Annotated in this window: 37 protein-coding genes (1 of these 37 only partly in view); 20 read left to right on the forward strand and 17 right to left on the reverse strand. The window is 59.9% G+C overall.

All coding sequences use genetic code 11. The features are described from left to right. The 9 genes from CFII64_RS12745 to nac all read right to left on the reverse strand — a co-directional run. Window positions 1-555: the 5' portion of an amino acid ABC transporter permease gene (locus CFII64_RS12745; RefSeq protein ID WP_020291190.1), read on the reverse strand. Its footprint begins 147 nt before the window's first position; only the first 555 of its 702 coding nucleotides appear in the window; its start codon is at window positions 553-555; its stop codon lies off the left edge, out of view. 120 nt (window positions 556-675) lie between these two features. Then, window positions 676-1,428: an SDR family oxidoreductase gene (locus CFII64_RS12750; RefSeq protein WP_020291191.1), complete on the reverse strand. Its 753-nt coding sequence runs from the start codon at window positions 1,426-1,428 to the stop codon at window positions 676-678. A 166-nt stretch (window positions 1,429-1,594) separates the two neighbouring features. Beyond that, window positions 1,595-2,362 carry a LamB/YcsF family protein gene (locus CFII64_RS12755; RefSeq protein WP_020291192.1) on the reverse strand — a complete coding sequence of 256 codons (768 nt, stop codon included), beginning with the start codon at window positions 2,360-2,362 and terminating at the stop codon, window positions 1,595-1,597. Further along, complete coding sequence (locus tag CFII64_RS12760; RefSeq protein WP_020291193.1) at window positions 2,359-2,790, reverse strand: hypothetical protein; 432 nt, start codon at window positions 2,788-2,790, stop codon at window positions 2,359-2,361. Before CFII64_RS12760 ends, CFII64_RS12755 begins: the two co-directional genes overlap by 4 nt. Window positions 2,791-2,801: 11 nt before the next feature. Beyond that, on the reverse strand, window positions 2,802-3,773 hold the full coding sequence (locus tag CFII64_RS12765; RefSeq protein ID WP_020291194.1) for a biotin-dependent carboxyltransferase family protein: 972 nt from the start codon (window positions 3,771-3,773) through the stop codon (window positions 2,802-2,804). Then, complete coding sequence (gene pxpB / locus CFII64_RS12770) at window positions 3,770-4,441, reverse strand: 5-oxoprolinase subunit PxpB (RefSeq protein WP_020291195.1); 672 nt, start codon at window positions 4,439-4,441, stop codon at window positions 3,770-3,772. The genes CFII64_RS12765 and pxpB overlap by 4 nt, the downstream gene beginning before the upstream one ends. After that, window positions 4,438-5,790, reverse strand: coding sequence for an acetyl-CoA carboxylase biotin carboxylase subunit (gene accC, locus CFII64_RS12775; protein WP_020291196.1), 1,353 nt, complete (start codon window positions 5,788-5,790; stop codon window positions 4,438-4,440). The genes pxpB and accC overlap by 4 nt, the downstream gene beginning before the upstream one ends. A 30-nt stretch (window positions 5,791-5,820) precedes the next feature. After that, on the reverse strand, window positions 5,821-6,267 hold the full coding sequence (locus CFII64_RS12780) for an acetyl-CoA carboxylase biotin carboxyl carrier protein subunit (RefSeq protein ID WP_020291197.1): 447 nt from the start codon (window positions 6,265-6,267) through the stop codon (window positions 5,821-5,823). 104 nt (window positions 6,268-6,371) lie between these two features. Beyond that, complete coding sequence (gene nac / locus CFII64_RS12785; RefSeq protein ID WP_020291198.1) at window positions 6,372-7,286, reverse strand: nitrogen assimilation transcriptional regulator NAC; 915 nt, start codon at window positions 7,284-7,286, stop codon at window positions 6,372-6,374. A 299-nt stretch (window positions 7,287-7,585) separates the two neighbouring features. Here nac and CFII64_RS12790 point away from each other — a divergent pair, with 299 nt between their 5' ends. From CFII64_RS12790 to CFII64_RS12835, 10 genes are all read left to right on the forward strand, one after another. Then, window positions 7,586-8,794: an aspartate transaminase gene (locus tag CFII64_RS12790; protein ID WP_020291200.1), complete on the forward strand. Its 1,209-nt coding sequence runs from the start codon at window positions 7,586-7,588 to the stop codon at window positions 8,792-8,794. Between the two features lie 10 nt (window positions 8,795-8,804). After that, on the forward strand, window positions 8,805-10,355 hold the full coding sequence (locus CFII64_RS12795) for an MFS transporter (RefSeq protein WP_020291201.1): 1,551 nt from the start codon (window positions 8,805-8,807) through the stop codon (window positions 10,353-10,355). Between the two features lie 52 nt (window positions 10,356-10,407). Beyond that, entirely contained in the window at window positions 10,408-11,739 is a 1,332-nt protein-coding gene (locus CFII64_RS12800; RefSeq protein ID WP_020291202.1) for an OprD family porin, read from the forward strand. 255 nt (window positions 11,740-11,994) lie between these two features. Then, on the forward strand, window positions 11,995-13,032 hold the full coding sequence (locus CFII64_RS12805) for a zinc-dependent alcohol dehydrogenase family protein (RefSeq protein WP_020291203.1): 1,038 nt from the start codon (window positions 11,995-11,997) through the stop codon (window positions 13,030-13,032). An 88-nt stretch (window positions 13,033-13,120) separates the two neighbouring features. Next, window positions 13,121-14,197 carry an HlyD family secretion protein gene (locus CFII64_RS12810; protein WP_020291204.1) on the forward strand — a complete coding sequence of 359 codons (1,077 nt, stop codon included), beginning with the start codon at window positions 13,121-13,123 and terminating at the stop codon, window positions 14,195-14,197. Then, window positions 14,197-16,929 carry a ribosome-associated ATPase/putative transporter RbbA gene (gene rbbA, locus CFII64_RS12815; RefSeq protein ID WP_020291205.1) on the forward strand — a complete coding sequence of 911 codons (2,733 nt, stop codon included), beginning with the start codon at window positions 14,197-14,199 and terminating at the stop codon, window positions 16,927-16,929. The genes CFII64_RS12810 and rbbA overlap by 1 nt, the downstream gene beginning before the upstream one ends. 1 nt (window position 16,930) lies before the next feature. Continuing rightward, window positions 16,931-18,046, forward strand: a complete 1,116-nt coding sequence (locus tag CFII64_RS12820; protein WP_020291206.1) for an ABC transporter permease — start codon at window positions 16,931-16,933, stop codon at window positions 18,044-18,046. 134 nt (window positions 18,047-18,180) lie between these two features. Further along, window positions 18,181-20,676 (forward strand): phosphoketolase, encoded by a 2,496-nt coding sequence (locus tag CFII64_RS12825; RefSeq protein WP_020291207.1) that lies wholly within the window; start codon window positions 18,181-18,183, stop codon window positions 20,674-20,676. Between the two features lie 15 nt (window positions 20,677-20,691). Continuing rightward, complete coding sequence (gene glgP, locus CFII64_RS12830) at window positions 20,692-23,205, forward strand: alpha-glucan family phosphorylase (protein WP_020291208.1); 2,514 nt, start codon at window positions 20,692-20,694, stop codon at window positions 23,203-23,205. A 140-nt stretch (window positions 23,206-23,345) separates the two neighbouring features. Then, entirely contained in the window at window positions 23,346-24,353 is a 1,008-nt protein-coding gene (locus CFII64_RS12835; protein WP_020291209.1) for an alpha/beta fold hydrolase, read from the forward strand. 48 nt (window positions 24,354-24,401) lie between these two features. On the opposite strand, the gene CFII64_RS12840 is transcribed toward CFII64_RS12835, so the two are convergent. The 3 genes from CFII64_RS12840 to CFII64_RS12850 are packed head-to-tail and all read right to left on the reverse strand — an operon-like array spanning window position 24,402 to window position 28,349. Further along, complete coding sequence (locus CFII64_RS12840; protein ID WP_020291210.1) at window positions 24,402-25,601, reverse strand: acetate/propionate family kinase; 1,200 nt, start codon at window positions 25,599-25,601, stop codon at window positions 24,402-24,404. Next, on the reverse strand, window positions 25,598-27,025 hold the full coding sequence (locus CFII64_RS12845; protein ID WP_020291211.1) for a bifunctional enoyl-CoA hydratase/phosphate acetyltransferase: 1,428 nt from the start codon (window positions 27,023-27,025) through the stop codon (window positions 25,598-25,600). The genes CFII64_RS12840 and CFII64_RS12845 overlap by 4 nt, the downstream gene beginning before the upstream one ends. Before the next feature lie 43 nt (window positions 27,026-27,068). After that, entirely contained in the window at window positions 27,069-28,349 is a 1,281-nt protein-coding gene (locus CFII64_RS12850) for an MFS transporter (RefSeq protein WP_052026621.1), read from the reverse strand. A 207-nt stretch (window positions 28,350-28,556) separates the two neighbouring features. Between CFII64_RS12850 and CFII64_RS12855 the strand changes: the two genes are divergently transcribed. Beyond that, window positions 28,557-29,396, forward strand: a complete 840-nt coding sequence (locus CFII64_RS12855) for a TauD/TfdA family dioxygenase (protein ID WP_020291213.1) — start codon at window positions 28,557-28,559, stop codon at window positions 29,394-29,396. 48 nt (window positions 29,397-29,444) lie between these two features. On the opposite strand, the gene CFII64_RS12860 is transcribed toward CFII64_RS12855, so the two are convergent. Further along, entirely contained in the window at window positions 29,445-30,068 is a 624-nt protein-coding gene (locus CFII64_RS12860) for a TetR/AcrR family transcriptional regulator (protein WP_020291214.1), read from the reverse strand. A gap of 340 nt (window positions 30,069-30,408) precedes the next feature. Between CFII64_RS12860 and CFII64_RS12865 the strand changes: the two genes are divergently transcribed. Then, window positions 30,409-31,074, forward strand: coding sequence for a DUF3313 domain-containing protein (locus CFII64_RS12865; RefSeq protein WP_020291215.1), 666 nt, complete (start codon window positions 30,409-30,411; stop codon window positions 31,072-31,074). A gap of 20 nt (window positions 31,075-31,094) precedes the next feature. Here the strand turns inward: CFII64_RS12865 and CFII64_RS12870 are convergent, their stop codons facing one another. The 3 genes from CFII64_RS12870 to CFII64_RS12880 form a co-directional block, all read right to left on the reverse strand. Further along, window positions 31,095-31,526 carry a GFA family protein gene (locus CFII64_RS12870; protein ID WP_020291216.1) on the reverse strand — a complete coding sequence of 144 codons (432 nt, stop codon included), beginning with the start codon at window positions 31,524-31,526 and terminating at the stop codon, window positions 31,095-31,097. A 63-nt stretch (window positions 31,527-31,589) separates the two neighbouring features. Continuing rightward, window positions 31,590-32,789: a chromate efflux transporter gene (gene chrA, locus CFII64_RS12875; RefSeq protein ID WP_020291217.1), complete on the reverse strand. Its 1,200-nt coding sequence runs from the start codon at window positions 32,787-32,789 to the stop codon at window positions 31,590-31,592. A gap of 64 nt (window positions 32,790-32,853) precedes the next feature. Next, window positions 32,854-33,423 (reverse strand): cytochrome b, encoded by a 570-nt coding sequence (locus CFII64_RS12880; protein WP_020291218.1) that lies wholly within the window; start codon window positions 33,421-33,423, stop codon window positions 32,854-32,856. Window positions 33,424-33,597: 174 nt separating this feature from the next. On the opposite strand from CFII64_RS12880, the gene CFII64_RS12885 reads away from it, so the two are divergent. From CFII64_RS12885 to CFII64_RS12915, 7 genes are read left to right on the forward strand one after another with little or no spacing between them, the layout of a single operon-like run. Next, window positions 33,598-34,275, forward strand: a complete 678-nt coding sequence (locus CFII64_RS12885; RefSeq protein ID WP_020291219.1) for a thermostable hemolysin — start codon at window positions 33,598-33,600, stop codon at window positions 34,273-34,275. Continuing rightward, window positions 34,265-35,746 carry an AMP-binding protein gene (locus CFII64_RS12890; RefSeq protein ID WP_020291220.1) on the forward strand — a complete coding sequence of 494 codons (1,482 nt, stop codon included), beginning with the start codon at window positions 34,265-34,267 and terminating at the stop codon, window positions 35,744-35,746. Before CFII64_RS12885 ends, CFII64_RS12890 begins: the two co-directional genes overlap by 11 nt. Next, window positions 35,743-36,435 (forward strand): TenA family transcriptional regulator, encoded by a 693-nt coding sequence (locus tag CFII64_RS12895; protein ID WP_020291221.1) that lies wholly within the window; start codon window positions 35,743-35,745, stop codon window positions 36,433-36,435. The genes CFII64_RS12890 and CFII64_RS12895 overlap by 4 nt, the downstream gene beginning before the upstream one ends. Then, window positions 36,422-37,231 carry an SDR family oxidoreductase gene (locus CFII64_RS12900; protein ID WP_020291222.1) on the forward strand — a complete coding sequence of 270 codons (810 nt, stop codon included), beginning with the start codon at window positions 36,422-36,424 and terminating at the stop codon, window positions 37,229-37,231. The genes CFII64_RS12895 and CFII64_RS12900 overlap by 14 nt, the downstream gene beginning before the upstream one ends. Continuing rightward, on the forward strand, window positions 37,228-37,872 hold the full coding sequence (locus CFII64_RS12905) for a tetratricopeptide repeat protein (protein WP_020291223.1): 645 nt from the start codon (window positions 37,228-37,230) through the stop codon (window positions 37,870-37,872). Before CFII64_RS12900 ends, CFII64_RS12905 begins: the two co-directional genes overlap by 4 nt. A 12-nt stretch (window positions 37,873-37,884) precedes the next feature. After that, entirely contained in the window at window positions 37,885-38,547 is a 663-nt protein-coding gene (locus CFII64_RS12910) for a response regulator (protein WP_020291224.1), read from the forward strand. Beyond that, window positions 38,544-39,911 (forward strand): ATP-binding protein, encoded by a 1,368-nt coding sequence (locus tag CFII64_RS12915; protein ID WP_020291225.1) that lies wholly within the window; start codon window positions 38,544-38,546, stop codon window positions 39,909-39,911. Before CFII64_RS12910 ends, CFII64_RS12915 begins: the two co-directional genes overlap by 4 nt. Here CFII64_RS12915 and CFII64_RS12920 read toward each other — a convergent pair whose 3' ends face one another. Further along, window positions 39,912-41,342 (reverse strand): mechanosensitive ion channel family protein, encoded by a 1,431-nt coding sequence (locus tag CFII64_RS12920; RefSeq protein ID WP_020291226.1) that lies wholly within the window; start codon window positions 41,340-41,342, stop codon window positions 39,912-39,914. It lies immediately after the preceding gene. A gap of 106 nt (window positions 41,343-41,448) precedes the next feature. Here CFII64_RS12920 and CFII64_RS12925 point away from each other — a divergent pair, with 106 nt between their 5' ends. Further along, window positions 41,449-42,348 carry a LysR family transcriptional regulator gene (locus tag CFII64_RS12925; RefSeq protein ID WP_020291227.1) on the forward strand — a complete coding sequence of 300 codons (900 nt, stop codon included), beginning with the start codon at window positions 41,449-41,451 and terminating at the stop codon, window positions 42,346-42,348. Window positions 42,349-42,391 lie beyond the last annotated feature (43 nt).

The raw sequence follows: 42,391 nt of genomic DNA on the forward strand, positions 1-42,391 counted from the left end.
CGTCAGCTCCATCACTCCGATAGCCATGGCCAGACTGGTGTTCTTGAACAAGAGCACCGTGTGGTTGATCAACGACGGCAAGGAGTTGCGCACGCCCTGGGGCAGGATCACGTAGCGCATTGAACGCACATAGCCCATGCCCAGCGCTCGCGAAGCCTCGGTTTGCCCCGTCGGAATGGCCCGCAGGCCACTGCGGATGTCTTCACTGAAATAGGCCGCCTGACACAGGCCAAGGGCGATGATCGAGAACAGGTATTCAGTGTTGTAATTGGCCAGCCAGATCTGCGTCGAGGTGGACAGCAGTGTCGGGATACCGAAATACCACAGCATCAATTGCACCAGTGTCGGCACGTTGCGGTGGTAGGAAACATAGGCCGCAACGATGCGGTTCGCGTATTTGTTGCCGGTCAGGCGCACGGTCACCAGAACGAGTGCCAGGGCCATGGCCAGGCACCAGGCAAACAGCGCCAGTTGCAAGGTCATTTCGATGCCCTTGACGATCAGTTCGGCGTATTCACCTTGCAGGATCGGGGCTAAATCGAAGTCATGCTTCATGGTCAATCCCTATCAGCATTGGGTAGGGGCAGAAAAAGTGCCAGGCATTGGCCTGGCCAAGGAGCGCATTGACGGATGAGTCCGTTCTGTTCGCAGTGCAGCGGTGCAGCGCTGGCAGGTTCAGCCCTGGTAATCCTGCGGGCGGGCGGTCGACAGGCCACCGGGGACTTGCAGGGTCGGCGTGATTTCCATGTGACCGATATTGACGGCGACCGGGGCGGCAATGGCGAAGGCGATGGCATTGGCGATGTCCGCGGCCACCGGCAACTCGAAGCCCTCGACAAAGCGCTTGTAGGTTTCTTCGGAATCGCCATGGACATGGGCGAAGATGTCAGTGGCAACGCGGCCAGGGCAGATTTCGGTAACCCGTACGCGTTTGCCGAAGGCATCGATACGCAGTTGGCGAGAAAGCATGCTCACGGCGGCCTTGGTGGCGTGATAGGTCGAGTTACCGCCAAAGTTATAGGCCGCAGCAATGGAGCTGATATTGATGATGTGGCCACTGTCGCGTTCGACCATGCCTGGCAATGCCAGACGCGCCAGATGCAGCACGGCGCGCAGGTTGACATCGATCAGGAAATCGATGCCCTCGGCGTCTGCCGCAAGGATCGAACCCGGACGATCCACCCCGGCGTTGTTGACCAGAATATCGAAGCTGTATTGGCCGAACAGGGCGGTCAGTGCGGGCAGATCGGTAACGTCGATAGCATGGGCAATACAACCAGTGCGTGCGGCCAGATCAGCCAGTTTGTCGGCGCTGCGGGCAATGGCATGAACTTCGATACCTTCCTGACAAAGACGCTCGACCACGGCTGCGCCGATGCCGGAAGAAGCGCCAGTGACCAGTGCGGTTTTGTAATCGGAAAATGGCATTGCGGTTACCCCTGAATCCATGGGTTCACACGCCTGGCATGTGAACGATCAATACGGTTGTGTGTAGCTCATGTACCGACTCTATCCAGCGTAAACCCTGGCGACCAAGACGGAATGGCTGTGTGGCTATAAGGCTCTCTTATGACGTTGGCCCAGAGCGGCCGGCTCAGGCCATCAGCTGTGAGACGGGCACGATCTGGCCCCCGGCAGTTTCGATTTCGCGACGCACGGTGTGAGCCAGCTCAACCGCGCCCGGTGTGTCGCCGTGGAGCAATATCGAACAGGCGTTGACCTTGATCACCTTGCCGTTGATGCTCGTTACGGTGCTGTCTTCAAGTAACTGACGAACCCGCTGCAATACGGTGGTTGAGTCCTTGATCACCGAGTTGGCGATTTTGCGTGGCACCAGCAGGCAATCGTCGTCGTACGCGCGGTCGGCCAGAAACGTGGTGGCGACTCGCAAATTGCACAGGGCGGCAGCGCTTTCGATGGCCCTGCTGCTTGAGGAACTGATGATGAGTGTCGGATCAAAGGCGGCCACGGTCCGAATCAGCGGCGTTGCCAGCTCGATATCAGCGGCGGCCATGTTGCCCAGGGCGCCATGGAAGCTCATGTGCGTCATGCGATGCCCGGCGGCTTTGGCAATAGCCGCCAGAGCCCCCAACTGATACGTCACATACGTACATAGCTCGGTGATGTCGATATTCATCTGACGTCGGCCGAAGCCCTGCAGGTCGGGGAAACCTACATGGGCGCCCAGATCGATGCCTTTGGCTTTGGCCATGCGTGCAGTGTTATTCATGATCAATGGGTCGCCGGCATGAAAACCGCACGCGACGTTGGCCGAGGAAATGATCTCCATCAGCGCTTCATCCTCGCCCATGCGCCAGGCACCGAAACCTTCACCCAGGTCCGCATTCAGATCGATCTTCATGGCAGCATTGCTCCGGCTTCAACAGGACAAAGGCTGATCAGCGTCTGGCCATAACCCACGGCGGTGCCGCTGGATACGAGCTGGCTGCAGACCTTTCCGGCGTGCTGGCTGCGTACGGGAAGCAGCAGCGAGCCAATTGCCAGGAGGGCCACCAACTGCCCAACCACCACGTCGCTGGCCATGGGCGCGAGCACTAAATTGTCGTCCGGGTGTGCATCCAGAAACCGTCCCAACGACGGGGCCTTGATGTCGAGCAGGGTTGCGCAAGGCCTGGCTTCCGGGGTTGTCGGGTCGGGAGCTGCCGAAGGAGGGGCGTGGGCGCTGCCGAGCTTGAGCGTCAGCTTGAATCCCGGCTTCTCGATCTCAGCACCGCACAGGCCTGCCTGTTTCAGGTCCGCCGACAACTGGCGAATTTCTTCAATATTCATTGTCATCATCCTCAACGCCGGGCCAGGCCATGCAGGGCCACAAGACGCCGTGTTTCGGCGAGATAGCGCTGGTTGTGTTCAAGGGCGTCCAGCGCCTGGTCATAACTGCATTCGATAAAGCGCACCCGGCTGCCAATGGCGGCCTGACCCAGGCGCCACAGGTCGGCCTCGATCACGGTGCCGAATTTCGGGTAGCCGCCGCTGGGTTGAGCATCACGCATCTGGATAATGGGCTGGCCGCCATGGGGCACTTGAATGACGCCAGGCACGATGCCGTGGGAGCGAACCTCCACGGCGCGCTCAGGCAGGATCGGTGTGCCGGCGAGGCGATAGCCGTAGCGATTGCTCTGGGAGGTGATTTTCCAGTCTCCGGCCCAGAACGACGCACGGGAGTCGGCGGTAAAACCCAGATACTCGGCGGCAGGCAATACGCGAATGGCGGGGATGTCATGCACGGCCAGAGGCAGTGCCCGAGCGGCACCCAGCACGCCGAAATCCGTCGCCCCGGCGAGCAATCCCGGCTTGCCGGCGCCCAGTTGATCACCTTGCTGCAAGGCGCGCCCCTGGAAACCGCCAAACTCACCGCGCAGCTGGGTGCTGCGTGAACCGAGCACCCGTGGCACGTCGACCCCGCCTGCCAGGCACAGATAGGCTCGGCAGCCCGAAGCAGGGCGGTCGATGGTCAGGGTCTGGCCTTTGTGACCTTGCATGACCCAGTTCGGCGGCAATGCGCTGCCGTCCAGATTCGATGCGCAGGCTGCGCCAGTCACCGCAAAGGCACAGTCCGCCAGCAGGCGTACCTGGAAGGGAAATACCGGAATTTCGATAGCTGCTGCATCATCGTCATTGCCCAGCAAAATATTGCCGGTCACGACGGCCAGCGCGTCCATTGCACCTGAAGTGCCCACCCCATAACCCAGGCTGCCGATTCGGCCCAGATCCTGAACCGTGGCCAGGGCCGTGGCGGATAGAATCTCGATCATCGAATGATCCTCTCGATGCGAAAGCGCAGCAGATCACCCGGCTGCAAGAGCGCCGGAGGGGATTGTTCCGGGTCGAAGAAGACCATTTCGGTACGGCCGATGGTGTTCCAGCCGCTGGGACCGGCGGACGCCGAAACCCCGGTCTGCACGCCGCCGATAGACACTGAACCGGCGCCGATGCTGATCACCGGAACCTGGCGCCTCGGGGTCGCGATACGCGGATCCATGCCTCCCAGATAGCAGTAACCCGGATGGCTGCCTAAGGCGTACACCGGATAAAGCGGCTCACTGTGCAGGTGAGCAATGGTCTCGATATCCAGCCCGGTGTGGGCAATCACGTCATTGATGTGTGGCCCGTGCTCACCGCCGTAAGTCACCGGCAATTCGATGATGCGGCCCTCCAGTGGCAAGGGCTCGCAAGCTTCCCAGGTTTCCAGCAGGCGTTGGGTCAGGGCGCCGAGTTCCCTCGGTGCGCGGGTGAACGTCAACATCAGGTTATTCATGCCCGGCACAGATTCGCGAATTTCCGGCCATTGCGCGGTCACCCGGGCCATCGCCCAGAGGCGCTGTTGCGGGGCCAGGTCCAGGCTGCCTGGCGCCTCAAAAAGCAGGGCCGTGGTGCCCAACAGGCTGATGGTCGGACTCGGGTCCGCAGGGGTGATGCTCATTGGGTGCTCCGTTGCTGCAGCCAGTGCTCCAGATGGTGAATGTCGACGCCACCGCGGCAAAAATCCGGGTCTTGCAGAATCTCGCGGTGCAGGGCGATGTTGGTGGAAATACCCTCCACGTAGAGTTCACTCAACGCCAGGCGCATACGTGCCATGGCTTCCTCACGAGTGGCGCCGTGGCTGATGACCTTGGCGATCATTGAGTCGTAATAAGGCGGCACCCGGTAGCCGGTGGTGACATGGGAATCGACCCGCACACCAAATCCGCCCGGCACTTCCCAGCGGGTGATCTGGCCCGGAGTCGGCATGAATGTCAGCGAGTCCTCGGCATTGATCCGGCATTCCAGGGAATGACCGTTGGCGACGATGTCGCTCTGGCGCAGCTCGAGACGTTCGCCTCGGGCCATGCGCAGCTGCTGTTGAACGATGTCGATGCCGGTTGTCATCTCGGTCACGGGGTGCTCGACCTGCAGACGGGTGTTCATTTCAATGAAGAAGAACTGACCGTCTTCAAAGAGGAACTCGAAGGTGCCGACGCCCCGGTAGGCGATCTGCTGGCAAGCCTTGACGCAACGCGCTCCGACATGGGCGATCAGTTGCGGATCGATCCCGGGCGCGGGCGCCTCTTCCAGCACTTTCTGATGGCGGCGCTGCAACGAGCAATCGCGACTGCCCAGCCACACGGCGTTGCCGAACGCGTCGCACAGGACCTGAATTTCCACGTGTCGCGGGTGACCCAGGAATTTCTCGATATAGAGCTCCGGGTTGCCGAACGCCAGACGGGCCTCTTCACGGGTCAGGGCGATCGCGGCCAACAGGTCTGCTTCGCGCTGGACCACGCGCATACCGCGACCGCCGCCACCGCCCGCCGCCTTGACGATTACCGGGTAACCGATTTCCTGCGCCACCGCCAGGATGGCTTGCGGATCGCTGGACATGCTGGAATCAGGGCCGGGAACGCAAGGTACGCCGGCTTCGCGCATGGCGCGTTTGGCGGCGACTTTGTCACCCATGGTGCGAATACAGGCGGCGCTGGGGCCAATGAACGTCAGGCCGGCATTCTCTATACGTTCGGCAAAGTCAGCACTTTCGGAAAGGAAACCGTAACCGGGATGGATCGCCTGGGCGCCGCTTATTTCTGCAGCGAAGAGCAGCGCGGTCTGGTTCAAGTAGCTTTGAGTGGGGGCGGCGGGTCCGATGCAAATCGCCTCATCGGCTTGTAAAACGTACTGCGCGTGACGATCGGCTTCGGAATAAACCACTACGGTTTTCAAGCCCAGGCCACGGCAGGCACGCTGGATACGCAAGGCAATTTCGCCACGGTTGGCGATCAGCACTTTTTCGAACATTTGGATGCACCTAAAGAGTTCGGGTCGTGATCAACCGAGACGGAACAAAGGTTGGCCTGCTTCGACCTCAATGCCCCCGGTGGCCAGAATCGCTTCCACGACACCTGAATGCGGGGCCTTGAGCGGGTGGAACATTTTCATCGCTTCGATAATTGCCAGTGTCTGACCGGCCTCAACGTTATCGCCTACTGTGACAAAGGGTGCTTCTCCCGCCGCAGGCGTCAGATGCAGGACACCGTAGAGGCTGGCCTTGACCGCGTTGTCAGCGGTTGGAGGCATGACCGGTTTGGCGGCGGGGGTTGGTGCGTGGGTTGCCAGGCCTGGCTGCGCATTGGCGGGCAGCGATGGCGCTCGCGCCACAGCAGTGGCGCCCTCTTTGAACAGACGTATCGTGCTGTCGCCTTCTGTCAGGCTCAGTTCGATCAGGTCGGACTCAGCCAGCAAATCGATCAGTGCCTTGATGCGTTCTTGGTCCATACCCTTGCTTCACCTTTGCCGCGTGTCGTATTGAATGGAGTTCAATCTAACGAGGGCCGTTCGGGACCGCCAAGACGGTTTGGCTGTGGGGTGATAAGGCTCGCTTATGACGCAGAAGCGGTCTGATTGCGCATCTCTGCGATCAGCTCCAGAAGAATGGCCTTGACCGCCTGGGCCGGGACCGACAAAGGCAAATGGCCGGACAGGCACAGGGCCAGAGGTGCTTGTATGCCGGGTTCGACAATGTGCAGCATGCGCGCACCCGTGGCGGCCATCAGCACTCTGGCTGCTGATTCGGGGAGGATGGTTGAACCGAAGCGCTCGGCGACGGCTGCGGTAAGGGTCGCCGATGATTCCACCTCGGCCACCACATTGGCGCTCAGACCGATGCTGACGAAAGCTTCGTCCACCAGCTTGCGCATGATGTTGTAAGGCCGAGGCAGGAGCATTGCCATGGGCGCCAGCTCGGCCAGGGATATTTCATCCCGCTCGCTCAGGTGGGCTTCGGCGCTGACCAGATACAGGTTTTCCCGCAGCAGCGGTACAAAACTCAGGCCATGGACTTCACGCCCGCCGTACAGAACCGCCATGTCCATGCGCCCGTTCATGATCAGTTCGCTGAGGGTGGTGCCGAAATTCTCGTTGAGGTAAAGCAGAATCCCCGGGTAGCGCTCGCGAACCCGACGCAAGAGCGGCAGCGACAAGGTCGAGGCTGCGGTGCCCGGTGCCAGGCCCACCGATACTTGACCGGACAGCGCATGGCCGGTGTCGTTGACGTCGCTGATGGCCTGTTCGCACTGACGCAATATGTGTTGGGCATGGCCGTAGAGCACCTTGCCCGCTTCGGTGGGCGTCACGCCGCGCTTGGTACGAATCAACAATTGCTGATGCAGTTCGGCTTCCAGCGTCGCCAACTGTTGGCTAAGGGCCGGCTGGGCAATATGCAAGACATCGGCGGCCTGCGTCAGGCTGCCGATATCGACGATTTTTACGAAGTACTTCAGGCGGCGAAGGTTCAAAAGACAGGACTCATGGATGAAATGGCATCCAGACGGGTTTAGCAAAAGGCAGGCCATGCAGCGCAATCGGTTTGAACGCTCAGCGATTGAGCTATAAGCCTTTGTTATGACCAAAGGTGCCGTTGCGGGTTTTGCTTTGAGGCGGCGCAGTGAATCCTGATGCGTTCCATTTTGGTGCGTCGGTGTTCTGCAGGCTGTCATAAGGACTTCCTATTAGCCCAGAACGAAACTGTCTTATCTGCATGAGGATAGCGACTCGTAACGTAGTGCCTCGAATGTCACCTCCGAGGATTACGACCTTGAACGCCTCCCGCATCGCCGCCCGCGTGCAACGCATCAAACCTTCGCCGAGCAGTGCCGCCGCCGACCGTGCCATTGAACTGCGCCGCCAGGGCAAGTCGATCATCAATCTGGTAGTGGGTGAACCCGATTTTGATACGCCGCCGCACATCCGCCTGGCCGCGTGCGCCGCTATCGAGCGCGGCGAAACTCGCTATACCTCGAACGCCGGCACGCTGGAGCTGCGCCAGGCCATCGTGGCCAAGCTGGCGCGGGAAAATGATCTGCAGTACTCGGCTGCCCAGGTCGTGGTGACCTGCGGGGCGAAGAGCGCGATTTTCAATGCCTTCGCGGCAACCCTGGGCGCGGGCGATGAGGTGCTGATCCCCGCGCCTTACTGGGTTTCTTACCCGGACATGGTGCTGGCGTGCGAAGGCGAGCCGGTGACCATCGCCTGCCCGGAAGAGAACGGCTTCAAGCTGACCGCAGAACAGCTGCGCGGCGCGATTACCGAGCGGACCCGCTGGTTGCTGCTCAATTCACCGAGCAATCCGACCGGCGCCAGTTACAGCGTGGATGAACTGCGTCGGTTGGCTGACGTGTTGCTGGAGTTTCCCCACGTACTGGTCATGACCGACGACATCTACGAGCATATTCGCTTTGAAGGTGCCGATAACGGCCACATTCTGGGGGTCGAGCCTGCGCTACGTGATCGCGTGCTGGTCATCAATGGCGTTTCCAAGACCTATGCCATGACCGGCTGGCGTATTGGCTACGCTGCAGGCCCGGCGGACTTGATCAATGCCATGGCGACTTTGCAGTCGCAGTCGACCAGCAATGCGAGCTCGGTGGGCCAGGCCGCAGCGCTTGCGGCCTTGAGTGGCGACCAATCGTTTGTCAAAGAAAGCGTCGTGATCTACCAGCAGCGCCGCGATCGTTGCCTGGACCTGATCAACGGCATAGAAGGCCTGAGCTGCCTGAAACCCGATGGCGCGTTTTATCTGTATGTGAACTGCGGTGCATTGATTGGCAAACGTACTCCGGCCGGGCAGGTCCTTGCGACCGACACCGATGTGGTGATGTATCTGCTGGAAAGTCAGGGCGTGGCAGTGGTCGCGGGTACGGCTTACGGCCTGGCACCGTTCTTTCGCATGTCGATTGCTACCGACCTGGAAACCCTTGAACAGGGCTGCAGCCGAATCGCCACCGCCGTTGCGGCCTTGGGCTGAGGCGTTGGTCATGACGACTCAGGCGAGCGCGTTGAGCTTCAGGCAGGCGTTGCTGGCAATGCTCGGCATCTCGCTGGTGCTGATGTTGTCGGCCCTTGACCAGACGGTGATTGGCAATGCCTTGCCAAGCATCGTGGCCGAACTGCAAGGGTTTGAGCTCTACGCCTGGGTCGCCACGGGTTATCTGTTGACTTCAATCGTGACCATTCCGGTATTCGGTCGGCTGGGTGATTACTACGGTCGCAAACCGTTTGTGCTGGCCGCGACCATCGTTTTCACACTGGCGTCACTGGTGTGTGCCCTGGCCAATGACATGTGGGTACTGGTCGTCGGCCGGGCATTGCAAGGGGTTGGTGGCGGAATGCTGATCGGCACCGCGTTCGCCTGCATTCCCGAGTTGTTTCCGGATACCCGGCAACGGCTGCGCTGGCAGATGATGCTCAGTGCGTTGTTCAGCGTGGTCAATGCCATCGGTCCTGGTCTGGGCGGTTACCTCACCGGCGCGTATGGCTGGCGTTCGGTGTTCTACCTGAATCTGCCGTTGGGTTGCCTGGCGCTATTTTTCGCCTGGCGCTACTTGCCGCATTATCGGCCGGTGCAGGTGACCGGCATCCGCCTCGATTGGCCAGGCGCGCTGTTGATCGCCGTGGCGTTGGGCAGCCTGCAATTGGGCGCTGAGTGGATGGGCCATTCGAGCACAGTGCTCAGCGCGACGCTGGGCTTGATTTGCGTCACAGCGGTATTGGCGTTATGGCACTGGGAACGTCGTTGCGCCTCGGCGCTTTTGCCGCCGGCGATGTTTGCCATGTCCAGCCTGCGCATCCTGTTTGTGCTGTCGATGCTGGCCGGGGCGATCATGTTCACGCTGTTGTTTTACCTGCCACTGCTGTTGCAGGGCAGTTATGGGTATTCGCCTCAAGACGCCGGTTTGTTGATTACCCCTCTGGCGCTGAGCATCACCCTGGGCGCGATCGTCAACAGCCGTATCGTGACCCGGCTGCGCAACCCGAACTGGTTGCCACTGGCAGGTTTTCTGGCGCTGCTGCTGGCTTGTGCCGGTCTGGCCGTCGCAGGTCGTGGCGCGTCGTTTCACGCCTTGTTGCTGCTGATTTTGCTGGCGGGTGTGGGGTTGGGTTTCATCCTGCTCAACCTGACGGTATTCACCCAGACCCTGGCCGAACGGCAGTTTCTAGGTATTGCCACGGCGCTGACCCAATCGCTGCGGCTGGTCGGCGGGTTGCTGGGCACTGCGGCCATGGGGGTTCTGGTCAATCTGTTGTACGTCTCCCAGCTGAGTCAGGCGTTTTTGGCACAAGGGCATGAACGTGCGATTGCTCGTTACATTGATCCACAGATTTTGCTGACATCGACGGTTGTCGATTCCGCCGAAACTCATGCGTTGCTGGAGTTGGCCCGTGGCGCGTTGGCCAATTCAGTAGGCGTAGGCCTGTTGATGTGCGCCGGCCTCGGCGTTATTGCCCTGTTGGTTTTATATCGCTTGCCTCCGGTAAGACTGGTCACTCTCCCGACGCTTGTTGCTCCCCAAAATAATAAGACTTAACTGCCCACTTCCGCACTGCTTACAACTCTAACTGACAGTAAAGGATATTCCGATGGAGCTCCTCAATCGTTCCCCGCGTGTGGTCGCTGGTATTTGCGGCATGGTCATGGCCCAGCAGGCATTCAGTGCCGGTTTCGTGGAAGACAGCAAGGCCAGTATTCTGGCCAGAAACTTCTTCAGTAATGCAGACAATCGCAGTGGCGCGGCAGATCCAAACTACACGCAAGAGTGGGGGCAGGGGTTTATTTTCGATTTCCGCTCCGGTTATACCCAAGGGGCTGTAGGTTTTGGTGTGGACGCGCTCGGTATGTTGGGTATTCGCCTGGATTCCGGTAAAGGTCGCCATTACAACCCGACGAGCACCGCATTCAACGGCAATGTTTTCCCCACGGACAGCGACGGCCGCGCCGTGGATGAGTTCGGCAGCGTCGGGCTGACGGCCAAAGCCCTGATCTCCAAAACAGAGTTTCGTTACGGTACGCTGGTCCCGATGCTGCCAGTGGTAATGTCCACCGATCGTATGTTGCAACAGACCTTCAATGGGGGGCAGGTTCAATCCAAGGATATCGACAACTTCACGTTTACTCTGGGTCAGTTGGAACATGTAAAAGGTCGTGGATCAAGTAACCAGATGGGCATGTCGATTCCCGGCGCCAACAACGCAGTTACCGGTGAGTTTGTTAACAAGTTTTACTACGGCGGCGTGGACTACAAGCCGACCAAAGACTTGTTGCTGCAGTATTACTACGGCAACCTGGAAGACTTCTATAAGCAGAGTTTTCTGGGTCTGAAATATGACCTGCCAGTAGGACCCGGTACGTTGCGTTCTGATCTACGTTACTTCGATAACAAATCAGACGGGGCCAACGGCAATGATCCAGCGTTCTACACCTTGGGTTATTACGGCAATGGCGTAACCAAGGGCAAGGTTGACAGCCGGTTGTCGAGCGCCTTTTTCACCTATATGGTCAGCGGTCACACCATTGGTGCCGGCTTCCAGCAGGTCAGCGGCGACAGCGATGCGGTCTGGCTGAACCAGGGTGATGGATCCACCGCTTATTTCATGACCGAGTCGATGATCGGCAAATTCCAGCGTGCCGGTGAAAGCACCTGGCAGGTCCGTTATGGCTACGACTTTGCGCAGGTAGGCATTCCTGGCCTGAGCTTTTTGGGTATGTACGAAAGTGGTTCGAACATTCGTACGCCAACAGGCGATACAAAGGAGTGGGAACGCAACCTGACCGTCAGCTATGTGGTGCAATCCGGTCCTCTGAAAAAGCTCAATGTTCAATTGCGCCACGCCTCGTTGCGCACGCAAGTCACTACCCAACGTGACAGCGATGAACACCGTGTGATCGTGTCCTATCCGCTGGATATCCTCTGATCCGCAGTGCCTGACGGCTGGGTGAGCGTCTTGAGGGCAAGACGCTCGCTAGCCACGATCTGGCAATCATTGACGCAATCACTGACCCAGATCATGTCCGGGCCGGACAGCTGCTGCTATACCTCAGGGTGCATTGATCGCCGCGTTGCGCTGCATCGGCGCTCAGGTTTGCTCAGGATTCCGTGGTCTCAGTGTCTGAGCCGTCACGAGTGAGCGATATCCCTAATGTCCGTCTTGATGGAAGGAGTGATATCCGTGAAAGCTCTCGTCTACCAGGGGCCAGGAGAAAAATCCTGGGTCGATAAGACCGATCCCGTCATTGAAAAGCCCACTGACGCGGTGGTGCGTATCCTGCACACCACGATTTGTGGCACTGACTTGCATATCCTCAAGGGCGACGTTCCCGCTGTGACGCAGGGGCGAACCCTCGGGCATGAAGGCGTAGGCGTGATCGAGGAAGTCGGTTCCGCCGTACGCAATTTCAAAAAAGGCGATCACGTGCTGATCTCCTGCGTCACCTCCTGCGGCAGCTGCCCCAACTGCAAGCGTCAGCTGTATTCCCATTGCGCCGATGGCGGCTGGATTCTCGGTCACTTGATCGATGGCACCCAGGCTGAACAGGTGCGCATCCCCCACGCGGACAACAGCCTGTACCCGATTCCGGCAGGTGCCGACGAACAGGCGCTGGTGATGTTGAGCGATATCCTGCCCACCGGTTTTGAAATCGGCGTGCTGTCGGGCAAGGTCAAACCCGGCGATGCGGTGGTCATTGTCGGTGCCGGTCCGATCGGCATGGCGGCGCTGCTGACGGCGCAGTTTTACTCGCCCGGCAAGGTGATCATGGTCGATGTCGATGCCAACCGTCTGGCGGTGGCCATGCAGTTCGGCGCGACCCATATGCTCAATCCCGTCGAGGACGATGTGGCCGCCCGGATCTTCGAACTGACCGATGGCATTGGCGCCGACGTCGCCATTGAAGCCGTGGGCATCCCCGCATCGTTTGATACCTGTCAGCAAATCATTGCTCCCGGTGGACATATCGCCAACGTGGGCGTGCATGGCAAGAGTGTCGAGTTGCATCTGGAAAAACTCTGGATCCAGAACATCAATATCTCTACGGGGCTGGTCAATACCAACACCACGCCGATGCTGATGAAGACCGTCCAGGCCGGGAAGATCGAGCCAGGCAAGCTCATCACGCACCGCTTCAAGCTTGAAGACATCCTTCAGGCATACGAGGTCTTTGGCAACGCTGCCAAAGAGAAGGCCATGAAGGTGTTGTTGTCTTCATAAACCGGCGTTCAGCCCGCCTTGGCCATAGCGACTAACCGGTAACCGGTCTACGGACGTCCGTTGTTCATCGAGCACTAAGGAAAAGTGGATGCACGTGGAATTGAAGAAGCAGTGGATCAAGTACGCGCTGGGCTGCGTCATCATTGTCGGTTTGGGAGTCTGGATGTGGGTGGCGTTGCGGCCCAGCGGGTTGGGGGAGGGTTTCGCCAGTGGTAACGGGCGCATCGAGGCCACTGAAATCGATGTCGCCACCAAGCTGGCCGGGCGCATATTGACTATCGAGGTGGATGAAGGCGGCTTCGTTCAGCCCGGACAGGTCATTGCCACCATGGATGTGCAGGTGCTGGATGCGCAGCTTAAACAGGCTCAGGCTCAGGTTCGGCAGGCCGACAACGCGGTGCTGACCGCTGAGGCGGTGGTTGAACAGCGTGAAAACGAAAAGAATGCTGCCGAAGCCGAGGTCAATCAGCGTATCGCCGAGTTGACTGCAGCGCAGAAGCGTTATGGCCGCACCGATCAGCTGATCAAGTACAACGCCGTGGCCCGCCAGCAACTGGACGATGACCTGGCCGTACAGCAGAGCAAACAGGCGGCAGTCGCATCGGCTCGGGCGCAGGTCTGGTCGGCGAAGGCAGCGATCATTGCCGCCAAATCGCAGGTGATCGAGGCTCAGTCGACGGTTGAAGCACTTCAGGCCGGCGTTGATCGTTTGCAGGCTGACATCACCGACAGCCAGCTCAAGACCGACCGCATGGCGCGTGTGCAGTATCGTGTTGCCCAGCCTGGCGAAGTGTTGGCGGCCGGAGGTAAAGTGCTGAATCTGGTGGACCTCAATGATGTCTACCTGACGTTTTTCTTGCCCACCGGCCAGGCAGGGCGCGTCGCTCTGGGTTCGGATGTGCGGGTTATTCTGGATGCTGCGCCACAGTATGTGATCCCGGCGCAAGTCAGTTATGTCGCCAGCGTCGCGCAGTTCACGCCCAAGACCGTGGAAACCAGCAGCGAGCGGGAAAAACTGATGTTCCGGGTCAAGGCGAGGATCGATCGCAAGCTTCTGGAGAAACACCTCAACCAGGTCAAGACCGGCTTGCCAGGTGTGGCCTGGCTCAAACTTGATGCCGATGCACAATGGCCTGCCAGTCTTCAGATCAACGTGCCGCAATGATGGCGCCTGAGCTCAACGTCGTGGAGCTTGCCGGAATCGGTTTGCGCTATGGCAAGCAGGCCGCTCTGGATAACGTTGCGCTACAGATTCCCGCTGATTGCATGGTGGGGGTCATAGGCCCTGACGGGGTTGGGAAATCGAGCCTGCTGGCGCTGGTTTCCGGCGCGCGAAAGCTGCAGCAGGGCAGCTTGCAGGTGCTGGGCGGCGATATGTCCAGCGCGGCGCATCGGCGGCAGGTTTGCCCGCGCATCGCCTATATGCCGCAGGGCTTGGGCAAGAATCTGTACCCGACCCTCACCGTGTTCGAGAACCTGGATTTTTTCGGGCGGTTGTTTGGCCAGGACGCAGCAGAACGCAACCGCCGTATCGACGATCTGGTACGCAGTACGGGCCTGGACGGGTTTACCGATCGCCCGGCGGGTAAGCTGTCCGGAGGCATGAAGCAGAAGCTCGGCCTGTGTTGTGCGCTGATTCACGACCCCGACTTGCTCATACTCGATGAGCCCACCACCGGTGTCGATCCCTTGGCGCGCAATCAGTTCTGGGAGTTGATTGCACGGATACGCAACAACCGGCCGGGCATGAGTGTGCTGGTTTCAACCGCGTACATGGACGAAGCCCAACGCTTTGACTGGTTGATCGCAATGGACGCGGGCAAGGTCCTGGACACCGGAGCGCCCGCCGAACTGTTGCAGCGTACGCACAGTGAGAACCTGGAGCAGGCGTTCGTTGCCTTGCTCCCGGAAGAAAAACGTCGCGGCCACCAGACACTGGTGATCCCGCCACGTAAAACCGAAGACGCTGCAGCAGTGGCCATTGAAGCCCATGGCCTGACCTGTCGTTTTGGGGATTTCGTCGCCGTCGACCACGTGGATTTCCGCATTGAGCGCGGCGAGATTTTCGGCTTTCTCGGCTCCAATGGCTGTGGCAAATCCACGACCATGAAAATGCTCACCGGTTTGCAGCCTGCCAGTGAAGGCAAAGCGCTGCTGTTTGGTCAGGAAGTAAACCCCAAGGACATCGAGACCCGCCGCCGGGTCGGCTACATGTCCCAGGGGTTTTCTCTGTATGGCGAATTGACTGTCTTACAGAACCTGGTGCTGCACGCCCGATTGTTCCATCTACCCAAAGAGCTGCAAGGGCCGCGCATCAAGGAAATGCTTGAGCGTTTTGACCTGATGTCAGTCACCGACAGCCTGCCCAATGATGTGCCATTGGGCGTGCGGCAGCGGTTGTCGCTGGCCGTCGCGGTGATTCATAAACCGGAGGTGTTGATCCTCGATGAGCCCACTTCCGGCGTGGACCCGGTCGCTCGGGACAACTTCTGGGAATTGCTGATTCAGTTGTCCCGGGAGGAAGGCGTGACGATCTTCATCTCCACGCATTTCATGAATGAAGCGCTGCGTTGCGACCGGATATCAATGATGCATGCCGGCCGCGTCCTGGACAGCGGCACCCCTCAGGCGTTGATGAGCAAGCGCGGCCTGCCGACGCTGGAAGCGACATTCATTGCCTACCTGGAAGATGTCGCGGATACACGGGCGGCCTCCGATATGCCGGACACTTCGACGCAACCAGGCGTCACCGAAAAATACCTGCCGCGTTCGGGATTCAGCTGGCAGCGCCTGTTCAGCTACAGCCGCCGCGAAGCCATGGAACTGCGCCGCGATCCGTTTCGCGCGACCCTCGCACTGTTCGGTACCGGTCTGTTGATGCTGATCATGGGCTACGGCATCAATCTGGATGTCGAGAACCTGCGCTATGCCGTACTCGACCGAGACCAGACTGGCGCGAGTCAGGAGTACATGCTCAATCTCTCGGGCTCGCGCTACTTCATCGAGAAGCAGGCGCTGCAGGACTACGATGAGCTGGATCAACGGCTGCGCAGTGGAGATATCAGCCTGGCGGTGGAAATTCCTCCCGGTTTCGGTCGTGACTTGAAACGCGGCAGCCATCCGCAGGTGGGCTTCTGGGTGGACGGCGCCATGCCAACCCGTGCAGAAACCATCAAGGGTTACGTGGCTGGCATTCATGCGAGCTATCTGCAGCAACGGTTGCTGGAAACCACCGGCACTGCACAAACCAGCCCCGTTGATATCGCCTTGCGTTATCGCTACAACCCGGATGTGCAAAGCCTGCCGGCGATGGTGCCAGCGGTAATTCCGCTGTTGCTGATGCTGATTCCGGCCATGCTCATTGCGCTGGGCGTCGTGCGAGAAAAGGAACTGGGTTCGATTACCAACCTGTACGTCACACCGGTAACGCGCCTGGAATTCCTGCTGGGCAAGCAGCTGACCTACATCGCGCTGGGGATGATCAATTTCTTCATCCTGTTGGTGATGGCGCTGCTGGTCTTCGACATTGCCGTGAAGGGCAGTCTTGCCACCCTGATCATCGGCGCCTTGCTGTACATCATTTGCTCCACCGGCATGGGCCTGCTGATGTCCTCGATCCTCTCCAGTCAGATCGCGGCGATTTTCGGCACGGCGATCATTACGCTGTTGCCTGCAATCCAGTTTTCCGGACTACTGGACCCGGTTTCGTCCCTTGAGGGCGTAGGTGCGCTGGTGGGCAATATCTATCCGACCAGCCACTTCCTGACCATCAGTCGCGGCGTGTTTTCCAAGGGGTTGGGGCTGGCGGACCTGTATGCCTATTTCATTCCTCTGCTGATTGCCATTCCGGTGCTGACATTGCTCAGCGCCGCCGGCCTCAAGAAGCAGGAGGTCTGAAATGTCCAATCTCTCCAATATCCTGCAACTGGGCATCAAGGAACTGCGCAGTCTGTATCACGATCCAGCGTTGCTGCTGCTCATCGTTTTTTCGTTCACCCTGGGTATCTATGCGGCGGCGACCAAGGTTCCCGAGTCACCCCATCGCGCCACCATGGGCGTGATCGACGAGGATCAGTCCCAGGCTTCGAACCGGATCATCAATGCGTTTCAGATGCCGTACTTTCTCAAGCCGGTGCCGATCGATTTCACCCAGATTGATCGGGGCATGGACGCCGGGATCTACACCTTCACCCTGAATATTCCGGCGCGCTTTCAGCAAGACTTGCTCGCCGGCCGCCAGCCAACCCTACAGGTCAACGTGGATGCGACCCAGATCAGCCAGGCGTTCACTGGAGCCGGTTACATACAGCAGATCATCGGCACAGAAGTCGCGGAGTTTCTCAAACACTATCGCAGCACCACGGTGGAGGAGGTCACCGCCGTGGTGCATATGGAATTCAACCCGAACCTGGTTTCCACCTGGTTCGGCGCCATTAACGAGGTGATCAACCAAATCACCATGCTGTCGATCATTCTCACCGGCGCCGCGCTGATTCGTGAGCGTGAGCACGGGACCATCGAGCACTTGCTGGTGATGCCCATTACACCGCTGGAGATCATGATCGCCAAGGTCTGGTCCATGGCGCTGGTGGTGTTGGCAGCGGCGGCACTGTCGATGTTTTTTGTCGTCGAGAAATGGCTGCAGGTGCCGCTGCATGGTTCTTTTTTGCTGTTTCTGGGTGGCGCGGCCCTGCATTTGTTCGCGACCACGTCCATCGGGATTTTCTATGGCACGCTGGCGCGATCAATGCCGCAGTTGGGGCTGCTGATCATCCTGACGTTGATCCCGCTGCAGATCCTCTCTGGTGGCGTGACACCCAGAGAGAGTATGCCCGTGGCGGTGCAGAACATCATGTTGGTGGCGCCGACCACACATTTCGTCGAGCTGAGCCAGGCAATTCTGTTTCGTGGGGCTTCGCTGTCGATCATCTGGCCGCAGCTGCTCGCGCTGCTGGTGATCGGCAGCGTGTTCTTTTTCGTCGCCCTGTCACGTTTGCGCAAATCACTGAATTAGCGGTCGGTTGGTGTTGCTGCCACCGGCTGTTCGTCGCCCGCTACCGGACCGATCCGGCCCAATCGGGCTGAGCCGTCTACGCTGCACCTTTGCCATGGCATTCGAAGCCTTTACAACGATCCTCTGGAGCCGTCATGTATACCTTCAATCCACTGCTCTCCAGCGCTGACCAAGCGCCCGCATCAACCCTCAATGCTTGCCCCGACAGTAGCGGCCCGCTGAGCGACGAGCTGCTGCAGCGAATGCACCGCTACTGGAATGCTGCCAATTACCTGTGCGTCGGCCAGATCTACCTCAAGGCCAACGCCCTGTTACGCGAACCGTTGACGGCCGAGCACATCAAACCTCGTCTGCTGGGGCATTGGGGTACTTCTGCGGGGCAGAACTTCATTTACGTGCACTTGAACCGGCTGATCAGCGAGCAGCATGTCGAGGTGGTGTACATCTCCGGGCCCGGTCACGGCGGGCCGACCCTCAACGCGTGCGCCTGGCTGGAAGGCACTTACAGTGACGTGCATGCCGACATCACCCCGGACGCCAACGGCATGCTCCGTTTCTTCCGCAGCTTCTCCACGCCCGGCGGGATTCCCAGCCATTGCGGCCCGCATACGCCCAACTCTTTACATGAAGGCGGCGAGCTGGGCTATTCGCTGGTCCACGCGTTTGGTGCGGCTTTCGATAACCCGGATCTGCTGGTGGCGTGCGTGATCGGCGACGGCGAGGCGGAGACCTGCCCGCTGGAAGGCAGCTGGAAAAGCATCCGCTTCCTCAATCCACTGCGCGACGGCGCGGTGTTGCCGATCCTGCATCTCAACGGCTACAAGATTTCCGGCCCGACGGTTGAGGCGCGTACCGACGACGCGGACTTGATCGCCTTGTATCAAGGGCGCGGTTACGAGCCGATCATCGTTGCCGGCGACGATTTGCCGGGCATGCATCAACGTTTTGCCGCTGCACTGGACAGTTGCTATGGGGATATTCGTGATATCCAGCAACGTGCCCGACAGTACGGCAACGTCGCCCGGGCGCGCTGGCCGATGATTATCCTGCGCAGCCCCAAAGGCTGGACTGGCCCGAAAGTCGTGGATGATCTGCCGGTCGAGGGCACCTTTCGCGCGCATCAGGTGCCGCTGGCCAATGTGATTCAGAACCCTGCGCACCTGGTACAGCTGGAAGCCTGGATGCGCAGTTATTCGCCGCAGACGCTTTTTGACGAGGAGGGCGCCCTGGTCCCGGAACTCAAGGCGCTGAATCCACCGCTGGCGCTGCGCATGGGTGCGGTGCCCCACGTCAATGGCGGACGGGTGTTGACCGCGCTGGACTTGCCGGATTTCGCCAACTACGGCCTGGAAGTGCCGGGGCCTGGTCAGGTGATTGCCGAAGCGCCGCGCAAACTCGGGGAATACCTGCGCGACGTGATTCGCGCCAACCCGGACAACTTCCGGGTGTTCGGGCCTGATGAAACCAATTCCAATCGACTCAACGCAGTCTTCGAAGCCACCAACCGCACTGCGGCAGGCCCGCTGCTGAGCATCGATGAACATATCGCCGCTGACGGCCGGGTGATGGAAGTGCTCAGCGAGCATTTATGTGAAGGCTGGCTGGAAGGCTATCTGCTGACCGGACGCCACGGCATGTGGTCGACCTATGAAGCGTTCGCCCAGGTGGTGGATTCCATGGTCACCCAGCACGCCAAATGGTTGCAGCAAAGCCGGGAGTTTCCATGGCGCCGGCCGCTGGCATCGCTCAACGTGTTGCTCACCAGCCACGCCTGGCGCAACGACCACAACGGTTTCAGTCACCAGTCCACCGGTTTTGTCGATAACGTCCTGCAACGCCGTTCGGATGTGGTGCGGATCTACTATCCACCGGATTCCAACTGCCTGGTCAATGTGTTCGACCACTGCCTGCGCAGTCGCAATTACGTGAACGTGGTGACGTGTGGCAAGCAGCCGGACTTTCAGTGGCTGGACTTCCAGGCGGCCCTCAAACATTGCTCCCAAGGCGCCTCGATCTGGAAGTTTGCCAGTAACGATGAGGGCCAGCCGGATGTGGTGCTGGGCTGCGCCGGGGACGTGCCGACCACCGAAGCCGTCGCCGCCGCCTGGTTACTGCAAAAGCATGTGCCGGGCATTCGCGTGCGCTTGGTCAACGTGGTGGATCTGGGCACGCTGAGCAGTCCGCAACAGCGGCCGCATGGCATGGATCATGTGTCCTTCGAGGCACTGTTCACCCGGGAAGCACCGGTAATGTTCGCCTTCCACGGCTCGACCTGGGTGATTCATTCCATGGTCCATGGCCGGGCTAACGAAGCGCGTTTTCACGTGCGTGGCTTTTCCGATCAAGGCACCACCACCACGCCATTCGACATGGTGGTGCTCAACAACATGAGCCGTTATCAACTGGCGCTGGATGCGCTGAGCCATGTACCGCGCCTGCGCCTGCAGAGCCAGGATGCGATCAGCTATTTTGAAGGCCAGCTGCGTGCGCATCACGCCTACATTCGCGAACATTTCGAGGACTTGCCGGAGATCCGCAACTGGCGCTGGACGGACGACTTCAGCGAGTCCGACAGCCCGCCGCCACTGGCCAAAGGGCATACCCGGGGGCAAACCTTCACTGATGCTTGATCCGGAGGATTTTCAATGCCGCACAGCACCTGGCACGATCCGAGCTTCGAAACGCTTCGCCAATTGGCTTTCGACCAGTCAATCCGCTGGTCAAGTCTGAACGATGACATCTGGCGCAGCCTGGACAACGCGTTATGGGAGCTGACCCATAATCCGTGCCTGGTGCTCAATGCAGTGTCCTCGCAGCGTATTGCCGTGCTGCTTGCGGAAAATCACTTTCATGGACGGGTCGCGCACATTGCCCGTGCGCATGCAGAGGTATTGGCCCGGTCTTCCTGGTTCGACGATCATAAACAGGCCAGTCATCTGGGCTGCGTGGCCTACTTTTCCATGGAGTACATGCTCAGCGAGGCGTTGCCGATTTATTCCGGCGGGCTGGGCAATGTGGCGGGGGATCAACTCAAGGCTGCGAGTGATCTGGGGGTGCCGGTGGTGGCGCTGGGCATGCTCTGGCAGCACGGGTATTTTCGTCAGGAAATCGGCCCGGATGGAGCGCAACAACCGCTGTATCCAGTCAATGACACTCGGCAACTGCCGGTCGAACCGCTGTTACGTCCTGATGGCAGTCTGTTGCGCCTGGCCTTCGAGTTGCCCGGTCTGACGGTATGGCTGCGGGGTTGGCGGGCGACAGTGGGCGGTAATCGATTGCTGCTGCTGGACAGCAATGACCCGGCCAATCCACCGCCGGTGCGCCTGATCACCAGCCAGCTGTATGGCGGCGATCTGGAGATGCGCCTGCGTCAGGAGATCGTTCTTGGCATTGGGGGCTGGCGCTTGCTGGAGGCTGCTGGCTACGTGCCGGACGTCCTGCATTTGAACGATGGACATGCCGCGTTCGCGGTACTGGAGCGGGTGCGCAGTTACATGCTGGCGCAACGCGTGAGTTTCGGCGTAGCCTTGACGGCCACTCGTGCCGGTAATCTGTTCACCACGCATACGCCGGTCAAGGCCGGTTTTGACTGCTTTCCCGCGCAACTCATCGACAAGTACCTGGAGCGTTATATCCAGCAGGAGCTGGACCAGCCTGTTTCGGCGATCCTTGCCCTGGGACGTCAAACCGCCGACGACGCACAGGAACCGTTCAATATGGCCTACCTGGCTGCCCGTTGCTGCGGTGCGATCAATGGGGTCAGCCAACTTCATGGCGCTACCAGTCGGCAGATCTTTCAGAATCTGTTTCCACGCTGGCCGACCCCTGCGGTACCCGTCGGCCATGTCACCAACGGCGTGCATCATCCAACCTGGATTTCCCGTGAATCGGAAGAATACTGGCAAGCGCTGCAGGGTGAACTGCTGCCTTGGCGGGGCTTCAGCGAGCCCCGTGTCGCTGATTTTTTCAAGCAGGTCGATGACGCACAACTCTGGGGCTTTCGCGGCCGGGCGCGCAGCTGGCTGATCCAGTTCGTGCGTACGCATCTGGCCCGCAGCGCGGCGGTGCACAGTGCGTCGCTGGCGGTGATCGAGTCCATCGGCAAGCTGTTCGATCCTGATGTTCTGACCCTGGGTTTTGCCCGACGCTTCGCCAGCTACAAACGCCCCAATCTGCTGCTGCAAGACCCGGATCGGCTGCTGCGTATTCTCAATCATTCCAGCCGTCCGGTGCAGTTGCTGATTGCGGGCAAGGCGCATCCGGCCGATCAGCAGGGTCAGCAGCTGATCGCTGCCTGGCAGGCCTTCATCGCCCGGCCAGACGTGCAGGGCCGGGTGGCGTTTCTTGATGACTATGACATGCGTGTGGCGCGCAATCTGGTGCAGGGGGTCGACGTGTGGGTCAACACGCCGCGCCGTCCGTGGGAGGCCAGCGGCACCAGCGGCATGAAAATCCTCGCCAATGGCGGGCTGAATCTTTCGCAACTGGATGGCTGGTGGGCCGAGGCTTGCACCGATGAAGTGGGCTGGGGCATCGGTGACGGTGCCGAGCACGACGAAACCCATGACCTTGTCGATGCAACGCAGCTCTATGAAGTGCTGGAGCAGCAGGTTGTTCCGGCGTTTTATGAGCGTGATGCGCAAGGATTGCCCAGGGACTGGATCAGGCGCATGCGGGCCAGCATGGGCAACCTGGCAACGCACTATTCAGCCGATCGGGCTGTGCGCGAATACACCGAGCGTTATTACCTGCCGGCCGCGATTGCCTACCGGGCGCGTTCTGCCCTGGACAATCGGCTGGCCATTCAGCTCAATGATGGTTGTGAACAGATGCACCGGCGTTGGTCGGGGATTCGCTTCCTGGAACAACAGGTGTCGCGTCAGCCCGGACGTTACCGGGTGACCTTGCAAATGGATCTGGCAGGGCTCTCGCCGGTTTTTTTGCGGGTGCAGCTGTATGCCGAAGGTATCAATGGCGCCCCGGCCAAGGCCTGGGATTTGCGCGTCGATCCTGCTGGCAGGCGCGATGGTGTGTACACCTACAGCGTAGAAGTCCCTGATGATCGCCCGGAGCAGGCGTACACCGCACGGGTGATCGCAGATGCCTCGGCGGGGTTGAATGTGCCTCTGGAAATGGGGTTGATCGCCTGGCAACGCTAACAAATCGGCAAGGCTGGCGAATCCCTGGCAATACCGGGTGTCTACTTCATGCCGCCACCTGTGCAGTGGTCTTGCACATCCACAGGGTTTCGAACACCTTGTGGCGTCGCGGCTCGAATTTATCTGCCAGGAGAATTTTTATGCGCGCTGCAACCATCGCCGGATTCATGCTGGCCGCCGCTTTGCCTTGTGGAGCAATGGCCGACACGCCGTCTTATGGCAAACAGCTGGAAGGGTTCAAATATCCATACGCGCTGAGTCAATTCGAATTCCAGTCTCAGGGTAAAAATCTGCAAATGGGCTACATGGACGTCGCCGCCAAAGGCAAGGCCAACGGACACACCGTGGTGCTGATGCACGGCAAGAATTTTTGCGGCGCGACCTGGGAAGACAGCATCAAGGCGCTGAGCGAGGCGGGCTATCGCGTGGTGGCGCCGGACCAGATCGGTTTCTGCACTTCAAGCAAACCGGAGCATTACCAGTACAGCTTCCAGCAATTGTCGATGAACACCCATGCCTTGCTGGCGAAACTGGGCATCGACAAGGCGGCCGTGGTCGGCCATTCGACCGGCGGGATGCTCGCCACGCGTTATGCATTGATGTACCCGCAGCAGACCGAAAAGCTGGTGCTGGTCAATCCAATTGGCCTGGAAGACTGGAAAGCGCTGGGGGTGCCGTATCGCAGCGTCGATCAATGGTATGAGCGTGAACTCAAGATCAGCGCCGACGGCATTCGCAAGTACGAACAGAGCACCTATTACGCCGGGCGCTGGAAACCTGAATTCGACAAGTGGGTGGACATGCTCGCCGGGCTGAACAAAGGGCCGGGCCATGAAGCGGTGGCGTGGAACTCGGCGCTGATCTACGACATGATTTTCACCCAGCCGGTGTTCTATGAATTCCCCAAACTTCAGGTGCCAACCTTGTTGATGATCGGTGACGCCGACACCACGGCGATTGGCAGTGACATTGCCGCGCCTGAGGTAAAAGCCAAAATCGGCAATTACAAAGTGCTGGGCAAACAGGTCGCGCAGATGATCCCCGGCGCAAAACTGCTGGAATTCCGCGGCATGGGCCACGCGCCGCAGATGGAAGAACCGGCGCAGTTCAACAAGGCGTTGATTGCGGATCTGGATGGTAAGCACTGATTGCGGCAAACACCGAAGCAGGTAGGACCGGACTTGTCCGGGAAGGCGTTATTGCGGCTCAGTCAACCGATACGCCTCCCGCGCGACGACCCATTCTTCATGGGTCGGCTCGACCACCACCTTGACCTTGCTGGCAGGCGTCGAGATGACTGGCGCGTTGGCCTGGTTGGCGGCTTCATCCAGTTCGACGCCCAGATAGTGCAGCCCCGCGCACATGCGTGCGCGAATCGCGGCGTTGTGTTCGCCGATGCCGGCAGTAAACACCAGCATGTCCAAACCGCCCAATGCCGCGACCAGGGCCCCGGCTTCGTGAATGAAGCGGCGCAGGTACAGCGCCAGCGCCATGGCCGCGCGAGGTTCATCGGCTTCAACGGCGAGCAGCGCGCGCGGGTCGCTGGAAATGCCGGAAACCCCCAGCAGTCCTGACTCGTGATACAGAATGTGGCTGACCTTTTCCAGGCTGAGCTTCCAGATTTCCATGAGGAAAATCACCGCGCCGGGGTCCATGGCGCCGCTGCGGGTGCCCATCATCAGGCCGTCCAGCGCGGAAAAACCCATGGTGGTGGCGACGCTTTTCAGATCGCGCATGCCGCACAGGCTGGCACCGCTGCCCAGATGCGCAACCAGCGTCCGGCCACGGGCCTGATCCCCATAGCGCTCGGCGAGGGCAATGGATTGGTAGCAATAGGAAAGCCCGTGAAATCCGTAGCGGCGCAGGCCGTTTTCCCAGGCCGACCAAGGCAGCGGCAGGATTTTTTCGACATCCGGCAAGGTCTGGTGGAAGGCCGTATCGAAACACACTACTTGCGTCAGATCCGGACGGGTTTGCAGCAGCGTTTCGATGGCTTCCAGGGCAAAGGGTTGATGCAGTGGCGCCAGCGGAATATAGCTTTTCAGATCGGCCAGCACTTGCGCGTCGATCAATACCGGGTTGGCGTATTTGATGCCGCCATGCACCACCCGATGGGCAATGGCTCGCAGGGTGCGGCCGCCCAACTGCGCCATGACCCGCTGGCGAATGTGCCCCAGGGCATCGTGGTACGGCTGATCCTTGTCCAGCGCCAAGGGTTGGTCCTGGCTGCCGTTCTCGCTGATCACCGGGTCTGGTCCAGTGATGCCCTCGACCTTGCCGCCCCACAGCGGGGTGCGGGCGGGTTGACCTGAGGCAGCATCGAACAGGGCAAACTTGATGCTCGACGAGCCGGCATTGAGGACCAGAATCACTGCATCGCTGGCGGGGTTGTTCATGGCGGGGTTACCCGATAGTGATGGGCGACCAGCGCGGCAATTGCGCACGAGGCGATGCGCGCTTCCCGTGAATCTGCGCGGCTGGTGAGGACAATCGGCACCTTGGCGCCAAGCACGATGCCCGCGCTGGCGGCACCGCCCAGGTACTCCAGCTGCTTGGCGAGCATGTTGCCGCTTTCCAGATCCGGCACCACCAGAATGTCCGCCTTGCCGGACACTGGCGACTCGATACCCTTGATCCGCGCTGCCGCGAGGGAGATAGCATTGTCGAACGCCAGCGGCCCGTCGAGCACCGCGCCGGTGATCTGGCCGCGATCCGCCATCTTGCACAGCGCAGCGGCATCCAGGGTTGCCGGCATGTTGGCGTTGACGGTTTCCACGGCGGCGAGGATGGCGACATGGGGATTACTGACGCCCAGAATGTGCGCCAGGTCGATGGCATTGCGCACGATGTCCACCTTGTCGGCCAGTGCCGGGACGATATTGATTGCCGCATCGGTAATGATGAACGGCCGGGGATAGAAGGGCGTCTGCATCACGAAACAGTGAGTGATACGGCGTTTGGTGCGCAGCTGCGCGGCGGATGGCACTACCGCCGACATCAATTCATCGGTGTGCAGGCTGCCTTTCATCAAGGCTTCGACCAGGCCATCGCGGGCCATTTCCGCACCCCGCACGGCGGCGGCATGGCTGTGGGGTACGTCTTCGATAGTGAGACCCGCAAGATCGTGATTGCCTTTGGCGGCCAAGGCCTGCAGCTTGTCCCGCGGGCCGATCAACACCGGCTCGATCAAGCCGGCATCCCGGGCATCGAGGGCGGCCTCGAAACTCACTTCATCGCACGGATGCACCACCGCAACACGAATCGGCTCCAGGGTCTGGCAGGCTTCCAGCAGGCGATTGAGCCCGTCGACGCTGTGCCGCAACTCAATGCCCGGCAGGCTGACCCGATGCACGTCGATGTGCTCACTGGCCGCATGCACCAGTGATTCGCCTTCAAGGACCACGACACCTTCCTGATTGATGCCGCTGCAAGCCAGCGTCAACAGATGCCGCGCTTCATCCCGTGCGGTTACGGTGACCGAAACAGTCAGCGTATCGCCGATGCGCACCGGGGCGAGAAACTTCAAGGTTTGCCCCAGCGACACCGAGCCTGGCCCCGGCAGTCGCGTGCCAATCAACGCGGAAATCAACGCGCCGCCCCACATGCCGTGAGCGAAAACCGTGTTGAAGTGGGTGGTCGCGGCGAAGTCCGGGTCGACATACAACGGGTTCACATCGCCCGAGACCAAAGCAAACAGCTGGATATCCTGAGCGGTAAGGGTGCGCTGCAAGGAGGCCGACTCGCCGAGCAAAATCTCGTCGAAGGCGCGGTTCTGGATACGTTGCAGATCGTTGGTCGGGATGGGCATGGAGCTGGTCATGGGCGTTGATCCTGAAAGTGCGTCGGCATGGAGGTGATGACGTTCAAGCGGGTACTGCGCGTGACTTGCCCTTGGGGCCGGTTTCAATCAGGAATATCGCCAGGATAATGGCCAGCACGATACCGCCCAGCAGCCACGCACCCGCTTGCTGGAACACCGGCAACGTCAGCGGATTGCCTGCCGCCAGGCGTGCCAGCAGATAGCCGAACACCGGCGTGAGCAAGGCGCTGAAGGTGAATACCAGAAAGTTGATGGCGCCGGTGGCGCTGCCTTTGACGTTGTCCGGGTTCACTTCCTTGATGATCGAATAAGGAATCATCGCCGCCCCCGAGCCGATGCCCAGCAGCAGGCCGAACAGGTACGGCGGAGCAATTCCGGCAGGCAGATAGACGATGGCCGCGCTGGCGATCAGCATCACTAGCGCGCCACCGATCAATACCGGTTTGCGTCGACCGAGCTGGTCGGAAATATAGCCCAGTAACGGGCAACCGATAACCCAGCCCAGCGGGATCATGCTGCTGCGATTCACTGCTTCGGTGTAGCCCACCGCCAGACCGTCGCGCAGGAACGGCACGCCCCAGATCATGTCGCCGATGGTGGTCGGCAAGAACAGTAGCCCGGCGGTAAACCCGCATAGATAGGACTGAGGATTGCTCAGAACTTTTTTGTACGGCGTGAATACCGAACCCAGAGAGTTTGTGCTGTCGGCGGGGCGAGGATCGTGGCCTTTGGGCGTCATGCACAGCACCAGAATCGCGATAAGCAACAGACAACCGGCGGCGATAAACCAGAATTGCTGCCACTCGATGGAGCCGTGAATGATCGGTGCCACGGCGAACTGCCCGGCAAACCCACCGAGCATGCCGAAGCATTGGGTGAAGCCGACTGCGGTCGCCAGATAGCGCGGCGGAAAACCGTGAGTTGCCAGGTACACCGCGCCGATGAAGGCGCATGCCGAACCCGCGCCCTGCAACAGCCGACCGACTTGCGCAACCTGCAACTCGCCCAAGCCGAACAATGCCGCACCAATGGCGACCAGCAGAATGCCGGCGGGGATCACGTACTTGGCCCCCAGCCGATCCAGCGCGGCACCGGCAATGATCGAGAAGATCGAATAGGTGTAGTAATAGAGCCCGACCAAAGCGCTGACGGCCACCACATCGCGGCCAAACGCCGAGGTCAGTTCCGGCATCATCACGCCGGGGGCCGAGCGCAAGGCGTATTGCACAAAGTAGAACAAGGCGCAAAACAGCCAGGCGACGATGAAACCGATATGCAGACGCTCGGTTTTAACCGGCAGAGTTCCTGATAGAGCAGGGGGCATCGCATTGGCCTTGAGCACGGAAGGAAGCCGCTAGCCTACGCTTTTCTCGTGACCGACATCTTGCGAAGGGTCAATGGATGGCGATGCCCCCTGTTGCCTGGGTCAGCCAGTGGGCGGCTTCAGGACAGTCGAACCTGTGAATCGGACGTGCTTGTGCTGGAGACTTCATAAGTGTACTGTCGTGTACACATATGAAGGAGTGCAGCGATGAAAACCGCTTCTAAAGCTCGTCTTGCCCACACACCCATCAAAGGTTGTATCGGCACCCATATTTTCAACGGCAAGCAAGACCTGCTTGGCGGTGAGTTTGCCGGTGAGATACGCGAGCTGCTGGAGCAGCGGGGCGTGCTGGTGTTTCCGGGTATCCAGTTCACGGATGCCGAGCAAATCGCCTTCACTCGAACCCTGGGTACCTTTGCCCCGGAAGCCAGCGATGGTCAGGGCATCACCAAGATCACCCTGGACGTGAAGGAAAATCCGGCGGGTGCGGAGTTTCTCAAGGGGTCGCTCTATTGGCATATCGACGGCACCCGAAACGAGTCACCCATCCTTGCTTCACTGTTGTCCTGCAAGGTGCCGGCGACCTGGGGCGGGAACACCGGTTTCTGCAATACCTACGCGGCCTATGAGGCGTTGTCCAATGCCGACAAGGAACGTTACGAGACGCTGCGTGTGGTTCACGCACCCTGGGCGTCGCTGCTTTATTACGATCCCGAACCCAGCCTGGCCAGGCTGACCGCGATGCAGGCGATTGGCGAAAAGGAACTGCCGCTGGTGTGGAAGCATCGGTCGGGTCGCAAGTCGCTGATCCTCGGCTGTACATCACAGCACGTGATTGGCGTCAGCCCTGCGCAAAGTGCGCAAATCATCATGGGTCTGCGCGAGTGGGCGACGTCCGAACCATTCAGCTATAGCCATCGCTGGCACGCGGGGGATCTGGTTATCTGGGACAACACGGGCACGATGCACCGCGCCGAAGCTTACGACCCGGCGTGCGGGCGCATGATGCACCGCACCAAACTCGAAGGCGAAGAACCTTTTGAGTGAGCCTGCACACATGCGGGCAGAGCTCTGAGTGCGGGTGGCCCCAAGTTTTCAACGTGGCAGTGCGCCCCGGAGAAACATGTCGACTGCTGCCGCAACCAGCTCGTCAATCTGCGCCAGGGTCATGGGTTTCGGATCCTGTTGAAACAAACGCTCATCAACTTCGGAAGTCAGCAGCGAGAGAAACTGCTTGGCGAGCACTCGCGGATTGCCTTTTCTCAGTACGCCATTGTCAACGGAGGCGGACATGAGCGTGGCCAGTGCGTCGATGCTTTGGCTCGGCCCTGATTCGTAGAACAGCGCACCAATGTCGGAACGGCCTGATTCGGCCAGAACCATCCGGTAAACCTTGATCGCGGTGGCGTCGTTGGTGACGATTTTCAGCATGTTGCGCCCGAATTGAAGGAGTGATTCCTCCAGACTGACGCTGACCCCGGGCGTTACAGCAACAGCAAGGTCGGCAACGGCGTTATACAAATGTGAGGTGGCATACATTTGTACCACGGCGATGAACAGGGCTTCCTTGGAGGAGAAGTAGCCGTAAAGCGTGGCTTTGGAACCCCCCAGGCGTATCGACACCTCTTTCATCGACGCGCCTTCGTATCCCAGCTCAAGGAAGACACCGGCAGCAGTTTCCACGATGGCAGTACGCCGGGTTTCAGTACGGACCTTCATTTTTTCTCCAAAAGCAGACCATGGTGTACATTTTAGTGTTGACGAGCGTCATTCGAAGCGCTAAAAGTATACACCTTGGTACGGTTTTGAACGATGGCAGTTTCATGCTGGATCAAGCAATGTCCGTCCACTGTTTCAGCAGCCCGCAGGCATTGTTTGTTTGATGTTATGGAAGTTGATGTTCAGTAAGCAGGGAAATAACTTTCCCTGGTGAGTTAATAGACTATCAACTGAAATTCAGTCGGTTCTCATGCAAGCCCAGTAACAGGGTGGCGTATTCGCACGCCCCTTATATAAGCCGTGATGGCGATACCGAGTGTCATAGACGAGAGGAAAGAGTATGGGCAGTCCAGAGCCAAAAGCAGGCATATTTCTATTGTTGGTATTGGCGATCGGAGGCTGCGCGACGCAAGAGCCTTTTCCTTATTCCGGAATTGAATCATCGCGGGAAATGCGCCTGAACCAGGAGGATAAGTCGGGACGTATTCCGTTCCAGTACACCAGTAAAGTGGACTGGAGCAGATACAAAAACGTCATGCTGGAGCCGGTGGTCATTTACTCCGGGGCGGACGGTCAGTTTGCAGACATGACCATCAACGATAAGAGAACGTTGGCCAATTTCATGACGACTGAGTTTTCCGAGGCGCTGGGACAACGCTTTCGCTTTGCCGCCAAGCCTGGGCCGGACACCCTCCGAATCCGTCTGACCCTGACCGGGGCCGAGACAACCACGCCCGTATTGGCGACCTTTTCCAGGTTCGACATCGGCATGGGCTCCTACAACCTGGTGCAGGCTGCGCGGGATCGCAAGGGCACATTTTCCGGTTCGGTCAGCTATGCGGTGGAAATCTATAACGCGTCCACCTCACGCCTGCTGGAGTCCTACGTGACGCGGCAATATCCGAGAACTTACGATATAAGCGCCACATTCGGTTCGTTGTCAGCGGCCAGGGCGGGTATATCCATCGGCGCTAAAAGTCTGGTCGACAGTTTCGGTTCTTATTGAACCTGGATAAGTAGCCGGCTTTATACATCATCTGAACAGGCCTCTTCGTCGACGGGTTGGCGATCAGCAGGATGATTGACGCCATTACTGATCGGAACCTGGCCCAGGTCATAAGGATTGACGCCTTCCAGGCAGCCGACGTTATAAGCGTACTGGTCCGGATTGGAGCGACGTTGATGATGGGTATAAATCCCGCAATTACCGCAGAAGTAATGTTTCGCGGTGCGGGTATTGAACTGGTAAAGCTTTAACTGACTTTGGCCCTGGACGATATGGATAGCCTCCTGCGGCACGGTCGCGACTATCGCGCCTCGGCGCCGGCACATCGAGCAGTCGCAGCGTCGGGGGTCGACGACGCCATCAGGCAGGTCAAGCTCCAGAACCACCGCGCCGCAGTGGCAAGAGGCGCGGTGTCTGGGCAGGATTGGAGTCGGACCGATTTTCTTGATCATGACTGTTGCTCCCATTGCGTTGGAAAGTGGACAGGGTAGCCGCTTACGCGTGATCACGCCCGATCACCAGACCAGCAACCAACCGATCAATGCGCTGGCGGCCACCACCAGCCACGGCGGCAGCTTCCAGTACATCAGGGCCAGCAAGGCCAACAGCGCCAGGGCAATATCCTGTAGACCCAAGATGGCGCCGGTCCATACCGGCTGATACAGCGCGGCCAGCAACAGGCCCACCACGGCGGCATTGATGCCGCTGAGGGCTGTCTGCATCCGCTGATTGCTTTGCAGCGCGCCCCAGAACGGCAGCGCGCCAAAAACCAGAAAAAAAGCTGGCGCAAAGATTGCCAGCAGACAAGTCAGGCCACCGCTGAAACCCGACGGCTGACCCTGCAGCGAGGCCCCGAGAAATGCAGCAAAGGTGAACAGCGGGCCCGGCATGGCCTGGGCTGCGCCGTAGCCGGCCAGAAACGCCTGATGGTCGACCCAGCCGGTTGGCACCACTTCCGCTTGCAAGAGTGGCAGGACCACATGTCCGCCACCGAACACCAGTGAGCCTGCGCGGTAGAAGGCATCCACCAACGCCAGCGTGCGCCAGGGCAGCAATCCAGCCAGTATCGGCAAGCCCGTCAGCAGGAGACCGAACAGCATTAGCCAGAGCAATCCGGCACCGCGGCTGATGCGTACCTCAAACGGCTGATGATTGTGCACTTCGCCAGGTTTGAGCAGCAGCACGCCCGCGATCCCGGCAAGGGCGATGACACCGATCTGCGTCCAGATGCCGGGCAGCAGCAGGGCGCCAGCAGCGGCGAGGAGCATCAACAGGAGGCGCGGCGCATCCGGGCACAGTGAGCGGCCCATGCTCCACACCGCTTGGGCGACCACCGCCACGGCCACTACCTTCAGGCCATGTAAGGCGCCGGGCGAGACAACATCGCCGACGCTGGACAAACCCATGGCAAACAGCATCAGCGCGAGAGCCGAGGGCAAGGTGAATCCGGTCCAGGCCGCCAGCGCACCTAAATAACCGCCACGGGACAGTCCCAGTGCAATCCCCACCTGGCTGCTCGCCGGCCCGGGCAAGAACTGACAAAGGGCGACCAGATCCGCATAGCCGCGCTCGGACAGCCATTGCCGACGAGTGACGAACTCGGCGCGAAAATAGCCGAGATGGGCGATGGGGCCGCCAAAGGAGGTGAGCCCCAGACGCAGGAAAATCAGAAAAATCTGCAGGGCGGTTTGCATGGGCTGTTGCGAATTGGCCATGGGCTGTTCTGGCGAAAGTCCTGAGAACTCAGTTTTCAGGACCTGAGCCGTGGTGGTCCGAAGCTTACGCGTGATCCGGATTTTTTTCGATGAGGCGCGCCGGCAGCATGCGCTTGAGGGTGTTGTCGCCGAGCCAGTAGTGGTGAAACAGGCCGGCTGCGGCGTGCAACCCGATCAGCCAATAACCGGCATTGCCCAGCAGTTCGTGCCACTCCTTCATCTGCTGCGCCATGGTCGGGTCGATGCTGATCGGGGCGGGCAGCATGAAGCCGAAATACGGCACCGGTTTACCCTGAGCACTCAGCATCAACCAGGCGAAAACCGGCGTGGCGATCATCAGGCCATACAGTGCCAGATGCATCAGGTGTGACACGCCGGTTTGCCAGCGTGGCGGGCGCGGCGCAATGGCCGGAACAGGCCTGATACGCCCGAGCAGACGGATCCAGACCATAGCGAAGATAGCCAGTCCGAACAAGGCGTGCAGGCCCAGCGAGAGCCCCCTGGCCGCACTGCCTCGGGGCAGCAGGCCCTTGAGCTCGATGCAGACGTAGACGCCGACAAATAGAAACAGCATGAGCCAGTGCATCGCAATCGAGAGCGTTGCATAGCGTTGTGGCGCGTTGGTTGAGTTCATGTGGGACCTCGTGATGGCAAGTTCGATAGCGGATCGGGCGACTCTGCCGGTCCTGGCTTAAGGCAGTCTGAAGAAAACCCGGAATTCAGAAAAAAACGCACCTCGCTCACCTTCAGATTCCGTTAAGAATCGCCGTCGATACTTCCCCCCACTTACTCAAGGGGGGAGCGCCCTATGTCAGGTTTCGACTGGAACATTCACTTGCCACTGCGGTTCGGCACTGCCGGGACACCCGGTCTGGAACTGACGCGTTCGCTGTCCGGCGATGCGTCGCGCCACGATCTGGAAACCTTCATTCATGAGTGTTTCCACCAGGCTTATGGCGCCCGGATCCGCCACTTCATGCCTGAACTGTTCGGCCTCAGTGATCGCAACGGCAGTCTTTGTGCCGTTTCCGGGGTACGCCGGGCCGCTACGGGTCCGTTGTTCCTTGAACATTACCTGGATGAGCCGATCGAGCAGCTTGTTTTGGCGCGTGCAGGGCGGCCGGTGGATCGTGAGGGGATCGTCGAAGTCGGCAATCTGGCCGCCAGCAACCTGGGCAGCGCACGACTGAGCATCATCACCGTAACCTGGTTGTTAGCCATGGGTGGCTTTGAGTGGGTGGCCTTCACCGGCAACTCCAGTCTGGTCAACAGTTTCAACCGGCTGGGTCTGCGTCCGGTCACGCTTTGTCCGGCGGACCCGCTGCGGCTGGGCGATGATCGCCATGCGTGGGGTCGCTATTACGAAACGCAACCCAGCGTGCACGTTGGCGATATCCGCGCGGGGTTCATCCACCTGAGCAAGATGGGGTTGTTTGAACGATTCGGCTTGCCCCTGACGCTGGAGCAAACCTGCAATGTCGCCTGAGCTGAATGCGTTCAAGACCCGTCTGCGTAACTACGCCTCGACGCAACCGCAGAAAGTGGCGCTGTGGGGTGACGATCTGAGTCTGAACTACGCCGCCTTGTATACCGAAATCGAGTTTCGCCAACAATTGTTGCGCGCTTCGGAGATCAAGACCATTGGCCTGGCCCTGGACAACGGTCCGCAGGCGCTGCTTTGGGATCTGGCGGTCCTGTTCGAAGGTTTGACCTGTGTCACGCTGCCGCCGTTTTTCAGTGCAGCGCAACGTTTGCATTGCTTGCAGCAAAGCCGGGTCGGACTGGTGATTGCCGATGAAGCGTTGGCGCCTGAAATGACTGGCGCCGGGTACAAACGCTCAGGGGAGTTCTGGTTCCATGTGCAACCGCAGACCCATGCCATGCCCCAAGGCACGGCGAAACTCACGTTCACCTCCGGCACCACCGGCACGCCAAAAGGCGTGTGCCTGAGTGCCGAAAGTGTGCTGGCGGTCGCCAGGCAGTTGCATGACGCGAGCCTCGATGCTGCGCCTTCGCACCATCTGGCCATTCTTCCCCTGGCGATCCTGCTGGAAAACGTAGGTTGTTATGCAGCGCTGTATGCCGGCGCGACCCTGAGCCTGCCCAGCCAGGCCACCCTGGGCATCCAGGGCGCCAGCGGCGTTGACGTGCCACGCATGCTCGAATGCCTGCAGCGACGGCGCCCTGAAAGCCTGATTCTGGTTCCGCAACTGTTGCTGATGCTGGTCAGCGCCTGCGAGATGGGTGCCTTCGATGCGTCAATGCTGCGCTTTGCCGCCGTTGGCGGGGCAAGGGTCGGCAGTGAATTGTTGGTGCGGGCCCAGCGTGTCGGCCTGGCGGTTTTTGAAGGTTATGGTCTTTCGGAGTGCGCCTCCGTCGTGGCCTTGAATCGGCCCGGCGCACAACGTCTGGGCAGCGTTGGCAAACCATTGCCCCATATTCAAGTGCGTCTGGCCGACGACGGCGAGGTGCTGATTGGCGGATCGTCCATGTTGGGGTATCTCGGCGATTCAACGCCTGTACCGGCGTGGTGGCCCAGCGGTGACCTGGGCCAGTTCGACGCCGAGGGGTATCTCTACCTCAAGGGCCGCAAGAAGCATCAATTCGTGACCAGTTTTGGCCGCAACGTCAATCCGGAATGGGTCGAGGCCGAACTTACCCAGAACAACCGGATCGCCCAGGCGTTCGTGTATGGCGAGGCGTCGCCGCGCAATCATGCGCTGCTCTGGCCGGTCAGTGCGGACTGCACCGATGGGCAGCTTGCCGAGGCTGTCGATCACGCCAATCAAGCGTTGCCCGATTACGCCAGGGTCCACGACTGGACCCGGCTCGAGCAGCCATTCAGCACCGCCAACGGCATGGCCACCGCCAATGGCCGTCCGCGCCGGGAAGCCATTCTCGAACGCTATGGGCATTTGTTCTCTTCATCCATTCAACGCGAGGAATCCCCATCATGAGTTTTTTCGACACGCTTCAGCAGGCGACCCGTCAGGAGCGCGACACGTTGTTCAACCTGCCGGTGATTCGCAAAGCCCTGACGGGCGACGTCAGCCTGGAACGCTACCAGGCATTTCTCACCCAGGCCTATTACCACGTGCGGCACACCGTGCCGCTGATGATGGCCTGTGGTGCGCGCTTGCCTCAGCGGCTGGAATGGCTGCGGGCAGCGGTGTGTGAATACATCGACGACGAGTACGGGCATGAAAAATGGATTCTCGATGACATCGCAGCGTGCGGTGGCAACGCCGATGCCGTCAGCGTCGGCCAGCCGCAATTGCCTATCGAGCTGATGGTTGCCTACCTCTACGACCTGATAGCCCGGGACAATCCGGTCGGCCTGTTTGGCATGGTCAACGTGTTGGAAGGCACCAGCATTGCGCTGGCGACCCATGCCGCCGGCAGCATCCGTGATCAGCTGCAGTTGCCGGAAACGGCTTTCAGCTATCTCAGTTCCCATGGCAGCCTGGATATCGGGCACATGCAAACCTATCGCCGACTGATGGATCAACTGGACGACCCGGCTGATCAGGCTGCCGTCATCCATGCCTCAAAAGTCGTCTACCGACTGTACACCGACATGTTCCGCGAGCTGCCGGGAGCAGAGGTTGCAGCAGCTTTCGAGGATGCAGCGCATGCGTCTCTCTGAGGCCAGGGTCGTACTGACAGGGGCCAGCGGCGGGATCGGACTCGCCATTGCCGAGGCACTGTGTGCCAGCGGCAGCGAAGTGCTTGGGGTTTCCCGGCACAAGGAACCGTTGCTGCCGCTGCTGGAGCAATACCCCCATTTACTGCGTTGGATCGAGGCGGATCTGACCACGGAGGAGGGACGCCAGCACGTGGTGACGTCCGCGCGGACGCTGCACGGCGTCAATCTGCTCATCAATGCGGCGGGGACCAACCACTTCGCCATGCTTGAGCAGTTGGATGAAAGCGCGATCAGCTCGATGCTGGCCGTCAATGTGCACGCGCCGATTCGCTTGACTCAGATGCTGCTGCCACTGCTCAACAACGCCAGCAGCGCAACCGTGGTCAATGTGGGATCGACATACGGATCAATTGGCTATGCCGGCTATGCCACTTATTGCGCCAGCAAATTCGCGTTGCGCGGGTTCACCGAGGCGTTGCGCCGGGAGCTGGCAGACACACGGATCAGCGTGCTTTACGTCGCCCCTCGCGCCACCCGGACCTCAATGAACAGCGGTGCCGCGCAAGCCTTGAACGATGCGCTCAACGCCAATGTCGATGATCCCGGCCAGGTCGCCCAGGCGGTGGTGCATGCCATTGCCGGCGATCGTCGCGAACTGTATCTGGGCTGGCCGGAGCGGTTTTTCATCGGACTCAACAGCCTCCTGCCCAGCCTCGTCGACCGAGGTCTACGCAAGCATCTGCCGCTGATTCGACGTCTCAGTCACGTTCCTGCCAACGAGAAAACCAAACCATGAAAACGATCATCATCGGCCTTGCTTGCGGCATGCTGAGCCTGCCGCTGTGGGCACTGGACGCTCCCGACCAGCAACGTCTGAGCGCCATCCAGCAGGAATGGGCGCACGTGCAATACGAAGTTCCCGCGCCACAGCGACCTGACGCTTTTGAAAAGCTCGCCGTGCAAACGTCGTCCTTTGTGCAAGCCCGTCCCCAGGCGGCCGAAGCCTGGATCTGGTCGGGGATCGTCACCAGCAGTTGGGCGGGGGCACAGGGCGGTCTGGGGGCGCTGAGCAAGGTCAAGCAAGCCAAGGCTGATCTGGAAAAATCCCTGTCTCTGGACCCTAAAGCGCTGCAAGGATCAGCCTATATCAGCCTGGCGGCACTTTATGATCGGGTGCCGGGATGGCCTCTCGGGTTTGGTGATGCCGACAAAGCCGGGCAATTGCTGGAACAGGGCCTGAAGCTCAATCCGGATGGAATCGATCCACTGTATTTTTGGGGTGACCATTTGTACCGACAAGGCCACTATGCTCAGGCTAGGGATGCGCTAAACAAAGCGCTACAGGCTGCGCCACGTCCCGGCCGGGAAAAGGCCGATGCAGGCCGACGTCAGGAAATAGGGCAGTTGCTGGCTGATGTCGCAAAGAAACTTAAATAAACCGGAGCCTCCATGCGTTTGCTGCTCATTGAAGACGATGTCGCGTTGGGGGAAGGGATTCATCAGGCCTTGAGCCGTGAAGGCTACACCGTCGATTGGCTCAAGGATGGCGCCAGCGCCCTGCATTCACTGCTCAGCGAAAGCTTCGATCTGGCGATCCTCGATCTGGGCCTGCCCAAACTTGACGGCCTGGAAGTCCTGCGCCGTTTGCGACAGAGCGGCTCAGGCCTGCCGGTGCTGATCCTCACCGCGCGTGATGCGACCGAAGACCGTATCGCCGGACTCGATGCCGGCGCTGACGATTACTTGATCAAACCCTTCGACCTGTCTGAGCTGAAGGCGCGTCTGCGGGCATTGTTGCGACGCAGCGCGGGCAGGGCGCGGGCGTTGATCGAACACGCGGGCATCACGCTGGACCCCGGTACACAACAGGTGACCTATCACGATCAGGCGGTATTGCTGACGCCCAAGGAATACCAGTTGCTGCATGAATTGTTGTCACCGCCAGGCCGGGTGCTGACGCGTGATCGTCTGATACAACTGTTGTATGGCTGGAACGAAGAGGCCGAGAGCAACACCCTGGAAGTGCATATCCATCACCTGCGCAAAAAGTTTTCCAGCGATCTGATCCGCACTATTCGCGGCGTTGGTTATCTGGTGGAGGAACAGCGTTGAACTCGATACGGCGGCGTACCCTGACGCTGATCATCGGCTTGCTTTTGGTGGGCTTGCTGATCCTCAGTGTGTTCAATGTGCACGACAGCAACCATGAGATTGCCGAGGTGTACGACGCGCAATTGGCCCAGAACGCACGGCTGTTGCAGGGCGTGATGCGGATGCCCCTGGCCCGCACCGAACAAAGTCAGCTGTATCAAGCCTTCAATACGGCGCTGGGACAGGCTGAGCCCAGGGTTGATGGCCATCCCTACGAAAGCAAGATTGCCTTTCAGGTGTGGGACCACGCCGGCAAGTTGCTGGTGCATACCGCCAGCGCCCCGACCTTCGTTCAAGTGCCGCAGACAGCGGGCTTCAGCGCTGTGACCGATCAAGCCGGTCACGGCTGGCGAGCGTTCGTGCTCGACGACAGCCAGAACGGCATGCGGATCTGGGTTGGCGAGCGGGACGATGTGCGCACCGATCTGGTCCACCGGATCGTGCGGCACACCCTGGGCCCGAATCTGATCGGCAGTCTGTTGCTGGTCGCGGTGATCTGGCTGGCGATTGGCTGGGGACTTAAACCTCTGGCTGATCTGGCCAAGACCTTGCGCGCCCGCCACCCAGGTTCCCTTGAGCCGCTGCGACTGGCACCGCTGCCCAGCGAGCTGGAGCCGATGCAGGCAGCATTGAACCGCTTGCTCGGCCAGATCCAGGACGTCTTGCACCGTGAACGCCGGTTTATCGCCGACGCCGCCCACGAAATGCGTACGCCGCTGGCGGTGCTCCGGGTCCATGCGCAAAACGTTCTGGAAGCGCGCAACGAGGAGCAGCGTCAAGAATCCCTGGGTTATCTGATCATTGGTGTGGATCGCACGACCCGACTGGTGAATCAATTGTTGACCATTGCGCGCCTGGAACCCCAGGCCAGCGCTGCGCCCATGGCGTCCATCGATCTGGTGGAGACTGTGCGCGAAAGCCTGGTGCAATTGACGCACTGGGTGCTGAGTCGAGGGCTGGAGTTGTCATTTGATCCCAGTGAAGAGTCACATTTCGTTCAGACCGATCCAGGACTGATCAACATCGCGCTGCATAACCTGGTGACCAACGCGGTGAACTTTTCACCCGAGGGCGGCCAGGTCAGGATTGGATTGCGGTTCGATGACCGGACGTTTTCGCTCAGCGTCGAGGATCAAGGTCCTGGCATCGATGAAGCGGAGCGTGAACGTTTGTTCGAGCGGTTCTACAGTCGGGGCAACGATCAGGGCGTCGGTCTGGGGCTGACCATTGTACAAACCATTGCCCAGCGTCTGGGTGGGCAGATTCGCCTGGAAAACCTGCCGACAGGCGGCTTGCGTGCGGTGTTGCAGGCCCCGGCCAATTGATCAGCGCTTCTGCAGCCAGCCCAGGAAGCTGCCCTTTTTGATCGCCGCCGGTTTTTCGGTCAATAGCGACTGGCTGCTGTGTTGGCGAACCGCCTGCAGCTTTTTCAAGGCGTTCCTGATTTGCCCTTCCTGCTCCATGATTTCCCGCGCTACGGCTTTGTCGATGCGGTAAACCACGCACGAGGTGAGCGCGGTGAAGCGTGCCTCGGACGGCGTATCGTTGAGCACGCCCTGTTCGCCCATCACTTCACTGGGCCCCATGCGCCCGGCCTCGATGGAATTACGGCCATCGGATACCGTTGCCGAAACGACGCCAGTGGCGATCACCAACAGGCTGTCAGTCACTTCGTTTTCTTCCAGGATCACCTGTCCTGCGGCGTATTCCCGTGACGACATATGCTGTGCCAGATGGTTTTTCTCTTCGCTGTTCAACGCGCGCAACACCTTGACTTCATCGAGCAGCGTGCGCGCCCGGGATGCCGGTTCAACGGTCACATCCGATTGCCAAGCGATGCCCGCCGCTTCCAGATGACGATAGGCCAGGTCGAACAGCAGGTTGCGCACATCGGCCTTTTTATCCAGATTCTTGATGAAACCGGTGAGGGTGTATTCGATGGTGGTCGGACTGGCTTCTTTCACCGTGGCCCGGGCCTTGGGAAAGGGCAGCAGGGCGCTGCTGCCCTGCAATGCACGGTCCAGGGCATCCAGTACGCGACGCGGGCGGATATGCGGCGAAACCATGATGTTGATCGATACGCCAAACATATCCTTGGGACGGCTGAGGTTGACGATCTTGGCCTTGGCCGCCACCGAGTTGGGGATAACGGCGGTGCTGCCGGTGCCTGTCAGCAGATGCGTGGCGCGCCAGTCGATGTCGATGACTTTGCCTTCGACGCCGTCGATGCTGATCGAATCGTCTACCTGATAGGGTTTGGTGGTGTTGAGGACGATGCCGGAAAACACATCGCTCAAGGTGCTTTGCAGGGCGAGGCCGACGATGATCGCCATGGCGCCGGAGGTGGCGAGCAGGCCTTTGACGGGGAGTTGCAGCACGTAACCTGCGGCGGCAACGATGCCGATCAGGAAAATCACTGCGCCGATCACTTCCTGCAACAATCGCCCGCTGTGGCCGATGCGTTGCATCAGCAGCAGGCCCAGCACTTCGGTCAGGGTTCGCGAGGCGAAAATCCACCAGATGATTTCCAGCGCAGTCGCTGCCAGATGGCGGGCGCTGTCGTCTTCCCAAGGCGCGGTGTCCAGTGGGCTCAGGCCGGCGCTGATAATCACCGCGCTGTACAGCAGGAACAAGCCCAGCCGTGCCGCGACTTTCGCCAGTCGGTGCTGATACGGCACCGCGTGCCAGCTTGCCAGGTCGGCGAGGATCAGGAAGACGCTGCACGCCAGCGGGTAGGTTTGAATGAAGACGAGCATGGGCGAGTTCCTGGGTGGGAGAGATGACCGTGATGGCCAGATTAATGCTGTGCAGGAGTGTGATAAAGCTGGTAGAAAGTGTTTGACTGTCAACCGATGAGCGACAATGAATCCATTCGAAGACATGCGGATCTTTACCCAGGTAATGGAATCCGGGAGTTTCACGGCGGCCGCCGATCAATTGGGGCTGTCCAAACAGTTTGTCAGTCGGCGTCTGATGCAGCTCGAAGAGCGGCTCGGCGTGCGCCTGCTCAATCGCTCCACACGACGGCTGGACGTCACGCCGTTGGGGCAGGCTTATTACGAATCGGCGCTGCGGCTGCTGGCCGACGTGGAGCAGGCCGAACAAAGCATCGCCGGGCAGAACAACCAGCCGCGCGGCACCATTCGCCTTACCGCGCCGTTGTCCTTTGCCATTGAGCATCTGGGCCGCCTGCTGCCGGTGTTTCTCGAACGCTACCCGGAAGTCGCGGTCGAGGTGGACCTCAGTGACCGCGCCGTGGATTTGCTCGGCGAAGGCTATGACCTGGCGCTGCGCATCGGCGTACTGGAAGATTCGACCTTGATCGGTCGACATATCGCGCATATCGAACGCGTGTACTGCTGCAGCCCGGACTATCTGCAGCGGCGCGGCGAACCGACCGAGCCGGAAGCGTTGAAAGGTCATGACTGCCTGCCTTATGGCCATAGCCGTCAGGTGCAATGGCGATTCGAGCGTCTGGGCAAACCTGTTGCCGTGAGCCTGTGCGGGCGGATGCGCGCCAATAATGGCGAGCTTTTGCGTGATGCAGCAATTGCTGGCCTGGGCATTACCTACCTGCCGCTGTTCATTGTCGGCGCGGCGCTGGAAGACGGCCGGCTGGTCCGGGTTCTGGATGACTTTCGCACGCCACCGTTGGCCTTGTCGGCGGTGTACCCGCAGCATCGCCAGGGCGCGCGGCCCGTGCAGGCGCTGATCGATTTCCTCAAGGAAGCGTTGGCTGAATGCCCGGCGTTGAGTCGCTGAGTGATAAACCGCGGAAGCGATTTCATTCGCGAGGAGGTCGGGA

The organism is Pseudomonas sp. CFII64 (assembly GCF_000416235.1).
GTDB lineage: Bacteria > Pseudomonadota > Gammaproteobacteria > Pseudomonadales > Pseudomonadaceae > Aquipseudomonas.

Bases quoted from the DNA above. Each gene is read 5' to 3' on its own strand.
- CFII64_RS12910 (WP_020291224.1), top strand. From the start codon at position 37,885: ATGCGTTTGCTGCTCATTGAAGACGATGTCGCGTTGGGGGAAGGGATT.
- CFII64_RS12920 (WP_020291226.1), bottom strand. From the start codon at position 41,342: ATGCTCGTCTTCATTCAAACCTACCCGCTGGCGTGCAGCGTCTTCCTG.
- chrA (WP_020291217.1), bottom strand. From the start codon at position 32,789: ATGGCCAATTCGCAACAGCCCATGCAAACCGCCCTGCAGATTTTTCTG.
- CFII64_RS12885 (WP_020291219.1), top strand. From the start codon at position 33,598: ATGTCAGGTTTCGACTGGAACATTCACTTGCCACTGCGGTTCGGCACT.
- CFII64_RS12860 (WP_020291214.1), bottom strand. From the start codon at position 30,068: ATGAAGGTCCGTACTGAAACCCGGCGTACTGCCATCGTGGAAACTGCT.
- CFII64_RS12890 (WP_020291220.1), top strand. From the start codon at position 34,265: ATGTCGCCTGAGCTGAATGCGTTCAAGACCCGTCTGCGTAACTACGCC.
- CFII64_RS12900 (WP_020291222.1), top strand. From the start codon at position 36,422: ATGCGTCTCTCTGAGGCCAGGGTCGTACTGACAGGGGCCAGCGGCGGG.
- accC (WP_020291196.1), bottom strand. From the start codon at position 5,790: ATGTTCGAAAAAGTGCTGATCGCCAACCGTGGCGAAATTGCCTTGCGT.
- CFII64_RS12850 (WP_052026621.1), bottom strand. From the start codon at position 28,349: ATGCCCCCTGCTCTATCAGGAACTCTGCCGGTTAAAACCGAGCGTCTG.
- CFII64_RS12755 (WP_020291192.1), bottom strand. From the start codon at position 2,362: ATGAAGATCGATCTGAATGCGGACCTGGGTGAAGGTTTCGGTGCCTGG.
- CFII64_RS12895 (WP_020291221.1), top strand. From the start codon at position 35,743: ATGAGTTTTTTCGACACGCTTCAGCAGGCGACCCGTCAGGAGCGCGAC.
- CFII64_RS12760 (WP_020291193.1), bottom strand. From the start codon at position 2,790: ATGAATATTGAAGAAATTCGCCAGTTGTCGGCGGACCTGAAACAGGCA.
- CFII64_RS12925 (WP_020291227.1), top strand. From the start codon at position 41,449: ATGAATCCATTCGAAGACATGCGGATCTTTACCCAGGTAATGGAATCC.
- CFII64_RS12795 (WP_020291201.1), top strand. From the start codon at position 8,805: ATGACGACTCAGGCGAGCGCGTTGAGCTTCAGGCAGGCGTTGCTGGCA.
- CFII64_RS12780 (WP_020291197.1), bottom strand. From the start codon at position 6,267: ATGGACCAAGAACGCATCAAGGCACTGATCGATTTGCTGGCTGAGTCC.
- CFII64_RS12880 (WP_020291218.1), bottom strand. From the start codon at position 33,423: ATGAACTCAACCAACGCGCCACAACGCTATGCAACGCTCTCGATTGCG.
- CFII64_RS12825 (WP_020291207.1), top strand. From the start codon at position 18,181: ATGTATACCTTCAATCCACTGCTCTCCAGCGCTGACCAAGCGCCCGCA.
- glgP (WP_020291208.1), top strand. From the start codon at position 20,692: ATGCCGCACAGCACCTGGCACGATCCGAGCTTCGAAACGCTTCGCCAA.
- CFII64_RS12905 (WP_020291223.1), top strand. From the start codon at position 37,228: ATGAAAACGATCATCATCGGCCTTGCTTGCGGCATGCTGAGCCTGCCG.
- pxpB (WP_020291195.1), bottom strand. From the start codon at position 4,441: ATGAGCATCACCCCTGCGGACCCGAGTCCGACCATCAGCCTGTTGGGC.
- CFII64_RS12820 (WP_020291206.1), top strand. From the start codon at position 16,931: ATGTCCAATCTCTCCAATATCCTGCAACTGGGCATCAAGGAACTGCGC.
- CFII64_RS12835 (WP_020291209.1), top strand. From the start codon at position 23,346: ATGCGCGCTGCAACCATCGCCGGATTCATGCTGGCCGCCGCTTTGCCT.
- CFII64_RS12865 (WP_020291215.1), top strand. From the start codon at position 30,409: ATGGGCAGTCCAGAGCCAAAAGCAGGCATATTTCTATTGTTGGTATTG.
- CFII64_RS12840 (WP_020291210.1), bottom strand. From the start codon at position 25,601: ATGAACAACCCCGCCAGCGATGCAGTGATTCTGGTCCTCAATGCCGGC.
- CFII64_RS12800 (WP_020291202.1), top strand. From the start codon at position 10,408: ATGGAGCTCCTCAATCGTTCCCCGCGTGTGGTCGCTGGTATTTGCGGC.
- CFII64_RS12855 (WP_020291213.1), top strand. From the start codon at position 28,557: ATGAAAACCGCTTCTAAAGCTCGTCTTGCCCACACACCCATCAAAGGT.
- CFII64_RS12845 (WP_020291211.1), bottom strand. From the start codon at position 27,025: ATGACCAGCTCCATGCCCATCCCGACCAACGATCTGCAACGTATCCAG.
- CFII64_RS12810 (WP_020291204.1), top strand. From the start codon at position 13,121: ATGCACGTGGAATTGAAGAAGCAGTGGATCAAGTACGCGCTGGGCTGC.
- CFII64_RS12750 (WP_020291191.1), bottom strand. From the start codon at position 1,428: ATGCCATTTTCCGATTACAAAACCGCACTGGTCACTGGCGCTTCTTCC.
- rbbA (WP_020291205.1), top strand. From the start codon at position 14,197: ATGGCGCCTGAGCTCAACGTCGTGGAGCTTGCCGGAATCGGTTTGCGC.
- CFII64_RS12765 (WP_020291194.1), bottom strand. From the start codon at position 3,773: ATGATCGAGATTCTATCCGCCACGGCCCTGGCCACGGTTCAGGATCTG.
- CFII64_RS12870 (WP_020291216.1), bottom strand. From the start codon at position 31,526: ATGATCAAGAAAATCGGTCCGACTCCAATCCTGCCCAGACACCGCGCC.